The following is a 57,074-nucleotide window of genomic DNA, read 5'->3' as shown; positions in this document are numbered from 1 at the left end:
GGCGCGGGCATCACCTGGACGGTCGTGGAGCGGGACACCGAGCGGTTCGCCGTGAACGTGGACCTGAGGGACGTCGACTGGGCCCACAGGTCGGCCGAGATCGGCTACATGACCGCGCCGTGGGCCCGCGGCAACGGGTACGCGGGTGAGGCCGTGGCGGCGATCGCGCGCTGGCTGTTCGAGCGGCAGGGCTTCAGAAGGCTGCAGCTGCGCGCCCTCGCGACGAACACGGCCTCCCAGCGGGTGGCGGAGAAGGCGGGCTTCGTCCGCGAAGGCGTCGCCAGGTCCTCGCTGGGCGGCCAGGACGTGATCGTCTACAGCCTCATCCCGTCCGACCTGGCCTGAGGGCACACCGGACTGACCTTCGTACCCTTTGTGAAACCCGATCGCAGCCGTCACCCTTGAGGTGAGGACGGTGAGGCGTGATGATCACGGTGGTCGGGTGGGACGGGCACGAGTTCTCGGCCAAGGCGGTGGACAAGCTCCGCGAGGCGAAGCTCGTCGTGGGCCCCGACGCCGTGCTCGGGCAGCTCAGGCTCTCCGCGCCGACCGCGGCCGACGGCGCGCTGCTCGAAGTTCTGGACGATCACCTCGAACACGGAGAAGGTCCCGCGGTCGTGGTCGCCGAGGGCGATCCCGGATTCTTCGGTGTCGTCCGCACGTTGCGGGCCCATGGCCTCAAACCGGAGGTGGTGCCGGCGATCTCGCTGATCACCCGCGCCTTCGCCCGTGCCGGGCTCAACTGGGAGGACGCGCTGGTCGTGGCCCCGTCCGGCCCGGGCCAGATCGACCGGGTCGTGAACGCCTGCCGGGCCCATCCCAAGGTGGCGCTGCTGGTCGCGCCCGGCGTCGGCCCCGGCGAGATCGCCAGGGAGCTGGCGCCGACCACGCCCCGCGCGCTGATCGTCTGCGAGGACCTCGGAGGTCCGGACGAGCGGGTCACGCACAGCCGCATGGGCGAGGCCACCACCAGGCCGTGGAAGGACCCCGACGTGGTCCTCGTCATCGACCCGCTGCACCAGCCCAAGGAGCCGGGCTGGCTGGCGGGCGCGCAGCCGGGCCCGGCCGAGTGGGCGCTGCCGTTCGAGGGGGCGCTGCCGCCGGAGGTGCGGGCGTTCATCCTGGCCAAGCTGGGCCCGCGGCTCGGCGACCTGGTCTGGGACGTGGGCGCGGGCGAGGGCGAGATCGCCGTCGAGTGCGCGCGGATGGGCGCCGCCGTCGTCGCCGTGGAGCGCGCGGAGGAGTCCTGCGCCCGGCTGCGCGCCAACGTGCTCAAGCACGGCGTCAAAGTGGCTCTGACCAGGGGCCAGGCGCCGCCGGCGCTGGAGCCGCTGCCCGACCCCGACGCCGTCTACGTGGGCGGCGGCGGCCCCGACGTCGTGGCGGCCTGCGCCGCCCGCGGTCCGCGGACGCTGGTGTGCTCGCTCAGGAAGGTCGAGCAGGTCACGGCCGTGCTCGAACGGCTGCGCGAGCACGGCTACCGTGGCGAGGGCACCCAGATCCTGGCATCTAGACTGACGCTCGACCCCGACGGCTCACACCGTCTGACCGCCTCCGACCCCGTGTTCGTCGTGCATGCGACCCCCGCGCACACAGCGTGACCTGTTCCCTACCGGGGCGCATCGGTTATCCTCGCCTGTCTTTGTCTAACGCACCGGAGATTCCCTCATAATGAAGCCGCCGCTCCTGCTGATCGGGCAGGGCTCACAAGATGACGCCTACGCCGCGGAGTTCGGCAGGTTCGTCCATCGGCTGCGTTGCCGGCTGGACCAGACGGGCGCCGACGTGTCCGGTGGCTACCTGGAACGTGCCTCTCCGCGGCTGAGCGACTCCGTCGCCTCCCTCGTCGCCAAGGGGCACCACCGGCTCGTGGCGCTGCCGATGAGCCTCAGCAGGATGAGCGAGGAGTTCCCGGCCGCGATGGAGCTGGAGCAGAAGCGGCATCCGACGCTCATGTACGACTACGCCCGTCCCCTCGGCCCCGACCCGCGCGTGCTGGGGCTGCTGGCCGAGCGGCTGAACGAGGCCGCGACCGAGATCTCCAAGCCGCGTGCCCTGGAGCTCGTCGGCGCCAGGCCCCGGCTCCGCGCGGTCGACTCCCTGCCCGTCGAGGACCACCTCGTGCACATCGAGCCGGGCGAGACGGCGGTCGTGCTGGTCGGCGAGGGCTCGACGGACGCGACCGCCAACGCCGAGATCCACCGGGTCTCCCGGCTGTTCTGGGAGACGCACGCCTACGACTTCATGACCGTCGAGACCGCGTTCGTGTCGGTCACCCCGCCCGGGGTGCCCGGCGGGCTCGAGCGCTGCCGCCGTCTCGGCGCCAAGCGCGTGATCGTGGTGCCGTACCTGCTGTTCGCGGGCGGCATGCTGGAGCGCGTGTGGGCCCAGGCGCTGGCGTACGGCGCGGGGCACCCCGATCTCGACATCCGGTGCGCCGAGGTGATCGGCGACTGTGAGACCCTGGCCGACGTCGTGATCGACCGATACGAGGAAGCGCTCCAACTCGTCCCGTAAGTGGAGGTTTGCCGTGCTCGCTGAGACGCTCGCCGCGATCCGTCCCGCGGATCCTCGAGCCATCGCCGAGGCCCGCGCGTACCAGGATCGCCTCACCAAGCCCCGCGGCTCGCTGGGCGCGCTCGAGGAGATCGCGGTACGCCTCGCGGGGGCCGCGGGCGCCAGCCCGCCGCCCATGCCCGAGCCCGCGGCGCTGGCCATCTTCGCCGCCGACCACGGCGTGCACGCGCGTGGCGTCACCCCGTGGCCGCAGGAGGTCACGGTGCAGATGGTGGCCAACTTCCTGTCCGGCGGCGCGGTCGCCAACGCCTTCGCCGCCCAGGCCGGCGTGTCCGTGACGGTCGTGGACGTGGGCGTCGCCGCCGACCTGCCCGACGCGCCCAACCTGGTCAACCACAAGATCGCGTACGGCACGGCCGACCTGTCCGAGGGCCCCGCGATGAGCGTCGACCAGGCGGTCAGAGCCCTGGAGGCCGGGATCGGCGTGGCCCGCGACCTGGTGGCGTCGGGAGCCCGGTGCCTGATCACCGGCGACATGGGCATCGCGAACACCACCGCCTCCGCCGCCCTGATCGCCGTCTTCGCCGGCCGTGACCCGGCCGAGGTGACCGGCAGGGGCACCGGGATCGACGACGAGACGTTCGGCCGCAAGGTGGGCATCGTCCGCGAGGCCCTGCGCACGAACGGCCTGTCGGGGGCCCTGGCCACGCCCAGCGACGCGCTGCGCGCCCTGGCGGCGGTCGGCGGGTTCGAGCACGCGGCCATCGCTGGCTTCATCCTGGGCGGCGCCGCCGCCCGCGTGCCGGTGATCCTCGACGGCGTGATCGCCGGCGCCGCCGCCCTCGTGGCCGCCGCGCTGGACCCGGCCGCGCTCGACCACTGCATCGCCGGCCACCGCTCGGCCGAGCCCGGCCACGCCGCCGCGCTCGCCCACCTCGGGCTGCGCCCGCTGGTGGACCTGGAGCTGCGGCTGGGGGAGGGCACGGGCGGCCTGCTGGCGTATCCGGTGGTCTGCGCGGCCGTACGCGTGATGCACGACGTGGCGACGTTCGATTCGGCGGGAGTGACCGAAAAGACCGTGTGATGATGGAGGCACTGGAGGTGAGCGGTGTCCCGTTACGGCCCCATGTACGGCCCTGACATCACGTTCCTGGGCGTGGACCGGTGCGACGTCAACGATCCGGCCTCCTACGAGGACGCCGACGTGGTGATCGTCGGCGCCCCCTTCGACGGGGGCACCAGCAACCGCCCCGGCGCCAGGTTCGGCCCGATGGCGCTGCGCCAGGCCTGCTACCTGCCGCACGACGGCTCCAGGCCCAGCCTGGCGCTGCGCGTGGACGCCCTGCGCGACCTGCGGGTGCTGGACGCCGGTGACGTCGAGTGCTACTCGGGCGACGTCGAGGGCTCACTGGCCGCGATCGAGGAGGCGGTGCACCGCGTGGCCGCCTCCGGGGCGATCCCGCTGGTGCTCGGGGGCGACCACACGGTGGCGCTGCCGGACGCCCGCGGCACCGCGAGGGCGTACGCGCCCGGCCGTACGTCGATGATCCACTTCGACGCGCACGCCGACACCGGGAACATCGAGTTCGGCCACCTCTACGGGCACGGCCAGCCGATGCGGCGGCTCATCGAGTCTGAGGCCATCCGGGGGGACAGGTTCCTGCAGATCGGGCTGCGCGGCTACTGGCCCGAGCCGGAGACGCTGAGCTGGATGGCCGCTCAGAACATGCGTTCGTACGAAATGACGGAGATCGTGGCTCGTGGGCTGGAAGAGTGCCTGACGGAGTCGTTCGCGATCGCGCTCGACGAATGCGACCAGATCTTCCTGTCCGTCGACATCGACGTCTGCGACCCCGGCCACGCTCCCGGCACCGGCACGCCCGAGCCGGGGGGACTGACCGCCAGGCAGTTGCTCGATGCCGTTCGCCGCATCTGTTATGAACTGCCCGTGGCCGGAATGGAGGTGGTCGAGGTGGCGCCGCCGTACGACCACGCGGACATCACCGCCTACCTGGGAAACCGGGTTATCCTTGAGGCGCTTTCAGCGATGGCCAGACGCCGGAAGGACGCTCAGGGCGGGCCTCGCTGGGACCCGCGGCAGCCCCTTCTCGACGGCCGTTGACCCGTGCGCAGCAAATGACGCTTCCGGAGCCGGTAGGTTTACGTCCTAACACAGAACCATCGCGAACGGGAGATTCCCCCCATGGGCCCCTACCTCCTCGGCCTGCGGCTTTCCGGCCGCCGGGTCCTCGTCGTGGGCGGCGGGCGCGTCGCACAGCGGCGGGTTCCCGCGCTGCTAGAGGCCGGTGCGGAGGTCACGATCGTGTCGCCGAGTGTGACGCCGGCGCTCGACGACCTGATCGCCGCCGGCAGGGTCACCTGGCACGACCGGCCGTACGAGGTCGGCGACTGCGACGGTGCCTGGCTCGTACAGGCCTGCACCGACGACAGATCCGTCAACACGGCGATCGCCGCCGAGGCGGAGGCCAAACGCGTGTGGTGCGTGCGGGCCGACGACAAGGACGCCTCGGCCGCCTGGACGCCCGCCACCGGGCGCGTCGACGAGATCAACGTCGCCGTCACCGCGGGCGGTGACCCGCGCAGGGCCGCCGGCATCAGAGACGCGGTGGTGGAAGCTCTGCGCGACGGCACGGTCGACGCCCGGCGCAACCGCACCAAACCGGTCGGCGTGGCGCTCGTCGGCGGCGGCCCCGGCGATCCCGGCCTCATCACCGTGCGCGGGCGGCAGCTCCTCGCGCAGGCCGACGTGGTGGTCGCCGACCGGCTCGCGCCGCGGGCCCTGCTCGACGAGCTGGCCCCCGACGTCGAGCTGATCGACGCCGCCAAGGTCCCCTACGGCCGCTCGCTCTCCCAGGAGACCATCAACGAGCTGCTCGTGGATCGAGCCAGACAGGGCAAGTTCGTGGTCCGGCTCAAGGGCGGCGACCCGTTCGTGTTCGGGCGCGGCGGCGAGGAGATGATCGCCTGCGCCCGGTCCGGCATTCCCGTGCTGGTGGTCCCGGGCATCACCAGCGCCGTGGCGGTGCCAGGCTCGGCCGGGGTGCCGGTGACGCATCGGGGCGTCAGCCAGGAGTTCCACGTGATCTCCGTGCACGTCGCGCCCGACGACCCCAAGTCCACCGTCGACTGGCCCGCCCTGGCCCGTTCCCAGGGCACGCTGGTGCTGATGATGGCCGTCGAGCGGCTCGCGAAGGTGGCAGAAGCGCTCATCCGAGACGGACGTCCCCCGGAGACTCCCGCAATGGTGGTACAGGACGGTACCCTTCCGACCCAGCGGGCGGTCACCGCTTCCCTTTCCACCGTGGCCGACCGCGTGTCCGCGGCTGGGATCCGGCCGCCGGCGATCGTCATCGTCGGCGACGTCGTGAGGGTCGGCCAGGAGGTCGAGATGGTTCGAGCGGAGCGCTTGCCGTGAACACGGCCATGGATGATGGGCGGCAGGAGTCACCGGGAGAGCAGACGTTGAGCTTTCGCCCGGTGGGTGACGAGGACCTGACAGAGGTCCAGGGCGACGACGCCTTCGATGCCTTCGGCACGAAGAAGGCACGGAAGAAGCCCGCGGCTACCCCCGAGCCATCGGCTCCGGGGGAGCGGGAGGCTGCCGCGGCTTCCACGGGGCCGCCGGCGCCGGAGGAGCCCGCCGAGGCGGTTACGGCTGACGACGACGTGCCTGAGGAGGCCGGCGATCCCGTGGAGCGGCCTTCCCTCTTCGTGAAGCCCGCCTCGCTCGGAGGTCCGGGGCCTCGCAAGGCGCCGCCCGTACCTCCGTCTGACGGCGAGCCCTCCTTCGCGGCCTTCGCCACGGAGGACTCGTCCGACGAGGAGCCTGAGCCGTCGTCGCCGGACGGGCCGGCGGCACTCGACCAGCAGCCTCAGGACGACGTGGCGACGGAGGACGACGAGCCTCAGGACGCCTCGCCGGGCGAGGAGCAGCCTCACGGCGCGGAGTCGGCCTCCGGGCAAGCCCAGGACGTGGAGTCCGCCTCCGGGCGGCCTCAGGGCGCGCAGACGGGCGATGAGGAGTCGCAGGCCGAGCCGACGCTCGACGAGCCTTCTCCGGCCGACGAGACCTCCCAGGCCGACGAGACCTCCCAGGCCGACGGGGCGGATGGCGAGGAGCGGCCGCAGCCCGAGCCGGCGGATGGCGACGAGCCGGAGGCCGAGCGGCAGCCCCGCGACGGCGATGAGCTTCGTGATCGCGAAGAGCCGCAGGACGGCGACGAACCCCGTGACGGCGAAGAGCCGCAGGAGGACCAGGCGGCGGCACCGCAGGAGAGCCAGGAGCCGGCGAGGGGCGAGAAGCCCGGAGGCGGCGCGGCGACCGGGGAGAAGCCGGGCCGCGGCGAGGCGCTGCCCGCCGAGGCCGCCAAGGCGCTCACGGCGGCGCTCGGCACGCTCCGGGAGAGCGTCGCGGACCTGCGCTTCGGCCTCGACCTGCCCGGCGCGGACGAGGCCAGGCAGACGCAGGCGGAGCTGCTGGCCCAGCTGGAGGGCTATGTGCTCCCCCGCGTCAGGACCAGCGCCGCCCCGGCCCTGATCGTGGTCGCGGGCTCCACCGGCGCCGGCAAGTCCACCCTGGTCAACACGCTGGCCGAGAAGAACGTCTCGCGCACCGGCGTACGCCGCCCGACCACCGGCACCCCCGTGCTGGTCTGCCACCCGGAGGACCGGAAGTGGTTCGCGGAGGGGGAGCTGCTCGCCAGCCTCCAGCGGCTCGACAAGCCCGTCCCGGAAGCCGGGGCGCGGAGCATGGTCGTGGTCGCGACGGAGAAGCTCCCGCAGGGTGTCGCGCTGCTCGACACCCCCGACATCGACTCGGTCGTCGAGGAGCACCACGAGGTCGCCCACCGCATGCTCGACGCCGCCGACCTGTGGATCTTCGTGACCACCGCGGCCCGCTACGCCGACGCCCCCGCCTGGAACCTGCTGAAGCTGGCCAAGGAGCGCGGCGCCCGGCTCGCGATCGTGCTGTCGCGGGTGCAGCCCCGGTCGGCTGAGGTGGTTCTGAAGCATTTCGTACGGATGCTCACCGAATACGGCCTGGGCGAGATCGACAGGTTCGTCATCAACGAGGCGAAGGTCACCGACGGCAGGCTGCCCGACAGCGAGGTCACCGACCTGCGGCTCTGGCTGGCCGAGCTGTCGGTCGACGAGGAGCGCAGGGCCCAGGCCGTGCGCGAGACGCTCAACGGCGTGCTCAACAGCTTCCGCACCCGCGTACCCGCGCTGGCCAGGCACCTGGAGGGGCAGGTCGCGTTCAGGACGGAGCTGCGCAGCGACGTGGAGGCGGCCTTCCGGGGCGCGCTCGGCGAGGTCGACAAGGCGTCGAAGAACGGCTCGCTGCTGCACGGCGAGGTGCTGGCCCGCTGGCAGGACTTCGCGGGCTCCGGCGACCTCGTGCGCTCGCTCCAGGTGCGCAAACGCGGCCGGTCGGACAAGCACGCGCCGGAACGGGTGCTGGCGTTCAAGGCGGCGATCCGGGCCGGGCTCGAGGCGGTGATCGTCGCCGCCGCCAACCGCGCCACCGAGGAGGTGGTCGCGCGCTGGCGGCACCGTTCCGAGCTGGGCGCCAAGCTCGGTGAGGGCCTCGACAGGCCCTCCGACAATCTCGTACGTCACGCCGGTCGCGCCATCGCGTCGTGGCAGGAGCACCTGAGCGAGCTCGTACGCACCGACGGCGTCGCCAAGCGGTCGGTGTCGAAGCTGGTGTCGTTCGATCCCGACTCGCTCTCGTTGATCTTCACGGTCGCGATGTTCAGCGGGACCAACGGCGAAGGGGTGCCGCACCGGCTGGTCAACGCGCTGCTCGGCGCGGAGTCCCTGCGTGGCATCGGGGCCAAGGCGCTCAGCGATTTGCGGGCCAGGATCGGCATGCTGTTCGACGAGGAATCCATGCGTTACGTGCAAGCCCTCGACACCGCGGGCATTCCGGACGAGTCCGTGGCGACTCGCCTCTACCAGGCGACGTACAACCTCGAGGTCGCCCGATGACCACCATGGCGACCAGGCCCGGGCTGGCTCCGCGGTTGTCCGCGCTCACCAAGGTGGTGGAGCACGGCCCCGGGCGGCTGGACAAGAAGCTGCTCACCGAGGCCAACACGCTGCTGACGCAGGCCGGAGACCGGCTCAAGCTGTCCTCCGAGCACACCGTCGTCGCTCTGGCCGGCGGCACGGGCAGCGGCAAGTCGTCGCTGTTCAACGCCATCTCGGGGCTGGAGCTGTCGCCCACCGGCGTGCGCCGGCCGACCACCGCCCGTACACACGCCTGCGTGTGGGGGCTGGAAGGCGCGGGCCCGCTGCTCGACTGGCTGCAGATCCAGTGGCGGCACCGCTTCTCCCGGGCCAGCGCGCTCGACAAGGGCGACAGCCAGCTCCACGGGCTGATCCTGCTCGACCTGCCCGACCACGACTCGATCAGGGCCCTCACCGACACCGAGGCCGACCGGCTCATCGGCCTGGCCGACCTGGTGGTGTGGGTGCTCGACCCGCAGAAGTACGCCGACGCGTCCACGCACCGCCGCTACGTGACGGAGCTGGCCGGGCATGAGGCGGTGACCGTGTTCGCGCTCAACCAGGCCGACAGGCTCACCAAGGAAGAGCTGGCCGAGCTGGTCATCGACCTCAACGACCTGCTGCGCCGCGAGGGCGTCGAACATCCCAGCGTCGTACCCACCTCCGCGGTCACGGGCCGCGGCATCGAGAGCCTCAGGAGCGTCATCGCGACCGCGGTGGCCCGCAGGCGCGCCGCCATCCAGAAGCTGGAGGCCGACCTGCACCGGCTGGAGCAGCGCCTCAGCAAGGCCATGCCGCTGGGCGAGGCCCTGTCGGCGCCGTCCTCGGTCGACGAGGCCCGCCGGATGGGGCTCACGGACGCGCTGTGCGACGCGGTGGGCGTACCGGCCGTGGGCGAGGCCATGGAGAACGTCTACGCCGAGCGGTCGAGCCACTGGGTGGGCTGGCCGTACCCGCGGTGGTTCTCGAAGTTCCGCTCGGACCCGCTCAGGAGCCTGCGCCTGCAGGACCTGGGGGAGGAGATCCGCGGCATCACGACCGGCTCGGTGAGCGCGCAGTCGGCGGAGGTCGCCAACGCCGTACAGGCCCTCGCCGACGGGTTGTCCGGTGGGATGCACCCGGTGTGGCGCACCGGGGTCCACCAGGCGGCCCGCTCCCGCTCCAGCCAGCTCCCGCAGGCCCTCACCGAGGACCTCACGGAGATCGCGCCGCAGCTCGACCGCGTACCCGGGTGGTGGCGCGCGCTCAAGGTGTGGCAGTACGTCCTGGTGGTCGCCTTCGTCGCCGGCCTGGCCTGGCTGGCCGCGGGCCTGCTGATGCCGGGACAGCTTCCTCCGTCCTTGGAACTGCTGGGCGACAGCGCGACGCTGCCGTGGGTGGGGCTGATGATGGCGTCGGTGCTGGGCTTGGGAGCACTGTCGGGCATCGCCTCCCGCAACTTCGTGGAACTGGGGGCTTCGCGGGAACGGGAGCGCCTGGAACGGGAGATGCGGCGCCGCGTGGCCGCGGTGTCGACCACGATGGTCGTGGAGCCGGTCGAACGCGAACTGACCCGCCACCACGCCTTCTACACAGCCCTACGCGACCTGTCCCCCTGACCCTCCCCCCGCCCGGCTCCCAACCACACCTCCACCAGCCAGGGCCCGGCCCGCTCCCGTCCATGGCCATCAGGACCCGCGTCCCAGGGCCGTCCGGAAGCGCTCTACGGCCATTCGGAGCCGCGTGTTACGGCCGTTCGGGTCCCAGTCCCACGGCCGTTCGAGGCCGTGCCTACGGCTGTCCGGGATTGCGTGCTGCGGTCGTTCGATCCGCGTGCTACGCCCGTTGAGGCCCGAGTCCCCTGGCGATTCGGGCCCGCGCCCTACGGGTGTTCGGGGTCGCGTGCGGCGGCCGTTCGGGTCTGCGCCCCATGGCCGTCCAGGCTCCGTGCTACGCCCGTTCGGGGCCGAGTCCCACGGCCGTTCGGGTCCCCGTGCTATGCCCGTTTAAGCCCCGTCCCACAGCCGCGTTCGGGCTTGCGTGCTGCGGCCAGATGCGTCGGCGAGTCATCCCTCGGCGCTTACGCACTGTGGCCGGATGCGCTCGCCAGTCACAGCCCTGATCTTCGACACCCGCCTGCTACGGCCGGCCGTGCCTGCGTCCGTCCTATGGCCTTTTGCCCCCGCTCGCTGCGGTCAGATGCAGCTGCCAGCACCGCCAACCGGCACTTTCGAGCACCGCCAACCGGCACTTTCGAGCTTTGGCCAGATGGCCCGCGTCCTACGGTCATTTGTGCCGGCACGCAACGGCTCGATGCGCAGAAAGCCCTTAGCATCCCAGCAGGTCGGGCAGGCTGACATCTCCACCGTAAGCAGCTTCCCCACGGCAGATAACCATCTACAGCCTCCCCTCGCGCAAAAGCCCCATTGCCCGATAGAAGCCTCACCGCCAACAGCCTCTCATCCACAGGCTCAACCCATCCAGCCCCACCCATCCACAGAACCCCGTTCCAGAGCTCGTGCCCAAGCCCATCCCCGGCACCCTGATCCCAGATCGCGGGCAGCCGGCCCGCCGCATGGGAGGCACGGGATGAACGACATTTACATCACACTCACCGGCAACGTCGCAGCAGAGCCGAGGCAGTACAGCTTCGATGACGGCAGCAGGGTTACCTCGCTGAAGGTGTTCTCCTCACACCGCTACTTCGACAAGAAGGCGGGGCAATGGGTGGACGGCGACAGGGTGTGTTTCACGGTCCGCTGCTGGCGTACCTTGGGCGACAACGTCGCCTCCTCCATCCGGGCAGGACACCCTGTGGTGGTCTCCGGCAAGCTGCGCATCCGCGAGTTCGGCCCGGAAGGTGACCGCCGCTTCGTGCCTGAGATAGAGGCCAGCGCGGTCGGGCACGACCTGCGCTGGGGCACCGGCGTCTTCGCCAAGCCGGACCGTTCCGGAATCACCTCGATGAGCAAGGAGATGCGCGACCGCCTGGACGAGGAGACCCGCGACTGGGCCATGGGCACCCGCAGCTTCCGAAACCTCCCCCGCCCCGGCTCCACCCCCGAACCCAACCCCTTCCACGCCCTGAGCACCGACCGCGACTTCCCCGGCATCTCGGGATCGGACGAGGTGGCACACACCCAGGAGCCCGAGGCCGACACCCTGCGATCAGGAGAAGCCACCAGCACCGCAGACTCCTCAGAGGGTGAGGACAGCATCATGCGCTCCGCAGGGGAGGCGAGCGGCAAGAGGCGCACCCCGAGCACAGGAGACCACACGGTCCGCTTCCTGGGCCCTGAGACCGACGAGACGACGAACAAGGTGGGCGTCGACGAGGAAGACGGCGCCGCCGAAGAGCCCGTGCTGGAGGAGCGAGCCGCCGCGTAGGAGCACGCGAAGGGGCACCGCTCGGCCAACCGGTGCCCCACACGCCCAAAGGGGCGGACCCAACTGGGAAGTCGACCGTCTGCGCTGCCACCGGTGTCCCTCATGCCCAGGGGGTGGACCCGGTGGGGGAGTGGACGGTTGGCGGTGCCACTGGTGTCCCTCACGCCTAGGGGGTGGACCCGGCGGGGAAGTCGACGGTCTGCGGCGCCCACTGATGCACCTCAAGTCCAAGGGCGGGACGCCGACCGGCCAACGACGCCGCCCTATGCGCATGCGGACGCCACGACCGGGACCGCAAGACGCCGCAGCACCAGCGACATCGAGCGCAGGCGCGGAAGGGAAGAAGGCCCCTCGAACGGACAGCATCGAGGCAGCCAGCCCTCAGAAAGGGGCAGCGGAAGGCGAGGGCGTCTCGAAGGGACGGCGCGACCGGAGAATCCGGAGACGAGCGACTCCCGGAGAGTGAGCCATGAGGCAGCAACCACAGAAGGCGAGGTCTTCGTGAGCGGAGCTGCGGCAGGAGATGTCCTCGTGAGTGGAACTGCGGCGACAGAAGTCATAGGGGGCGATACCTAATGAGCGGAGTGGCGGCGGCAGTGACAGAGGAAAGCCTTCGCGAGTGAGTTGCGACGGCAGTAGGTGGAGAAGGACAGCGCCCTGGCATATGCCGAGGCCATGGCCGAGATAGGAGAAATCCGGGACGCGGTTATCGGAGCGAGAAATGCAACGGGGAAGGAGCCAGGCGAGCGAAGAGGGAGTAGGCGAAGACCGAGGTGGTGGGGAAGGGTGAGGCGAAAGGGAAGGGTGAGGCGAAAGGGAAGGGTGAGGTGAAGGGCAAGGGTGGGCCAACGGGAAAGCTGAGGCGACAGGGGAGACTGAGGTGGAGGGGAAGGAGGGGGGAGGGGGCACCGGCCGTGGCCCGTTTGACTGGCACCCCCGAGGGCGGCCGATGGTGTGTTGTCCGCGGCAGATGGCTAGAGCATCTGTCAGGTCCAGGTCACGCCCCGCACCATGGCTGCTCCTTTCCGGCACGGCTGTCCAACACGACCCACTCGCGGCATGAGCAGGTGTGTGTAGTCAGTGCCAACGTATCCGTTCCCATCGCACATCGCACACTCCGCAATTATTGTGTTACACATCGTTAGTTAGAGAGGAGACGAGATGGCGGCGACCAGTCACGCCTCGATCGGGTCTCGCGACGGTGTGTCAACATTGGCCGGCCGCTGGCCGTTGCTCGGGCAACGTCGCCCGCTCGTGATCTATTTGTGTGCGATCGTCGCTCTCGACCTTGCCGCGATCATGGTGTTCGCGGTGACCACCGTCTTCCAATGGTGGGACCTGGTCACGTTCAGTGCTCTCATGGCGTGCGGCGCGGTCTGCATCGAGGCCAGTCGGCGGCTGGGCATGCCCGCCGGCGTCTCGCGAGACCTGCTGTCGGCGTGGTGGCTGCCGGTTGCGCTGCTTCTGCCGCCGCTTTACGCCATTTTCGCGCCGATCGTCCTGCAGATTCTGCTCCAGGTACGCGTGCGTGCGACCGTTCTCTACCGGCGGGTGTTCAGCGCGGCCGCCATCGGTCTGGCCGGGTGCGCGGCGTCCGTCACGTTCCACTGGGTGATCGAGGACCCGTGGGTGCTGTCGCTCGGGAGCGGACCGCCGATCCTTTGCGCGGTCGGGGCGGCTGTGCTGTTCTCCCTGCTCAACATCGCTCTCATCGCCATCGCCGCCCACACCGCAGACCCCGACATGCCGTGGCGGGAGGTCCTGTGGGACAGGGAGAGCGTGCTGCTGGACATCGTCGAGCTCTGCCTGGGCGTGACGGTCTCGATCTGCTGCGGACTCAACCTGGCCCTGCTGATCCTGACGCTGCCGCCGGTGGTGCTGCTGCAGCGCAGCCTCCTCCACGCCCAGCTCCAGGCCGCAGCCCGTACAGACGCCAAGACGGGCCTGCTGAACGCCGCCGCCTGGCAGCGCGAGGCCGACACCGAAATCGTCCGGGCCCGCCGGACGGGCGAAACCCTGGCGCTCCTGATCATCGACATCGATCACTTCAAACGGGTCAATGACGCCTACGGACATCTGGTCGGCGATCAGGTGCTGGTGGGGGTGGCGTCCACGTTGCGCAGCCAGTTGCGGGACTACGACGTTGTGGGGCGGTTCGGGGGCGAGGAGTTCGTCGTCCTCCTGCCTGGCGCCGACATCCACGAGGCCCGCCAGGTGGCCGAACGCCTCCGCACCCGCATCGGCCACATGGCCATCCCCGTCGACGACGCCCTCGTCAGGGTGACCATTTCGACGGGGGTCGCGTTGATGAGCGTGCACGGGGACGACCTGATCGACCTGCTGGCGGCCGCTGACCTGGCGCTTTACCGGGCGAAGGAGCTGGGGCGGGACCGTGTCTGCATTCCCGTCGTCCAATCACCCCCTCCCACACGTTCCCTCCCCAGCGACGATCACAACTCCTGACCTACTGAGCCCCATTGGGTTGGCCGTCGGCTCTGGCTTGGGATGCCGGTTCGGCGGTGGACGTGACCCCGTCGGTGCCGGCCCGGCTGGCGGCAGCCCTGTAGGCGAGCTAACGCCACAGCTTTCTCGGCTATGGGTTCGCGCGTTCCGCCAGCATGACGAAACGCGGAAACCCGGTCGCCTCGCTGTCCTGGCCGTCGCCAGTCAGCGATCACTGGGTTGCGACGACGCCTCGAAGGCACCCGTGTACGCCAGGGGGCTGGCCGCGTGGGCGGCCAGCATCGGCTTCGGAATGCGCCGCCTATGCCAGGGTGAGGCTTTGCGGGGGCGTGGGGGTGCTGCCTGGTCTTTCGGGTCTTACCGGGAGGAGCGGCGGAAGCCTGGGTGGAGAGCCCCTAAGCTAGAGGGCATGCCGGAGTACATCTATACCCTGCAGCGCGTGCGCAAGGCGCACGGCGACAAGGTTGTCCTTGACGACGTCACGCTGTCGTTCCTGCCCGGAGCCAAGATCGGCGTTCTCGGCCCGAACGGCACCGGGAAGTCGACGCTGCTCCGGATGATGGCCGGCCTGGAGCAGCCGTCCAACGGTGATGCCAAGCTGATGCCGGGCTTCACGGTGGGCATGCTCCAGCAGGAGCCGCCGCTCAACGAGGAGAAGACCGTCCTCGGCAATGTGCAGGAGGGCGTCGCCGAGACGATGGCGATGCTCCAGCGCTACAACGAGATCGCCGAGCAGATGGCCACCGACTACAGCGACGAGCTGCTGGAGGAGATGGGCAAGCTCCAGGACCAGCTCGAGCACCGCAACGCGTGGGATCTCGACAGTCAGCTCGAGCAGGCCATGGACGCGCTGCGCTGCCCGCCGCCCGACGCCGAGGTGACGAAGCTGTCCGGTGGTGAGCGTCGCCGGGTCGCGCTGTGCAAGCTGCTCCTCGAGGCCCCCGACCTGCTGCTGCTCGACGAGCCCACCAACCACCTCGACGCCGAGAGCGTGCAGTGGCTGGAGCAGCACCTGGAGAAGTACGCCGGCACGGTGCTGGCCGTCACCCACGACCGCTACTTCCTCGACAACGTCGCAAACTGGATCCTGGAGCTCGACCGCGGCCGCGCGTACGCGTACGAGGGCAACTACTCCACCTACCTGGAGGCCAAGGCGCAGCGCCTCAAGGTCGAGGGGCAGAAGGACGTCAAGCGGAAGAAGCGCCTGGAGGACGAGCTCGAGTGGGTTCGGTCCAACCCGAAGGCCCGCCAGACCAAGAGCAAGGCCCGACTCCAGCGGTACGAGGAGATGGCGGCTGAGGCGGACAAGTTCCGCAAGCTGGACTTCGACGAGATCCAGATCCCGCCGGGCCCGCGTCTGGGCACCACGGTGATCAAGTCCGACGTGCTGACGAAGGGCTTCGGCGATCGGCTGCTGATGGAGGGGCTGACGTTCGACCTGCCGCGTAACGGCATCGTCGGCATCATCGGCCCCAACGGCGTCGGCAAGACCACGCTGTTCCGCATGATCACCGGTAGCGAGACGCCTGACACCGGCTCGATCACGGTCGGCGACACGGTCAAGATCTCGTACGCCGACCAGAGCCGCGGCGGCATCGACCCGAACAAGAACGTCTGGGAGGTCGTCTCCGACGGGCTCGACCACATCAAGGTCGGCAACGTGGAGATGCCGTCCAGGGCGTACATCGCGGCGTTCGGGTTCAAGGGGCCCGACCAGCAGAAGAAGGCGGGGGTGTTGTCCGGAGGCGAGCGCAACCGGCTCAACCTCGCGCTCACCCTCAAGCAGGGCGGCAACGTCCTGCTGCTCGACGAGCCCACCAACGACCTCGACACCGAGACGCTGTCGTCGCTGGAGAACGCGCTGCTCGACTTCCCGGGCTGTGCGGTGATCACCTCGCACGACCGGTGGTTCCTCGACCGCATCGCCACCCACATCCTCGCGTGGGAGGAAGGCTCGAACTGGTTCTGGTTCGAGGGCAACTTCGCCGACTACGAGAAGAACAAGATCGAGCGGCTGGGCGCCGACGCCGCCCGCCCGCACCGCGTCACGTACCGGAAGCTCCACCGCGACTGAGCTGATCCGCACGCGCTCCGCCGTCCCGGAGGGAACCCCCTTCGTGTACGGCGGGGCGCGAGTGACATTGCCTGACGCACATGGCCGGTCGCCGGAACCGTCGACCGGCCGGATGGTGGACGAGTGCCGGGATCGTCGGCCGGCGTATGGATGCCGGGGTCGGCGATCAGCTCGGTGGCTGGCGGGTGCCGGATCGTTGGCTGGCGGACGGGTGCCGGGGCTGGCGATCAGCCCGGGGTCGGCGGTCAGCCCGGTATCGGATGGGGCCCGGTGACGTGATGGACGCGCCGGGCATGAGGCCGCGCCGATCGGCCGCAGTGTTCGTTCAGGGCTCGACGGGGACCTGGGACAGAGCGGCGAGAGATTCCACGAAGAAGTAGATGACCCGGAAGAACGCCAGCACATCCCCGCGTTCCAGGCGTAACCCCCGATACATCACCACCCGTCCGGGATCGGCTCCCTCCCGCAACTCCCGCCACGTCGCCTCCCCGGCCGCCAGCACATAGTCGGCGGTCGCCGGGTCGGAGGTGATCGCCGCTTCGGCGCACTTGCCGTCTTTCCAGGTCAGGACCAGGTAAGCCCCTGTCTCGCGTACGCCCAGCGCCCACGTGGCCGTGTAGCCGGCGCGGGCGCGGTCGATCCAGTTCCAGTACGACGGCAGTTTGCCCTCCTGAGGAGGCCCCGTGTCCACGGCGGCGCGGGCGGCTTCGGCCCATTCCGGGGTGAAGAAGCGCATGCGTCAGCCTCCGGCGAGCTCTGGTTCGATGCGGGTGACCATGTCCTGGATGTCTGGGGGGAGCGCGATGCCCACGTCCACCAGCTTCATGTGGAGCTGGCGGATCATGAGGCGCCTGACCTCCTCCGGCGACCAGCCCAGAGACTCGAGGGCGAGCCTGCGGCTGGTGGCGCTGTTCATGGCGAGGATCGTACGGAGCGTCTCGTGGATCTGGAGCAGCAGCCGCGGATCCTCCTGCACCGAGTCGCGCAGGAACCGCATCCCGAACTGCACGTGCCTGGCCTCGTCCCGGCACGTGGCCGTGAAGCCGGTGTAGTAGCCGGGCAGGAACCCCCGCTCCCGGCAGTACGTGAGCGTGATCTTCATGACGGAAAGAGCGAGCACGCCCTCGATCCACAGGAAGTACGTCGTGCCGTAGCGCACCCGGGCGGCGGGATCTTCGGGGTCCTTCCGCAGTTCGTCGGCCTGGTAGGCGAGCAGCCCGAACGGCCCCACGAACGTCTCCGAGATGTGCTCGAACGACGCGTCCAGCACATCCTGCACCGAGTCGCCCGGCATGCCGACCACTTCGCGGTAGAAACGGTCGAAGAACACCGTGTGCCGGGCCTCGTCCTCGATCTGGCTGGACATGTAGATCTTGGACTCCTCGGAGCCGCCCAGCATGAACACCGGCAGCTCCACCTCCACCTGCCGCTCCCCATGGTGGAACCCGGCGGAGATCCCGACGAACGCGTCCCGTTCCTCCTGCGACATGCGCTCGCGCCAGTCGACGATGTCCTGCGAGAAGTCCAGCTCGTAGACGTCCCACCGCTGGCGCAGGTAACGCTTGTACAGCTCGGTGTAGTCGGGCAGCCGCTTGAGGTCGCGGTGCACGTACGCGAGCACGTCGTCGATGTCGAGGTGACGGATCCCGCGCAGGTCGGAGCCGGCGACGTCGGGCAGTTCGGTCATCCTTCGGCCTCCCCGAGGGCGACTGTGACAGGCGTGCGGGCGGGGCGGCGCCACGGCCCGTTGAACATGACGATCGCAGGGATGAACAGAACAAGACACCCCAACGCCACGAACAGCCACGTCTGCCAGTCCGTCGCCGCGACGACTCGCGGGATGACCAGCAGCCCGACCACCGCGATACCCTTGGTCAGGAACCCGAACAGCCCCCACGCCGTGCCCTGCAGTCGCGGGTCGGCATCCTCGGCGTCCTCCGAGTAGTTGGCCATCCAGGGCGCGTACGCCACTCCGAGCGAGCCGCCGAGCAGCGCGCCGACCACCATGAGCGTGCCGGTCGAGACGTCTTCCTGACCCAGGGAGACGGCGAGGTAGGCGGTGACGATGACGGCCGCGATGGTTCCGCCGAGGGAGAACGGCTTACGCAGCTGGGTCCGGTCGGACAGGCGGCCTGTTACGATCAGCGTGAGCAGATTGAGACTCCAGAACGCCGCCATGATCGTCGAAGCCTGAGCACTGCTGATACCGAGCGCATCGACCAGCATCGTCTGCCCGAAGAGCGACAGCGTGATGTAGAGCACCAGCCACAGCGAGATGCCGATGACGTGCGCCCAGATGTTCCGCCTGACGAAGAGCGAGCGCACGCGCGCCGGCCGCCCGAGATCCACCACCTGAGCCGCCGCCTGCTCGGTGTGCTGGATCCGGGCCCGCAGCTCGGGCGACAGGTCTGCGATGTTGAGTGCGATGACCGCCGAAATGACGAGTGAGAAGCACCCCATGATGACGAACTGCGAGCGCCACGAATCGTTGAAGATCGGCAGAGTCCAGCCGGCTATGGCCGCGGCCAGGAAGTTCGCGCCGACGGGTCCCCACGTCCAGAAGCCGAATGCCTGAGCCCGCCCCAGGCGCGGTGAGAAGTCCCTGATCAGCGGCGCGGTGCTGGCCATGGCCACGCCGTCCACGAAGGCCAGCACGATCCGGGCGATCAGCAGGTCGCGCGGGTTGTGCACGAGCGTCATGGCGAAACAGCACACGGCCGTCAGGCCCATGAGCGGGATGAGCAGCCGCACCCGGCCGAGCCGGTCGGTGAGTCTGCCGCCCAGGATGGAGGCGATCGCCCCGGCCACCGCCGCGGCGCCCGAGACTGCGCCGTACGTGGCCAGCGACATGTGTAGATCTTTGAGGAGGAGGGGTACGACGGGTGCGATCTGTCCTTCGTAGGAGCCGATGAGGATGGCCAGCACGGCCATCGTGAGGATCTTCATGCGGCGGCTGCCGGTCGGGTACTCGTCGAGTTCGCGGACGTAGGACAGCCTCATGGCTTGCCTTTCTGTGGGCTGGACCCCCGTCAAGCGTTCTAGAAGCTTGCTCTAGAATTCATTTCTGTGATGTTGCTCCTCAGCATGCCCGTCGTCAAGGGTGAGATGTTCATCCCTGGCTAGAATCCGATTCTAGGATCGCCTGGTGTAAGGAGTCGTGTGTTGGACCTTGAACTCGACGGCCTCGAAGTCTCCTTCGACCACACGGCCGTGGCCGCTCCCCGGATCAGGGACCTGTTGCCGATCTATCTCGACCTGCTCGGCGGCCGCCACCTGGGCGGCGGTGGCGACAACCGGGCCGTCGGTTTCCGCACGTTACAGCTCACCTATGCGAACGGCAGCAAGATCGAGCTCATGGAGCCCCTGGCCGGATCGACGTTCTTCGACAGCTTCTTCGAGCTCACCAGAGGGCGGGGCGGCGTCCACCACCTGAACTTCCACGTCGACGACCTGACGGCCGCGGTGGCCCTGCTGACCGATCGCGGCTACCGCCTGCACGGCCTCAACCAGGCGGATCCCCGCTGGCGCGAGGTCTTCCTGCACCCCAAGGAGGCCCACGGCGTCCTGATCCAACTGGCCCAGCCGGGTCCGCACGAGCCGGGCGTCGTCCGGCCGACCTTGGAGGAGGTGCTGGCCGGCCGCGGGTGGAACGGCAACGGCGTACCCAGCCCTTGATGCCTTGGAGCTCACGGGAAGATGTTCGGGACCGGTGAGGGGAATCCGGTGGGGCTGCGCAGGCAGCGGGAGGGCTTTCCCGCTTCGGCACGTTCGCTCCCGGCTTGTGTCGGGGCCAAGGTGCGGATCGGAGCGCCAACCGCCAGGTCCCGGTTACCCCTCTTCGAGGACCTGGAGGGGGTCGAGGCGCCGGATCAGGGTCATCGCCGCCTCGATGACCTCCTGCGCCTCCTCCTCCGTGTCCGAGGTGGCGACCTCCCGGGCAGCCTCACCGATGATGCTGGTCAGCACGGCCACGGTGAACCGATCGAGTGGATCATCCCCGGCCCTCAACAGCACCGCGTTCTGGCGCACCCACTCCCGCCCCCGCGTACGGCGGATCAGCTCGAACCCGGGAGGCCCGTCCCCATCGATGAAGAGCCGCACCAGATCGCGCCGGTCCCAGGCCCCCGCGAGGTACGCGCGAGCCCCGGCGATCAGCAACTCGACGGGATCATCCACGCCCGCTTTCTTGGCCTTGGCCACACTGGCGGCAGACGCCTCCTCGTGCGCTGCCTGGTGGTCTTCATACAGGGCCAGGAACAGCTCGGTCTTGCCCCCGAAGTGGTGGTAGAGGCTGCCGACGCTGGAGCCGGCGCGGGCGACCACCTCGGAGACGCCGGCCTCGGCGAAGCCGTGCTCGCCGAAGACCTCGCGAGCCGCCTGCAGCATGGTTTTACGGGTCTGAGCCGTACGACTCCACTCCCACGAGGACTTGCGCGCCACGCAGCAGAGTATAGACCTGGGCGATTCTAGAATCAGGTTCTTGACACCGCACAACAGCAATGGTCGGGGAGGCGGCTGACGAACTTCTCGCTCAACTCAAGATCCGCAAGTCCATGGGCAGACGATCTGGCCATCCAGTGCGGGTCGGGCGCTGAGTGGGCTCGGTGGCGGCAGGCCAGGCGATGATTACGCAGAGTAATCGAAGCTGTCAGGGTGGGCGATGGCCCGTGGATCTCCGTCACCCGGGGGCGTGGTTCGCACGCTCCCGGCAGGAGGCAGCTCCCGGTGCGGGCGTCCGCGCCTGGTCCCTTGTCTGGTGGACTTGAGCCCATGCCGCGCGCCTGCGGCCATACCCGTGCCTGCGTTCATGCCCGCGCTCCGCGCTCCGCGTGCCCGTGCCTGCGCCCGTGCCTGCGCCCGTGCTCGATCCCCCTGCCCGCCCCCCGGAACGATCACCACGCGGCCTTTGACCAGCTCGCTCGCGCGACACCTCCGACCCGAGAAACAGACCTGACGCAAGGACACCAGCCCCGGGCGGGTACGGTGGCGGACGTGGTTGAACGCTCCCAAGCCCAGCGGCACGTATACCTCCGAACGGTGAGATTTGCCGACATCGACTCCCAGGATCACGTGAACAACGTGCGCTTCCTCGACTATCTCGAGGACGCCCGCTTCGGCATGTTCCACATCGATCCGTACAACGCGGGCGAGGAGCCGTTCAAAGGGCTGGTGGTGACCCGCCACGAGATCGACTACCGCCGCCCCCTCGGCTTCCGTGCCGAGCCGGTGCGGGTCGAGACGTGGGTGACCGAGGTCAGGTCGGTGCGGTTCACGATTCAGTACGAGATCCTCGACGACAGCGACGTGTACGTCACCGCCACCTCGGTCCTCGCGGCCTACGACGTCGAGCGGGCGGCACCGCGCAGGCTCACCGAGAGCGAACTGGCCTATCTCAAACGCTTCTCGTGAAGCGGTGGTTGATGCTGGCGCTGGGTGTCAACGCGCACACCAGCGTCACCTTAGGCCTGGGCGGACTGCCCCTGATCCTGCCCGAAATACAGCGACATTTCGAAGTTTCGTTGCCGGTCGCGGGGATCATCGCGAACGCCCCGGCCATCGGCATCCTGTTCGCGCTGGTCGCCTGGGGCGCGCTGGCCGACCGCCACGGCGAACGCGTCGTCCTGGGCACCGGAGTGGGCCTGGCGGCGGTGCTGTTCGCCGCGGTCGCGTTCGTCGACCGGACCTGGGCGGTGATCGCGCTGCTGGCCCTGGCGGGCGCGGCGGGCTCGGCCGCGCTGGTCGGCGGCGGGCGGATCGTGCTGCGCTGGTTCGAGCCGCCCGAGCGCGGCGTCGCGATGGGCGTGCGCCAGGTCTCCTTCACCCTCGGCATGGCCATCGGCGCCTTCGTCCTCCCGCCGGTCGCGCGGGCGCACGGCCTGCCCGGCGTGCTCGCCGTCTGCGCCGCCGTCAGCCTCCTGGCCGCCGTGCTGGCCGCGATCTTCCTGGCCGAGCCGCCGCGTACGATCTCCGCGCCGGGCAGCGCGCCGGCGGGCACGCCGTACCGGCAGCCGGCGCTGTGGCGGGTGCACGCGACCAGCGCCCTGCACGTGGTGCCCCAGATGGTGGTCAGCACGTACGGCGTGACCTGCCTGGTGCACCTGTACGGCTGGGACAGCGTGGCGGCCGGGCAGTTGTTCGGGGTGGCGGCGATCGGCGGGGCGGCGGTGCGCATCGCGGTCGGGCGCTGGTCCGACAGGACCGGCCTGCGCATGCGGCCCCTGCTGCTCATCACCCTCGCCACCCTCGGCGTGCTGGTGCTGCTGGTCGTCGGCACGCTCACCGGCGGCTCGTTCGGACCCGTCATGCTCGCCCTGGCCGCGGTGATGACCGTGGCCGGCAACGGGCTTGCCTATCTCGCCGCCGGCGAGCTGGCCGGACCCGCCTGGGCCGGCAGGGTGCTGGCCACCCACAACACCGTCCAGAACACCGTCTCCCTCATCATCACGCCGCTCGCCGGCGTGCTGATCGAGCACGCCGGGTTCTGGGCGGGGTTCGCGGGGGGCCTGGCGTGCGCGCTGCTCTCGCTGCCCGTCATCCCCTTCCGCGGCGAGCGCTCGCGAAGGCATGACTAGCGCCGGAGCCACACCGCGGGATCACTGAGGCCGCCGCTACTCGTGCCGGAGCCACACGGCTATGGCTCGCGCCGGAGCCACACGGCTATGGCTCGCGCCGGAGCCACACCGCGGTGTCGGGCGGTAGCAGGTCCCCCTTGAGCGGACCGCTCGACAGGAGCACGGTGTCGTGCTCGGGCAGGTGTACCGGCCGGAGCCCGCAGTTGATGGCGCAGGTCAGCGGGCCGCGGGTGAAGAAAAGCACACCCTCGGGTGAGTCCAGCCACTCCAAGGTATAAGGAATTGATCCGACCAGGTCACGGCGGCAGGCCAGGGCCCGGCGGTAGAACTCCAGCGTCGAGCCGGCGTCCCCTTCCTGCTTCTCCACGCTCAGCTCCGCGAACGTGGCCGGCTGCGGCAGCCACGGCTCCACCCCGCCGGGAGAGAACCCGTGGGAGGGCGGGTCCACCGTCCACGGGATCGGGACCCGGCACCCGTCGCGCCCGGGCAGCTTGCCCTTCGACTGGAAGAAGACGGGGTCCTGCCTGGCCTCGTCGGGCAGGTCGGTCACCTCGGGCAGCCCCAGCTCCTCGCCCTGGTAGAGGTAGGCGGACCCGGGCAGGGCCAGCATCGTCAGCAGCGCCGCCCTGGCCCGCGCGAGCCCCGTGCCGGGGTCGGCGGTCCCGTAGCGGGTGCGGTGGCGTACGACGTCATGGTTGGACAGCACCCACGTGGCGAACGGCACGGCGGCCAGGGTGTCGTCGATCACCTTCTTGAACGCCGTCGGCGACCACGGAGCCTGCAGCCAGGCGAAGTTGAAGCTCTGGTGCAGCTCGTCCGGGCGTACGTAGAGGGCGAGGTCCTCGGAGCTGTCCGTCCACACCTCGCCCACGGCCATCCGCTCGCCCGGATAACCGTTCAGCAGCCGCCGCCAGTCGCGGTAGACGTCGTGCACCTCCGGCTGTCCCCACACCGGCGAGACCGACATGAACGACTGGTCGTCCACGTCGGGCAGCCCCTCGGCCTTGTAGAGCCCCATCGCCACGTCGATGCGGAACCCGTCGACGCCCCGGTCCAGCCAGAACCGCAGGATGTCCAGGAACTCGGCGTGCACCTCGGGATTGCGCCAGTCGAAGTCGGGCTGCCCGGGAGCGAACAGGTGCAGGTAGTACTGCCCGTCCGCCACCTTCGTCCAGGCGGGACCGCCGAACGTGGACTGCCAGTTGTTGATGGTGTCGCGGAAGATGTAGCGGTCGCGCCGCTCGCCCCGCAGCGCGGCCTGGAACCAGGGATGCTCGGAGGAGCTGTGGTTGGGCACGATGTCGACCAGCACCCGCAACCCGTGCTCGTGCGCCTGCTCGACCAGCGACTCGAAGTCGGCCAGCGTGCCGAACAACGGATCGACACCCCGGTAGTCCGCCACGTCATAGCCGCCGTCGGCCATGGGGGAGGGGTAGAAAGGCGTCAGCCAGATGGCGTCGACCCCCAGCCGCCGAAGATACGGCAGGCGCTCGCGCACTCCGGCCAGATCGCCGACGCCGTCTCCCGAGGCGTCGGCGAAGCTGCGAACGTAGATCTCGTAGACGATGGCATCACGCCACCAGGGGATATCCATGTGGCGTGTCATGCCCGCTATGTCGGGGAGTTCACCAGGCTGTGGGCCGCGTAGACCAGATAGTCCCAGAGCCTGGTCTCCAGCTCTTCCGGCAGGTCGAGCGAGTCGACCGCGTCACGCATGTGCCGCAGCCAGGCGTCCCGCTCCGGCTCTCCGATCACGAACGGCATGTGCCGCATGCGCAGCCTCGGGTGGCCGCGCTGCTGGCTGTAGGTGTTGGGCCCGCCCCAGTACTGGATCAGGAAGCCCCGCAGCCGCTCTTCGGCGCCCTCGAAATCGGACTCCGGGTAGAGCGGCCGCAGCAACGGGTCTTCCGCGACGCCCTCGTAGAAACGGTGCACGAGGCGCCGGAAGGTCTCGTCGCCCCCGACGGCGTCGTAGAAGGAGGTCTCACTCACGTTCTCAGCCTATGCGGTGGCGACCATGGGGATGCCGGCGGAGTCGAGTGCGGACTTGACCCGGTACCTGAGCTCCCTGGACACCTCGGCCTGCGCCGAGGGCAGGGTCTTGGCGCTGATGCGGAACACCAGCGAGCTGTCGGACATCTGCTCGACGCCGTACACCTGCGGCTGCTCCACGATCTTGGTCTCGCGGAACTCGCCGTCGGCCCAGATCTCCTCGGCCACGTGCTCCAGGAGCACCCGGACGCTCATGATGTCGGCGTCGTAGGCCACCGGGACGTCCATGAAGGCCCGCGACCAGCCCTGCGACTCGTTGCCGACCCGGGTGATGGTGCCGTTGCGGACGTACCAGACGCGGCCGTCGACGTCGCGCAGCCTGGTGACGCGCAGGGTCACCGCTTCGACCGTGCCGACCGCGGCGCCGGCGTCGATCACGTCGCCCACGCCGTACTGGTCTTCGAGCAGCATGAACATGCCCGCGATGAAGTCCTTGACCAGCTCCTGGGCGCCGAAGCCGATGGCCACGCCGAGGATGCCGACGCTGGTCAGCAGGGGTGCGATCGGGATCGTCAGCCGATCGAGCACGGTCAGCACAGCGGTGCCGAGGATGACGATCGAGGCGACGTGCTTGAGCACCGAGCCCATGGTCTCGGCGCGCTGCTTGCGGCGCTCGTGCAGCAGCGCGTCGATGCTGTCGGGCACCGCGTTCTTGCGGAACCTGCTGGTTATCGAACCACCCGTGGCCGCGCGGTTGACCACTCTCGTGATGACCCGGTGCGCGACTTTGCGAAGCACGATCGCGAGCACGAGGATCAGGACGATTGTGATCAGACTAGCCACCAAGGGCGCCCAGGTCGCATTCTGGAACATCCCGACAAGGGTAGAGCAAATACCCGCCGGGTCGTTCTCGCAGCTCCCAGCCATTTGCTGGGTCAACTTCTCGAAGTCCAACTGAGAAGCGGGTGGTTGCGACGCTGTCACCAGCAGTAACACTGGGTAGATCCCCCTCCGGAAGCGGTTCGGTCGGCTGCTTTGGACCGATTCGATCCAAAATACCGCCGACCGGACCGCCCGCCGTCACATCACGCCGGGGAAGACGGGGACGCCTGCTCTCTGGGCCGCGGAGGGAGAGAGCGGACGCTCCGATGACGGACGGCTCGGAACGGGACGCGCACCCGGAAGCGTGTCCCGTGCCGGTTCCGGGAGGGATCCCCCGAACACCCGCCCGGGAGGACCGGGCGGGTGGCTGTGGACAGGCACGGCATGCGAGACCGTGCCTGGGCCGGAACCGGCGGGGCGACCAAGGGCTCCGGCATACGGGAGTCCCTCCGCACCGGCCACCCCGCCGGCTCCGTTGACGCCGCCGTGGGTGTGGTGAGCCGTGGTGGCTGCGCTCCACCCGGGTCACCACTTTGTCACTCGCCCACGGCGGCCAGTACGCGTGCGACCTTCGTGGCCGCTCCAGCCGGGTCGTCGGCCTTGTGCATCCGTTCACCCCAGGACCAGCAGTACCACCAGTCCGGTGCATCGGATGCGCTCGTCGACCGACAGGTGACGTTCTCCGACAGGCTGGTCGCGTTCGGGTTGATGACCCGTGCGAACATGCGCCCGCCCTGGGTCTGGACCACTCTCGCGAGCAACCCGTGAGCGTCGAGTTCGGATACGAGACGCTTCAGATGCTCGAAGTTGTCGTCCCCCACCTTTCGTCCCCTCCTTTTGGGAATCGGCTGGTGGGCCAAACATGGCTCATGTCAAGGGCGGGCGCAATGGCGCTTCCCCGGTCACGGGGAGTTGCTTCTCCCTCATGGGATGTAAGAAACAGTCCCTCGGAGGACGATCCTTATCCGTACGCTTGATGCCGGGCGTTTTCAAGCTGGCGACATTGGTTCACACTCTTGGGTAGGCGCACAGCTACATGGACGCTACGCTGAGTCACCAGATATGGACCGGTCGAGACACGCGCGAGAGGGGCCGGGATGTCCGGCAGACAGCACAGGGAAACGGAGATCGCCAGGCGGATCAGAGCCAAGGGCCTGGCCGCCGGGCGCACTTCGGCCCAGATAGCTGACGAGATCCATGAGCAGTGCACTCCGCAATTCGGCACCAGCCGCGTCAAATCCCACCGTCTTTCCTACGGCATCGCGCTGGCGGATGTCATCGAGCAGATCAGAGCCCTGTTCGAGCGTGACAACAAGGCGATGCCCGGCATCGGAGAGACCCTGCTGTCGGCCTACGAGAGCGGGCTCAAGCGTCCAGGACCCGAATACATGCACTACCTGTGCACGGTCTATCGGGTGGAGCCGCTGGAGCTCGGTTTCGACGGGCCGTGCATCTGCGGCCACGGGCACCGCTCGCCGGGCGCGCAGCTGGGAGACAGCACCGAGCGGCCGTTAGCGCAGGCGGAGCGCGAGACCGGGTCCCCCCCGGAGCCTGAGACCGAGGCCGACGAGAACATCCTCCGGCGCACCATGCTCAACCTGCTCAACCCCGGGACCAGCGCCGCCACCGAGCTCGACGGGCCGGTGCTCGGCGCGTGCGAGGGCATCAGGCGCCGGATGGACGAGACGCTCGTCGCGGCCACGGTGTCGGCGGCGATGCTCGACCAGTGGGAAGAGGCCACGCAGAGCTTCGGCCGCCAGTACACGACGACGGCCCCGCTGCGCCTGCTGTGCGACGTGATGCTCGAGATGAGCGCCGTACGCGCGGCGCTGACCCACCGTCAGCCCATCGACCTGCACGACCGCCTTCTGCGGATGGCGGCCCAGCTGGCGGGGCTGAGCGGCATGATCATGATCAATCTCGGTGACCACCGGCTGGCCCGCTCCTTCTTCAGGACCGGACGCACCGCGGCCGACGAGACGGGCGACCGCGCACTGCGCGCGTGGATCACCGCCCGCGAGTCGCTCGTCCCGCTCTACTTCGGGGACGCCCGGGAGGCGCTCAACCTGGCGAAGAAGAGCCGCGACCTGGCCGGCACCATGCCCTGCCCCGCGCAGGCCATGGCACCGGTCGTCGAGGCGCGGGCGCTGGCCATGCTCTCGGGCGCCGAGAACAAGAAGGAGATCGTCGACCAGGCGAAACGCGCGCTGGCCAGGGCCAGGAACGCCTTCTCCCACATGCGGCCCGAGCACCAGGCGGACATGGCCTTCGGCTACACCGAGAAGCAGCTCTACTTCTACCAGGGCGACGTGCTGACCAAGCTCGGCCAGACCCTGGAGGCCGAGGTGGTGCTCGACCAGGCGCTGGAGAAGTACGAGGACCACATCCTCGACCAGACGCTGATCAGGCTCGACCAGGCCCAGTGCCGCATGATCGACGGGGAGTTCGACTCCGCGCTGGACATCGGCACCAGGGCGCTGCGGATGCTCGGCGACGAGTACATGACCGATTTCATCATGCGTCCCGCCCTGGCGCTCGAACAGGCGATCATGGCCCGTGACGCGAACAACGCGAAACTCGAGGAGTACAGGGCCGAACTGCGCCGGCCGAGGGTCCCGACGAAAGGCGGCGGTGCATGAACGTGGAGATCCGGCGCTATAGGTGGTCAGATCTCGACACCATCCTCGCACTCCACCGGATCTCCCTCGCCGAGGTGGGACTGGTGCCGGGTGACGGCGTTTACTACGACGACGACTTCCCGCGCATCCAGGAGATCTACCTGGGCTGCGGCGGTGACTTCCTGGTCGGCGAGGTGGACAAGCGGGTCGTCGCGATGGGCGGGCTGAAACCCGTCGACACGGCCACGGCCGAGATGTGCCGGCTGAGAGTGCACCCGGAGTTCCAGCGGCGCGGCTACGGTGCGGCCATGCTGCTCGCACTCGAACGGCGCGCGGTGGAGCTCGGCTTCGAACGCGTCAGAGGCGACACCACGCTCAACCAGGAGGCCGCCCTGGCGCTCTACGAGCGAGAGGGATGGCGCGAGCTCTCCAGACAGCGGGTCGGCGACCACACTGTCGTCTACCTCGAAAAACGCCTGGCCCCTCCGGCGGTCATCGAGCTCTGAGGCTCCCGGCGTACGGCCCCATCCAACCCCTCCTGGGGCCGCTTTCTCCCCTTCCCGGTGATCTTCCCCGGGCTCCCGGCGTGACTTCACCGCCGACATTCCTTCCGTCACCCGCAGTACGCGACGACGCCGGTTCTGGCGTCCGCGGTATGGATGTACAAACCCGCGGGTGAGGCTCTTAACACCGAGGTGTAGAGGAACCTCACCGGCTGCTCCCTGTACATCAGTGGCTGCGAATAGTAGTGAGATGCTTTTGCCATGGCAGTCGTGCCCGCTCCTCGACCCCTCCTGGGAGCCGTGCTTCTGTTGTTCGTCAGCGCCGCTTGGGGGTCGGCGTTCCCGCTGATGAAAGATCTCATCCACCGGTTGCCGGTGGAGGATCTGCTCGCCGAGCGCTACCTGATCGCCGCGCTCACCCTCCTCGTCATCAGGCCGCGCTGCCTTCGGGGGCTGCCGCGCAGGACCTGGATCTACGGGGTCGTTCTCGGGGTCATGTTCGGGCTCGGTCAGGCCGGTCAGGCCGTCGCGCTGCACGGCCTGCCGTCCTCGCTGTCGGGGTTCGCCGTCGGCTGCAGCGTGGTGATCACGCCCATCCTGGCGCTCGTCCTGTTCAAGGTGAGAGTGCCGCGCCGGATCTGGGCGGGGGTGGTGCTCGCGCTGGCCGGGATGACCGTGTTCACGCTGCTGAGAGGGATGGAGGACCACGAGGTCTCGGTGCCGGCGCTCGGGGTCACGCTGTCCGCCGCCGCCCTCTACTCCGGCCACACGCTGCTGCTGGCGCAGTTGTCCAAGCGGGGTGAGACCTTCCACGCGTACGCGCTGACGGTGATCCAGCTGTTCACCATCGGGCTGCTCACCGGGGTCGTCGCCGTCCGCGACGGGGTCGTGCTGCCGTCGGGAGGGTCCGACTGGCTGATCCTGGGACACCTGGCCGTGGTGTCGTGCGCGCTGGGGTTCCTGGCCCGCTCGTACGGCCAGGCGCACGTCACGGCCGTGCCGAGCGCGATCCTCATGTCGTCGCAGCCGCTCTGGGTGGCCGCGATCTCGGTGATCTGGTTCCACGAGCCGATCGGCTGGGGCATGGTCGTCGGCGGGGGGTTGATGGCCGGCGCGATGCTGCTCGCGCTTCCCGCGAGGACCGCCGCGCTGGGAAAGGAGCGCACCCGCGCCAACCACGCCCTCCTCATCGTCGCCGCACGGGCGGCCAGGACGCTGGCCGACCTGAGGATCAAACGTGAGGACCCGCTGCCGCTCGGCGGCAGCCAGACGCCGTATCTCGACAGAGGGGCCTGCGTGAACGCTGAGACCTGCCCGTGGCACACGCGCTCGCTCAAGGGCGGCGGGGAGCCCAGCCTGGAGCGGCTGATCGAGCGGGCCACGATCATCGTCCGGGCGAGGAACCTGCCGGGGCCGGGGTGCTGCCGGTCGGTCACCCTGCTCGGCCGGTGCCTGTGCGAGCTGATGGGGGAAGCCGAGCAGGCCCGGACGAAAGCCCTCCCACGTTGGTTTCGGCCCCAATAGCTTACTGGTGTCAATCAAAAGGCAACCGCTTTTTGCGGCGTAACCTCCCACTTATTCACCATAAATCTTGATATTCGGCGGGGCGCACTAATAATGGGAAAATAGCCCCAGTGGGAGAGGTATGTCATGAAGCGCATCATTGTCCGCAAGCCTGGAACCGCGAGGCTGGCGGGGACCTCCAGCGTCCTTCACAAGGGGTGACCGAGGCAAGGTCCCATCTCAGAGTTGAGGGCGAAGCACCCGCTCAATGGGGGGCCGTACGGCTGCTGACACCGTTGATCGACGGACATCGCCGGCCGCGCGGCCCCTACACTGTCGCCGCCGCCCTGCTGCGTCACCTGGTGCCGCAGGTTCTGGAAGGGGACGGGGACCTGGTGGCGGCGCACGACATCGAGATCCGTGCCGCCGCGCCCGAACTGGCCCCTCTCGTACCGCTCCGGCGGGCCACGATCGACGCCGGGCTGCCTGAGGACGAGCGCATCCTCGTGCCCGCGCCTCGCCGTACGCTGCGGCTGGCCAACGGGCTCGCGGAGTTCTTCAGGGACGCCGTACGCCCCGGGCGGGCGATCGCCGTGTGCAACGGCGCCGAGGCCGACCCGACGGACACCGAACTGCTGGACGTCATGATGCGGCGGATCCCGCCGGACCTCCTCACGATCATGCTCTACTCCGGCGGCCCCGACCCGCCGCCCGACACTCGAAGCGCGGACGAGCTCTGGGCCCTGGTGGACCGGTGCATGCGCGACGGATTCCTGCACGCCGCCGTCGAACTGGGGGAGCGCGGCATGGCGCGCACCGAGCCGGGCGGCGAGCACTGGTGGCGCTTTGCGCAGCGCACCGCGACCGCGCTGGGCGGCCTCGGCCGTACCGACGACGCCCAGGCGATCTGGGACGGGGTGCGCGCGGCCAGCCAGGATCCGGCGATGCACGCCGCCAGCGCGTACGGCACCGCCATGCTCGACGCCCGCCACCCCGACCCCGCACGCCGTGACCTGGGCCGGGCCCGGCGCTGGATCAACGAGGCCATCGCCATCTCCACCCTGCTGCCGGAGCCCCTGGACCGGGCGTTCAAGCTGGGCTTCGACCTCAACGGCCTGGCGCTGATCGAGCTGCGGCACGGCCGGCCGGGCGCGGCGCTGTCGCTGGTCGAGTCGGCCGTCGAGCTGGCGCGTGAGCTGCGGGAGCGGCATCCGCTGCACCGGATGGTGCTGCTGGCCAACCGGGCCCAGCTGCTGGCCGCGCTCGGTCACGTCAAGGAGGCGATGGAGGACTACGCGGCCGCGATCGCGCTGGACCCGGCCTTTCCCGACTACTACCTGGAGCGGGGGAACCTGCTGTTCAAGCTCGGGCGGCACGAGGAGGCGCTGGCCGACTTCGAACGGGCCATGCGGGCCGGGCCGCCGCTGCCCGAGGCGTACTACAACCGGGCGGAGCTGCACACCGTGCGGGGTGACACCGAGGAGGCGCTGGCCGACCTGGGACGGGTGATCGAGCTGGACCCGTCCTACCTGGACGCGTACATCAACCGGGCCGGGCTGCTGGCCGCGGCGGGCCGCGACGAGGAGGCCCTGGCCGACGTCGTGGCCGGGCTGGTCCTGGAGCCCGGCAACCCCCACCTGCTCACGGTGCTGGGGCAGCTGGAGACGGCGGCGGGGCGGCTGGCAGCGGCGGGGGAGGCGCTGGACCGCGCGGTGGAGCGCGCGCCCGGGCTCGCCGCCGCCTGGGGGAACCGGGGGGTGCTGCGGTACGCCGCCGGGGACCTGGAGGGGGCGGTCGAGGACCTGAGCCGGGCCATCGAGCTGCAGCCCGAGCCCGACCTGTACACCAACCGGGCCGTCGCCCTGCGCGCGCTCGGCCGCGCCGCCGAGGCCGACGCGGACGAGCGGCGGGCCGATCGCCTCTCCTGACGACCACCTGTGGCGATGGGATTATTGGGTTATGCGGGGGCGAATGGGGCGGGCGGCCGCGGTGTGCGCCGCTCTGGGGGTGCTGTGGTGGGCCAGCGTGCGCCTGGCCTGGGCGAGCATCGGCTGCGAGGACTGGGGGTGCCTGGCACCCGCCGTCGGCGTCGTGGTGGTGATCACGCTGGCCCTGATCGCCGGGTTCGCGCTCGTGCTGGAGCGGGTGGACGTACGGCCGGGGCGGCGGGTTGCGCTGGTGGCGGGCGGGGTGCTGGTGGTGTTCAGGCTCGTCGGCGAGGCGCTGCCGTCGTGGACGTCCTCGCTCGCGCACGCTGTCACGGCCGGGGCGGTCTTCGCCGGGGCGGGGGCCGTGGCGGCGTTCGTGACGGAGCCGGGGGTGGCGCGGCGGTGGAAGGTGGTGACCGCGCTGGGGGTGGTCGCGCTGGTGCCTGCCGCGCTCGTCGTGTCGTGGGCGCGCTTCGGCGCCTGAACGGGCTGGGTCATGAGCAGGCTCTTGCCGATCACGGCGCGCTCGACGGCCTGCGCGCGCCGGGGGCGACCGAACTGCCCGGCGACCCGCCGAGCACGGAGTGCTACGAAGGCCGCTGGGGCCCCTCCGTAGGTCTACGGTGGGGGCGTGGGCTTCAACGACCTGCTCAAAGACCTCGATCACAGCGCCAGCGTCCAGGCGGCGGGCATCAGACGCGGCTACGGCGGGCCGCCCGCCCGCACGGTGGGTGTCACCGTGGGGCTGGCGCGGCTGCGCTGCGCCTCGCTGCTCAAGCCCCTGTACGCGTGGGTGAGCGCGGCCCACATCCCCGACGCCGAACGGTGGCGGCGGCACGCCGAGCCCGCCGTGGTCGTGTCCTCCAACGCCGACACGCTCAACCTGTGGCTGGCCGTCGGCCCCCGGGTCATCCTCGACGACCTCCGCAGCCGCACCGGCATCGCCTGGTCGCCGCCCAACGGCGACCCCTCGCGGTTCGGCTCCGTGGAGGTGGCCGCCGACGAGGTCGCGATCGCGTACGCGGTGCTCGCCCAGGCCGCCGTCGCCGGTGACCCGGTCGCGGAGACCATCCTGGGGTGGATGCGGCAGGTCAGCGCGTCGCAGGCGTTCGGGGCCCGGGAGGCGATCCGCTCGCCCGGGGCCGGGGTCAAGAGCGGCTGGTACGGCGCCCCCGACGAGACCTGCCTGCGTACGCACACCGTGGCCGTGCTGCCCCGGGGCGGCACCCGGGTGGCGGTGGCCGTGGGGATGACCGCGCTGCCGTACACCGACCTGCGGGAGCGCGAGGCGTACGTCGAGAAGGTGAGCAAGGGCGTGCCCGTGGAGCCCGACCACGAGAAGGTGGCGGGGCGGCTGCTGCGCGGGCTCCTGGTGACGACGCTCGACGAACTCGGCCATTTCCGCGACGGCCCCCACGCTTGAGACCGGCTCCCCCGGCGTCCCCGCGCACCGCTGGATCGCGGTGCCGCTGGAGTCGAAGACGACGATCTCCCGGAAGAGCCGTTCGATCTCGGATTGTGTGAGCATGAGCACGGTCGGGATCGTTGCCGGGTCTGGGGGTTGGCGTGAAATTTACTGTTTTGGGCGGATGTGGGGCTTGGCCTGCGGCGGCGCAGGCGTGCAGCGGATACGTGGTGGAGGCCGAAGGATTCCGCGTCCTCGTCGATCCCGGCTATGCCACGCTGCCGAGGCTCCTCGGTCGCATGCGGGCCGACGAGGTGGACGCGGTGCTGGTCACCCACGGCCACCCCGACCACTGCGCCGACCTCAACCCGCTGCTGCGCGCCCGCGCCCTCGCCGACGTCCCCGCTCCCGCCCTGCCGGTGTACGCGCCGCCGGGCGCGCTGGACGCGGTCCTGGCGCTGGACAAGCCGCGCATGCTGGCGGGCAGCTTCGTGACGCGCGATCTGGCGCCCGGCGTGCCGTACGAGATCGGTCCGTTCCGCCTGGACGTGTTCGACCTGCCGCACCACGTGCCCAACGCCGGCCTGCGGCTGAGCGCCGGAGGTCGTGTGATCGCCTACACCGGTGACACGGGGCCGTCCCCCGAGCTGGTGGTGCTGGCGGAAGGAGCGGACCTGCTGGTGGCCGAAGCGACCTATCCGGAACGGGTCCCAGAAGAGGACGCGCCGTACCTGTCCAGCGCCCTGGACGCGGGCCGCACCGCGGCCTCGGCGGGCGTGGCCCGCCTGCTCCTCACCCACCTGTGGCCCGACACGTCCCCGGCGCTCGCGCTGCAGGCCGCCGCGAAGTCCTATGACGGCACGCCGGCGGTCGCCGCCGAGGGCATCACGCTGGACCTGTGACGACGTCTCACCGCGACGTGAGCCGCTCGATCACCTTCGCCAGCTCGGGCGGCTCCACGTTGCCTGGCAGCTCCTCGGCCCAGGCGTAGCCCCGGTAGACCACTCGCTCCTCCTCGGTGAGCTCCCCGGGATCCACCTCCGGCCGCGCCTCCTCGAAGGTGGCCAGGAAGAACGGCTCGGTCTTCACGTACCGCACTCCCAGCCACGAGAAGTCGCGCTCGACCTCGACGAACCGCTCCCGCACCGCCGAGCCCGGCAGCCCGGTCTCCTCGCCCAGCTCCCGCCTGGCCGCCTCCAGCGCCGTCTCGCCGGGGTCGATCCCGCCGCCGGGCGGCTCCCAGATGTCCAGGCGACTGATGGGGTCGTACCAGTGCATGAGCAGCACCCTGCCGTCGCGGTCCAGGCAGACGACCCGAGCCGCAGGCCGGTCGCTGATACCCGCTTGCCCCTCTATGGCTCCCACCGGCCCGACGTTACTCCTGGCGTTCCTCCTCCAGCACGAGCCCCAGCAAGCCGGGGAAGCGATGATCGAACTCCTCGTGGCGCAGGCGGTTGAGCCGCCGGGCGCCTTCGTCGCGCTGCTCCAGCAGCCCCACGTTGCGTAACACCGAGAAGTGGTGGCTGAGCGTGGACTTGGCCACCGGCAGGTGGGAGAACGTGCCGCAGGCGCGCGTCCAGTCGGGGACAGCCGCCAGCTCCCGCACGATGCGGCGCCGGATCGGATCGCCCAGCGCGTCGAGGGCGGCCTGCAGCGAGACCTCGATCGGGGATGTGTGCGTCAGACCGCGTGTCCTGTTCGACTGCGATCGAACATTGTTGTAGTGTTCCATCTCGATCGAACATTCTATGCGAGGGGAGCGGCCGTGGACATCGGGCGCGTCGGAGTGTGGCATCCCATGATCGGCACGGCCCCCGCCGAGGAGGTGCGTCGCGCGGCGGCCACGATCGAGTCGCTGGGCTACGGCTCGCTCTGGGTCAACGAGGGCAAGAGCAGCAAGGAGCCGCTCGTCATGTCCGCCGTCCTGCTGGCGGCCACCCGGCGCATCGCGGTCGGCACCGGCATCGCCAATATCTGGGTGCGCGACGCCACGGCCATGGCCGCGGGCGCGGCCGCGCTGGGCGACGCCTTTCCCGACCGGTTCCTGCTGGGCATGGGGGTCAGCCATGCCCCGCTGGTCACCGGCCGCGGCCACGACTACGCCAAGCCTCTGGCCGCGATGCGCGCCTACCTGGAGGCCATGGGCCAGGCCGACCGGACGCTGCCCGTGCCCCCGGTCCCGGCTCCCCGGCTCCTCGCCGCGCTGAGGCCCAAGATGCTGGAGCTCTCCAGGGACCTGGCGGACGGCGCCCACAGCTACTTCGTGCCGCCGGAGCACACCGCGCAGGCCCGCCGGATCCTCGGCCAGGGCCCGCTCCTGATCCCCGAGCAGGCGGTCGTCCTGGAGTCCGACCCGGCCCGCGCCCGCGAGATCGCCCGCGCCCACATGTCCTACTACCTGACGCTGCCCAACTACCTCAACAACCTGCGCACGCTGGGCTTCACGGACGACGACTTCGCCGACGGCGGCAGCAACCGCCTCGCGGACGCCATCGTGGCCTGGGGCAACGCCGACGCCATCACCAAGCGCGTGCGAGCCCACCTGGACGCGGGGGCCGACCACGTCGTCATCCAGCCCCTCTCCCCGGACGTCCCGGACCTCGCCCACGCCCTGACCCAGCTGACCGACCTCGCGCAGCCCCTCGGCCTGTAACGCCCATCGGGGCGTTTGACCTCGAGTGGACTCCAACTCGTAGCGTGAGTGGCATGACAACGCCGCAACACAAGATCGGGTCGGGATTCGGGGCCAGGAGCACCGCGGACGACGTGCTCCACGGGATCGATCTCTCAGGAAAGCTGGCGATCGTCACCGGCGGCTACTCGGGCATCGGCCTGGAGACCACGCGGGCGCTCGCCCGAGCCGGAGCGCGCGTCGTGGTGCCCGCGCGCCGTCGCGAGGCCGCCGAGGAAGCGGTCGGGGGCATCGGCGGGGTCGAGGTGGACGAGCTCGACCTCGCCGATCTGGAGAGCGTACGGCAGTTCGCCGAGCGCTTCCTGGCCACCGGCCGCAGCGTCGAGATCGTCATCGACAGCGCCGGGATCATGGCCTGCCCGGAGACGAGGGTGGGCCCCGGGTGGGAGGCGCAGTTCGCCACGAACCACCTGGGCCACTACGCGCTCGTCAACCGCCTCTGGCCGGCCGTCGCCCAGGGCCGGGGACGGGTCGTGTCCGTCTCGTCGGCCGGGCATCGGCATGCGGGCATCCGGTGGGACGACGTCCAGTTCGAGCGGGGCTACGACAAGTGGCAGGCCTACGGGCAGGCGAAGACCGCCAACGTGCTGTTCGCCGTCCAGCTCGACGCGCTCGGCCGGGAGGCGGGGGTGCGGGCGTTCGCGCTGCACCCGGGCGCCATCCTCACGCCGCTGCAGCGCCACCTCCGCAAGGAGGAGATGGTCGCCGCGGGGTGGATCGACGAGGAGGGCAACGCCCTGGACCCCATGTTCAAGACCCCCGAGCAGGGCGCGGCCACCCAGGTGTGGGCGGCCACCTCGCCGCAGCTGGCGGGCATGGGCGGCGTCTACTGCGAGGACTGCGACATCGCCGAGCCGACCACGGAGGCCGTCGGGCCCGGGGTGCGCGACTATGCGATCGACCCGGAGCAGGCCGCCCGGCTGTGGGCGCTGTCCGCCGAGCTGACCGGGGTCAACGCCTTCGGCTAGCGCTTCATGGCGCCGTCGGCGATGGCGTCCGCGGCATTGCCGATGGCGACTCCGACGATCTCGAGGCGGCGTACCAGCTCCCGCCTCTTCAGCGCCTCCGCGGTCACCTCGCCCGAGAAGATGCGCGAGATCTCGTACTGGTACATCCGCCGGATCGACCCGCCCACCTTCTTCGCCTCCAGCGCGTCCTGGACCACGGCGGAGGGGCGGGAGGCGAGGTCGCGGACCGCGTTCTCCAGCGCTTCGATGCCGACGATGACCTGATCGAGCAGGGGAGTGAAGCGGATCTGGTCAGGGACCCGGTAGAGGTGGGACTCGCGGACGAAGTCCCGCAAGGAGTCCAGCACGTCGTCGATGGCGCGCGACAGCCGGAACAGGTCCTCCGGGTCGATCGGGGTGACCAGGGCCGTTTTGAGCTCCTCGACGAGGCGGGCGCGTTCCTCGTCGCCGATGTGCTCGATCGAGCGCATCTGCTCGTGCGCGCCCGTCCTGCCCACCTCGCCCCCGATCATGGCCATCGCCAGCCACGCGCCTTCCTTGGTGGCCCGGAGCTGGCCGAGCAGGGCCTCCGTGAGCGCGCTGTCCATGCGGCCGGTCATGAGGTTGCGGATGCGCCGCAGCCGTTTCATGGTCCGGCCGCCTTCGCGGAGCCGGGGCGGCACGTCATGGGCGGAGCCGCCCTCGACGAGTGCTTCACGTTCGCCGTCCCTTCATGAGAGTTCAACCCTGGCGATCGCCTTCACCAGTGCCGCCAGCCCCGCGCCCAGCAGGGTGCCGGCCGGCAGCGTCAGGAGCCAGGCCGCGACGATCTTGCCGGTGGCGTACCAGCGGACGCGGCCGCCGCCCCGTGCCACGCCCGCGCCGATGAGCCCGCCGGCGATGGCCTGGGTCATGCTCACCGGCATGCCCACGGCCGCGCAGGCGATCACCGCCGTGCCCGCGGCCAGCTCGGCCGCGACTCCATGCGGGGGCCGGGAGGCGATGAGCTCGCGGCCCAGCGTGCGGCCCGCCTTGGGGAGGCCGTACATGGTGCCGAGTCCGAAGAGGACGGCCACCAGCGACGTGTACGGGAGCGGCGCGCCCGAGAAGCCGAACATGATCATGAATACGGCCAGCATCTTCTGCCCGTCGTTGGCGGCGTAGGCGACGCTCTGCAGGAGGAACCCCACCTGGTGCCAGCGCCGCAGCCCGCGGGCCGTGATCGTGATCAGGAGCACCCGGACGAGCACCCAGCCCAGCAGCCCGCCTGCGAAGGGCGCCGCCACCCCGAACGCCAGCACCAGCAGCACCGAGCCCGGCGACACCGGCAGCCCCCAGCCCAGCCCCGCGCCAGTGAGCCCGCCGACGACGGCGAGCGTGAGGCTGGTCGGCAGGCCCTTCATGCTGAGCGCGGTCACCACGGCCAGCGCCGAGATCACCGCGACGGTCATCGCGATCCTGCCGCCCGGCGCGTGGAACGAGGCCAGCCTGGTCGTGAACGTCACCGCCACCTGATGCGTGACCAGCGGGACCGCCGCCGTCAGCACCACGAGCACGAGGATGCCGGTGGCCGGGCGCACCGAGGGCAGCTTGAGCCCGGTGGCGAGGAGGGCGCCCCCGTCGTTGACCCCGGACACGACGGCGAAGAGGCCGGCGACCACGATCAGTACGGCGACGTCCAAGGACCGCACTCCATCCCAAGCCGCGAGACAACCCGGGGTTGCCCCTCCCGAATCCGCGTTCCCCCCTGTCTACCCGGGATCGCATGGATGATGGACGATCGGGCGCGTAACGTGTGTCGGGTACTCTCTGTGATGGTCACCGGCCAGGATCAGCCCTGCGGTGACCGCCGATCCCACGCCCGTGAGAGTGAAGGCATGACCAGCCCCGCCGAATACATCCTGACGCTGTCCTGCCCCGACCGGCCCGGTGTGGTGGCCGCCGTCTCCGGCCTGCTGGCCCGGCACGGATGCAACATCATCGAGAGCCAGCAGTTCGGCGACCGGGCCGGGCAGCGCTTCTTCATGCGTGTCCAGTTCGCGGGGCCGTTGGGCGAGGACGAGCTCAACGGCGCCTTCGCGACGCTCGCGCCGGACTTCGCCATGGAGTTCAAGGTGCGCGACGTGGCCAGGAAGCCGCGGGTGCTGATCATGGTCAGCAAGTTCGACCACTGCCTGAACGACCTGCTCTACCGCGTCAGGTCCAAGGCCCTGGACATCGAGATCGTCGCGGTCGTCTCCAACCATCCCGACCTGCGGCCGCTCACCCAGTCCAACGGGATCGACTACCACCACCTGCCGGTCACCCCCGAGACCAAGGCGAGGCAGGAGTCCGAGGTGCTGGCTCTGGTGGAGCACTACCAGGCGGACCTGGTGGTGCTGGCCCGCTACATGCAGGTGCTCTCGGGCGAGCTGTGCGAGAAGCTGGCCGGGCGGGCGATCAACATCCACCACTCGTTCCTGCCGTCGTTCAAGGGCGCCAAGCCGTACCACCAGGCCCACAACCGCGGCGTCAAGCTGATCGGCGCCACGGCCCACTACGTGACCTCCGACCTGGACGAGGGGCCGATCATCGAGCAGGAGGTGGCCCGGGTCAACCACAGCCACTCTCCGGAGGATCTCGTGGCGATCGGCCGCGACGTGGAGTGCCTGGCCCTGGCCAGGGCGGTCAAGTGGCACGCCGAGCAGCGGGTCCTGCTGGACGGGCACAAGACGATCGTCTTCCCGCGCTAGCTACCCGTGATCACGAGCTTGCCCCGCACGTGCTCGTGGACCAGATCCCGGTACGCCCGTGCCGCCTCGGCCAGCGGGTAGCGGCGGCTGACGGTGGAAGGCAGCGTGCCTTTCACGGCGAGGGCGGCCACCTCGTCCAGATCGCCGGGACGGGCGTGGGTGTAGACGGTCTTGAAGCCGGTGGACGGGCCGGGGCTGGGGAAGGCGACGGTCAGCAGCGGGCCTCCCGGACGGACGACCCGCGCAGGCTCGGCCAGGGCCGGGCCGGGGAGCACCAGGTTGACCAGGGCGTCGACGCCGCCGGGGTGGCGGCGCAGGGTCTCGGCGGCGGTGTCCGCGGAGCTGTGGTCGATCGTCTCCGCGGCTCCCAGGCCGTGTACGTAGCTCTCGTCCGGCGGGATCGCGGTGGCGATCACGTGTACGCCCCGGGCCGCCAGTAGCGGCACGACGGCTCCGCCCACCCCGCCGGCCGCCCCGATGACCAGCGCCTTCGTGCCGGGCGCGAAGTTCCCCGCGCGGAGCAGCGGAAGGGCGGTCAGGGCGGCGATGGGCAGGGCGGCGGCATGCTCGACGGGAAGGCCGGCCGGCCGGTGCGCGAGGGCCGGCGTGTCGGCGTCGAAGATCGCGTACTCGGCCATCGTGCCGGTCGTGAACGACGGCGGCGAGGACGTCAGGCCCGCCATGCTCCCGGCGGCCCGCGCCAGGCCGAGTCCGAATATTTCATCACCTGGGGAGAATCGGGCCACGCCCGGCCCGACGGCCGTGACCGTGCCGGCGAAGTCGCTGCCGAGGACGTGCGGGAACTCCAGCGGGGCCATCTCCCTGAACGCCCCGCTCACGAGCCGGACGTCGGCGGGGTTGAGCCCGGCCGCCGCGACACGGACCTGGATCTGGCCGGGGCCCGGCAGCGGGACGGGTACGTCCGCCACCTCCAGGACCTCCACCCCGCCGTAGCCCTTCGCCACCAGTGCCTTCATGGGAACCTCCAACTAAACGGACCGCTCGGTCAGGTTGAGCATAATATGACCGTGCGGTCCGGTTGCGGTAGGGTCCTGATGTGGCGAATGTGCGGGCGGACGCGGTGCGTAACAGGCGGTTGCTGCTCGACGCGGCGGCGGCCGAGTTCGCCGAGCACGGCACGGAGGTCTCGATCGCGCGCATCGCGGCGCGGGCGGGGATCGGCAAGGGCACCGTGTTCCGGCACTTCGCCACCAAGGAGCAGCTCATGGCCGCGATCTTCAGCGACCAGCTGGAGTCGCTGGTGGCCAGGGGAGAGGCGCTGCGCGAAGGGGCGGACTCCGGGGCGGCGCTGCTGGAGTTCATGGCCGCCGGGGTCGAGCTGCGCTCGTTCTGCCAGGCGTTCACCCCGGCCCTGCGCGAGGATCCGCAGATCAGGGCCGCGAGCGATCGGCTGGTGGCGGTCGCCCGGTCGCTCACGGACCGGGCCTGCCGTGACGGGTTCGTACGGGACGACGTCACGGGGCACGACGTCGTGCTGCTGATCAATGCCGCCTGTCAGGCGGTGGCCCCGCTGGGCGACGCGGTTCCGGGGCTCTGGCGGCGCTACCTGAGCATGATCTTCGACGGGCTGCGCCCCGAGGCCGCCCATCCGCTGCCCGTCCCTGCCCCCGATTCCCTGACCCCCGGCTGAGGCCGCCCGGCGCTCGCGGCAGGCGTCACGCAGGGCCGCGGCACGGCGCCGGGGTGGCCTCGATCATGGCCGGCCCCAGCGCGCTCATGCCGTCGAGGTTACAGACCGGTGTGGCGGGCGAGGAAGGTGAGCGTGTCGGCCGACAGGTCGACCGACCTGCTCACCGACCGGGCGCCGTGCCCCACCTCGGCCTCGTTGCGCAGCAGCACCGGGCGGTCGCCGGTCGAGGAGTGCTGCAACGCCGCGCACAGCTTCCACGCGTGCAGCGGGTGCACGCGCGTGTCGGACTGGAAGACGGTGAAGAGCGTGGCGGGGTAGTTCACCGACTCCTGGACGTGGTGGTAGGGCGAGTAGCCCAGCAGCCAGCCGAACTGCTCGGGGTCCTCGACGGTGCCGTACTCGACGTTCCAGGTGGCGCCGAGCCCGAACTGCTCGTACCTGACCATGTCGAGCAGCGGCGCCGAGCAGACCACGGCCGCGTACAGCTCCGGCCGCTGCGTCAGCGCGGCGCCCACCAGCAGGCCGCCGTTGGAGCCGCCGGAGATGCCGAGCTGCTCGGGCGTGGTCACGCCGGTGGCGATGAGGTGCTCGGCCGCCGCGTGGAAGTCGTCGAACACGTTCTGCTTGTTGCCGAGCATGCCCGCGCGGTGCCACTCCTCGCCCTCCTCGCCGCCGCCGCGCAGGTTGGCGATGGCGTAGACCCCGCCGGCCTCGACCCAGGCCAGGATCGACGCCGAGTAGCCGGGGGTCATCGACAGGCCGAAGCCGCCGTAGCCGTACAGGATGGTGGGGCGCGGCCCGGGCGTGTCGTCGGCGGGGGAGATGATCAGCATGCGGACGTCGGTGCCGTCCTTGGACTGGTACACGACCTGCGAGGTGCGCACCGGGGGCACCTCGACCGCGCCCGGGGAGGCGGCCCAGAGCGTGGTCTCGCCGGTCCTGGCGTCGTAGCGCTGGACGGAGGGCGGCCTGGTGTTGTCGGTGTAGCCGAACCACGCCTCGTAGCCGCCCTCGGGGCGCTCGGAGAGGCTTCCGACGGAGCCGAGCCCCGGCGTGGGCACCTCGCCGACGCGCTCGCCGGTCTCCAGGTCGTGGACGGTGATCTCGCTGATCGCGTGGCGGGTCCAGCCCACCAGGATGACCGGGCGCTCCAGGTCGTCGAGGATCGCGAAGTCGTTCAGCACCGCCTCGGGGTCCTCGGGGATGAGGTCGCGCCAGGTCTCGAAGCCCGGCTCGGCCGGGTCGGTGACGCACACCCGGGCCCTGGGCGCGTCGCGGTCGGTGTGGACGTAGAGCCTGCCGTCGCGGCCGAACAGCAGCCCCGCCTGCGCGTCCACGCCCTCCTGCACGACCCGCAGGTCCGGCCGGTGGGCCGGGGACGCGGTCAGGTCGGCCACCCAGAGGTCGTTGCGCGGCGCGGTGCCCTCGTGCGCCGAGACCTGCAGCCAGCGGCCGTCACGCGAGACCGAGACGCCGTAGTAGTTGGTCATCTTCAGCCCCTGGCCGAAGATCATCACGTCGTCCTCGGTGGAGGTGCCGACGCGGTGCAGGTAGACGCGGCGGTGGAACTGGGTCTCGTTCTCCGGGACCTCGGTGCTGGGCAGCCTGCGGACGTAGAAGTACGCCTCCCCGCCGGGCAGCCACGCGATGGGGGAGTAGCGGCAGCGGTCGATCGGCCCCTCGACGCGCTCGCCCGTGGTGACGTCCATGACGTAGAGGATCGACTCCTCGTTGCCGCCCACGGAGATCTGGTACGCCAGCAGCCGCCCCTCCTTGTCGGGCTGCACGGCGTCGAGCGTGGTCAACCCCGACGGGTCGATCTCCATCGGGTCGATCAGCGCCCGCTCGGTCCCGTCGGGCTCGACGACGTAGTAGACGGCGTGCTCCTGGTCGGGCGTGCGGCGGCTGAAGAAGTGGCGGCCACCGCGCCACGCCGGCGCGCCGACCGAGCCGGACCTGAGCAGCTCGGCGATGCGGCTCTTGAACCGCTGCGGCCCGCTGCCCCTGCTGAACAGCTCGGCCTGCTCCTGCAGCCACCCCTTCGTCTCGGGACTGTCGGGATCCTCCAGCCATCGATAAGGATCCGGCACGGGCGTGCCGTGCAGGGTGTCGACGGTGTCTTCGCGGCGTGCGGTCGGGTACGGCTCCTGCTTCATGCTGGGAACCCTACTGCCAAAGGACATGCGTAAAGCGCTGGTGAAGCGGGCATAAAACGTAACGTGTGTCCCTCTGGTCCATTCCGGTTGGAGGATATTTGGGGTGGCGGGGACCGGGGTGCAAACGCCAGACTTGGTGACAGGACGGTGCCGTGGTGACCATCCGCTGGACCGTCCGGCGGAGGTCCACGTGACGGAAGCACAAGTGCCCCAGGAGGGGCCGACAGTCGGGACATGCCACGGCATGTCCCCTTTGATACGCGCGCAGCAGGGAGAGGCCCCATGATGCGCCAGGTCCTGCTGCTTAATGCCACCTACGAACCGCTGACCACCCTTTCCCTGCACCGGGCCGTCGTGCTGGTGCTGCGGGAGAAGGCCGACGTCGTCCACCGTGACGGCAGGGGCGCGGTCCTGCGCTCCGCCAGCCACACGCTCGACGTCCCCTCGGTGATCAGGCTGAGAAGATATGTCCGCATCCCCTACCGGTCCCGCATCCCGCTGACCAGGGCCGCCCTCATGAGGCGCGACGACTACCGCTGCGCCTACTGCGGGCAGCGGGCCGAGACCATCGACCACGTCATCCCGCGGTCCCGGGGCGGCACCCACACCTGGGAAAACTGTGTCGCCTCCTGCACCACGTGCAACCACAGGAAGGCCGACAAGTACCTGGAGGAGCTGGGGTGGACGCTGCGCTTCAGCCCCGCGGTGCCACGGGGCGCTCACTGGAGGCTCATCGGCGCGTCGCTGATCGGAGACCCCCAATGGGCGCCTTACCTCGAGGCCGCGGCCTGAGATATCGCTTTGTAAGGGGTGGCCACCGCCTGACACCATGAGCAGGCATGTGGACCTTCACCTCAGATGTTGAGGAGTACGCCGCGGTCGCCGAGCCCTTCCTGCTCGGCGACCCGGTGCGCAACACGGTCGCGTTGACCGTCCTCGCCAACCTGCGCGCCGGCATGCCCGCGAAGGATCCCCGGTTCGGCTGGTGGACGGTCGACGGCGAGGTTCGCGGCGCGGTCTTCCACACCCCGCCGCACCCGGTCGGGCTCGCCGACATGCCCTTGGAGGCCGTCGAGCCGCTCCTGGCCGCCCTCGGAGACCCCGCCGAGGTCGTGGGCAGGGTGGAGCTGACCTCCGAGGTCAAGCGGCTGCTGGGGGCGCCTGGGCGGCTGGTGCCCGAGCGGCTCTACCGCTTGGGGGCGCTCGCCGTCCCCGGCACGCCCGGACGCGGCAGGCTCGCCGCCCCCGCCGACTTCCCGCTGCTGGTCAGCTGGTACCAGGCGTTCGCCGAAGAGGTGCGGATGGGCATGGGCGACGACGTGGTCGAGTCGGTCGCGCGGCGGGTGGCGGCCCGCGAGCTGTTCGTGTGGGAGGCGGGTGAGGCGCCGGTCTCGCTGGCCGCGCTCTCCCCGGCGGTCGGCGGGGTCTGCCGCATCGGGCCCGTCTACACGCCGCCCTCGTGCCGCAGGAACGGCTACGGCGCCGCGGTCACCGCGTACGCCAGCCAGGTCGGCCTGGCCGAGCGCTGCGACCAGGTGGTGCTCTTCACCGACCTGGGCAACCCGACGAGCAACGCCATCTACCAGTCGATCGGCTACGTGCCCGTGTCCGACTTCGAGCACATGACTTACGATGGTCCGCGTTCAGCGGGCCATCGCAGCTAGCAGGAGTCTGCGGCTACTCTTAGGGTCATGCCGCGTTATGACTTCCGCTGCCGCGCCTGCGGCTCCACGTTCGAGGTCTCCCGTCCCATGTCGGCCTCCGACGACCCGGCCACCTGCCCCGACGGCCACGACGACACGGTGAAGCTGCTGTCCACGGTGTCCATGACGGGCGGCGCGGCCGCTCCGAAGGCGAGCGGGGGCGGCTGCTGCGGCGGAGGGTGCTGCTCGTAAGACGGCCTGTGACGGCCTAGAACACCTGGGCGGCGGTGAAGGTCGCCTGCGAACGCGTCAGCTCCTCCACCGCCAGCTTGGCGAGCCGCTCGACCGTGGCGATCCCCGTCTCCATGGTCGGGCTGCGCTCCGACAGCACCGCGATGAGCACGTCGTGGCCGTCCACGCCGAGCCGGCCCACGCTGTTGATCGTCCACAGCCCGTCGTGCGCGTCCACGGGCAGCCAGCCGTTCTTGAGCGCCACGTCGCCCCCGGCCGAGCTGACCCCCCACGCCTGCGACGGCTCCACGGACGACATGAGCTTCAGCGCGTAGCGCCGGTCGGAGGCCGGCAGCGGCCCCGCGGGGTCCGTGAGCCACTCCAGCACCTTGACCTGGTCGGACGGCCGGCTACGGGTCGTTCCCCAGTACAGCCCGGGCCCCGGCCACGTCTGCTCGACGCCGAGCCGGCGCAGGACCCTGGTGAGCCCCTTCTGGCCGCCGACCGTCAGGTAGAGCTCGTGCGCGCAGTCGTTGTCGCTCTCGCGGATCATCTTGGAGGTCAGCGTGCGCTCGTACGCGCTCAGCTCGCCCTGCTTGCCCAGCAGGAACGCCAGCAGGATGTCCATCTTCGCCACGCTGGCCAGCACGAACGGCGTGCGCTCGCGGTAGGAGTACCTGGCGCCGGTCGTGCGGTCGTAGACGGCCAGCGCCGCGCGCCCGGGGCGTTCGCGCAGGTATTGGTCCAGCGTGCGGTCGAGAGCGCGCCGCGCGGCAACTGGCAGCACGCTCTCGACGACCACCCCGCCCGGCTGCCCGAAGGAGGCGGCCTGAGGCGGGACGACGGTTGACGGGTTTGCACAGCCGGCCACGGCCAGCAGGGCAACGACGAGCGAGATCCCCCGAACGCGCATGTGCGGGAGCCTGCCAGCCGCCACCCCAAAGGCCGGGGGCGCGGAAGGTCAAACGCCGGTCAGTTTCCTAGGCGGCCCTGGGGCGCTTGCGGCGCTGGAACGGGAGGAACCGGTCGGCCAGGTGCGGACGGGACGGCGTGAGCGTGGGTTCGACCGCGATGATCCGGTCGAACCGGAACGCCCTGATCCCCCGGCGCATCCTGCACACGCCGACCAGATACCAGTATTCGCGGTGGACCAGGCACGTCACCGGCTCGACGTCGCGCGAGGTGATGATGCCGGAGGCGTCGCGGTAGTGGAGGCGGATCATGAGACGGCTGGTGATGGCGTCGGCCATGAGTCTGGCTCTGGAGGCGACCTCGACGGGCAGCGGCTCGGTCAGGGTCGTGAGCGTGGTGGCGATGACGTCGTCGTCGAGCTCCAGGTGCTCGAGTGCGTGTTGCAGGCCGCGCCGTGCGGTGACGGCCTGCGGGCCCGATCCGAGGTGAGCGAGGGAGAGGGCGAGGGCGGCGATCTCGGCGGTCGTCAGCGGGCGAGTATCGTGCTTCACGACTGTCGTCATACCCCAATATTAGAGACGACGACCGACATTTTTCGAAAACCTGTGCGGCAGGCAAGCTCCTTGTCACCTACCGCACAGTGAGTGTTCTCTGGCCGTGCTGCGCCGGCGGTCCTGTGATGGATGTCCTCGCTGCGCTGCGGATCCATCACAGGCTTACCAAATCAGCGCGACAGCTGGGACAGGTCGCGCGAGGCGCCCGTGGAGGCGGACGTGGTCATCGCCGCGTACGCCTGCAGGGCCGCGCTCACCGGCCGGTTGCGGTCGCGCGGCCGGTATCCGCCCAGGTCGGCCAGGAGCCGCTCGCGCCGCGCGGCCAGCTCGGCCTCGGGCACCCGCAGCTCCATCGACCGGTTGGGGATGTCGATGTCGATGATGTCGCCGTCCTCGACCAGCGCGATCGCGCCGCCCTCGGCGGCCTCGGGCGAGGCGTGGCCGATGGACAGGCCGGAGGTGCCGCCGGAGAAGCGGCCGTCGGTGACCAGCGCGCAGGCCTTGCCGAGCCCCCTGCCCTTGAGGAAGGACGTCGGGTAGAGCATCTCCTGCATGCCGGGACCGCCCTTGGGGCCCTCGTAGCGGATGACCACCACGTCACCCTCCTTGACGCGCCCGCCGAGGATGCCCTCGACCGCGTCGTCCTGCGACTCGAACACCACCGCGGGCCCGCTGAACTTCCAGATCGACTCGTCCACGCCGGCCGTCTTCACCACCGCGCCGTCGCGCGAGATGTTGCCGTAGAGGACGGCCAGGCCGCCGTCCGCGGTGTAGGCGTGCTCCAGGTCGCGGATGCACCCGGCCGCGCGGTCGAGGTCGAGGTCGTCCCAGCGGTTGTCCTGCGAGTACGGCTTGACCGTGCGCACGTTGCCGGGGGCCGCGTGCCAGAGCTCGACGGCCTCGGGCAGCACCGTCGGCGACTTCGCGTCCCAGGCGGCCAGCATGTCGGCCAGCGAGCCGCCGTTCACGGTGGGCACGTCGCGGTGCAGCAGCCCGGCCCGGTCGAGCTCGCCCAGGATGCCGGGGATGCCGCCGGCGCGGTGGACGTCCTCGATGTGGTACTTGTTCGTGGCCGGGGCGACCTTGCAGACGCACGGCACCCGCAGCGAGATCTCGTTGATCTCCTTGAGCCCGAAGTCGACGCCGGCCTCGCGGGCGGCGGCCAGGATGTGCAGGATCGTGTTGGTCGAGCCGCCCATCGCGACGTCGAGCGTCATCGCGTTCTCGAACGCGTCGCGGGTGGCGATCGCGCGCGGCAGCACCGAGACGTCGTCGTCCTCGTAGTAGCGGCGGGTGATCTCCACGAGCTGGCGGCCCGCGTCCTCGAACAGCTTCTTGCGCGCCTTGTGCGTGGCCAGGATCGTGCCGTTGCCGGGCAGCGCGAGGCCGATGGCCTCGGCCAGGCAGTTCATGGAGTTGGCGGTGAACATGCCGGAGCACGAGCCGCAGGTCGGGCAGGCGCTCTCCTCCATCTCCAGCAGCGCGGCGTCGGAGACGGAGTCGTCGGCGGCGGCGATCATCGGGTCGATGAGGTCGAGCTTCTTGCCGGGGATCTTGCCGGCCTCCATGGGCCCGCCGGAGACGAAGATCGTCGGAATGTTCAGCCTGAACGCGGCCAGCAGCATGCCCGGCGTGATCTTGTCGCAGTTGGAGACGCAGATCAGCGCGTCCGCGCAATGCGCGTTGACCATGTACTCGACGGAGTCGGCGATCAGCTCGCGCGACGGGAGCGAGTAGAGCATGCCGCCGTGGCCCATCGCGATGCCGTCGTCCACGGCGATCGTGTTGAACTCCCGCGGGATCGCCCCGGCCTCCCGGATCGCGGCCGACACCACCTCGCCGACGTCCTTGAGATGCACGTGACCCGGCACGAACTGGGTGTAGCTGTTGGCCACCGCGATGATCGGCTTGCCGAAGTCGCTCCCGGCTACGCCGGTCGCCCGGAGCAGGGCCCGGGCACCGGCCATGTTCCTGCCGTGGGTGACTGTACGTGACCTGAGGGCGGGCATTGGGCATCTCCCATCGCTAGCGAGTCTTCACATGTTACGGCCACTGCCCGGCAACTGAGACACGTGTCCACACATCGGACGGTTGGTTACCGGATCGAGCCCGAAAAAGCAGCCGTCCGCGCCCGGACTCGTGTTACAGAGATCAGATGAGCAACGGGGCAGTCATGCTCGACGACCCCGCCAGGGTCGGCAACTTCATCCACACGATAGACCGCCTGTGCCGCAGACCGGCCAGGGGCGAGGGGGTGCAGGACTCGCCGCACGTCGCCAGGCAGCCACGGCTGGCCAGGTGGCGAGGGGAAGAGGACAAGAAGCAGCACGTCGAACGGATGGGCATCCCGCTGGTCCAGCTGAGCGAGGCGGGCGACTGGCCGGAGATCCTGGCGCCGCAGGACAGGCAGGCCACGCCCGTCATCTCGCGCGGGATCCCGCGTGCCCGCCCCGACATCCAGCCGGGCGAAAAGGTGCCGAAGATCCTCTCCCGGATCGTGTCCGCCCTGCGCGGCACGAGACTGCGCTTCCCGCGCTATCAGCTGACCGCCCAGATCGTCGAGCGGCTGGCCGAGTCGCACGGCAAGGAGGACCAGGCCCGCCGCGTGCTGCGCGAGTCCGACCGCAACTGGGGGTGGGGCGTCGACACCGCGGGCAGGGGCGCCGAACACGTCCCGTTCCCGCTCAACCTGCTGCTCAAGCTGTTACCCGGCTTCCTGCACGACCTGCGGCTCAGCGGGCGCGTGCCCGGACTCGGCGGGCGGTTCCGCTGGCTGCGGCGCGCGCTGTCGGACGACGGCTCCAAGGCCCCCGGCGTCGCCGCCCTGCTGGCCGACCTGGACCCGGCCGACGAGCCGGGCGTCGCGCGGCTGCTGCTGCGCGCGTTCATGGACGACCTGAGCGGGCAGTACCGGCGCTCCCCGCTGCACGTGCGGGGCGCGGGCCACGTCTTCTATCCGCTCCTGCTGCTCAACGAGCACGGCGAGGCGCTCGTCGAGCTCGTCGAGGAGCGGCGCGCGGACCTCGGCAGGTTCGATCCGGTCGTGGTGGTCTCCTACACGCCGGACGCCGTGCTCCTGGAGGACGACGAGGATTCGGTGTGGCGGCTCATCCGCTGGCGCCGCGAGCTGGTCACGGCCGAGGACCGCGACACGTGGCGGCGGGTGCTGGACACGCCGCTCACCATCTCGGCGCCGCCCGTGCCCGCCGACCTCACCAGGTACGACGTCGCCGACCCCGCCTTCGTGCCGCTCGCCCGCGTGGCGCCGTGGTGGTCGTCCTGGACGGCCATCGCGCTGTTCTGGATGGCCCTGGCGGGCGCCGTCGGCGCGTACGCGGGCCAGACCGCCGCCTGGCACCGCAACGCCTGCGCGACCGGCCTGTGGACGCCGTGGACGGAGAGCGGCAGGCAGCTGGCCGGCACCGAGTGCGTGGGCGTGGCCGAGCCCGACTACCTGTTCTCGCCGGGCAACACCGAGATGCGGCAGGTCCAGGCCGTGCTCCAGCAGGAGAACGAGCGGGCCGCGAAGCTGCACGAGGGCGGCGACCGGCCGTACGTGACGATCGCCTACCTCGCCGCGCTCACCTCCACGGACCGGGACACGCTGGCCGCCGCCCGCGAGGGCCTGGCGGGCGTCGCCATCGCGCAGAGGCGGCAGAACAACTCCGCCGGCGCCAGCGAGCCGCTGGTCCGCATCCTCCTGGCGAACGCGGGCGGCAGGATGGAGCACGGCTCGAGCATCGCCCGGCTGCTGCTGCGCCACCGCGACGAGGAGGCGCCCATCGTGGGCGTGGTGGGCCTGGACCAGAGCCGCCAGGAGACCGTCGCGGCCATCCAGGAGCTGGGCAAGGCCGGACTGCCCATGGTGGCCTCGACGCTGTCGGCCGACCGCCTCGTGAACGAGTCGCCGTTCTACTTCCAGGTCGCCCCGCAGAACTCCCGCCAGGCGTGGATGGCGGCCGCCTTCGCCGACTCGCTGGTCAAGAAGGGCGAGGTGAAGCGGCGGGCCCGGGTCTACTACTCGCACGACGTGACCGACTACTACGCCTCCAACCTCAGGGCCCGGGTCGTCGCCCGGATGGAGGAGCGCGGGTTCGCGGTGGAGGGGCTCAGGTTCACGCCCGTCGGAGGGGCCAAGCCGGGCCCCGACGACCGCAGCGACGACCCCTACGCGGGGGAGCCCAGGGACGCGGGGGTGTCGGCGTGCGGGTTCGACGGGCTGGTGTACTTCGCCGGGCGCGGGATTCCCGACTTCGCCGAGTTCGTGAAGGGGGTGGCCGACAAGTGCGCGGACGCGCCGCCGACCATCCTCGGCGGCGACGACGTCACCAGGTACGCCGCGGACGTGCGCGTCAGATCGGCCGTCAGCGGCGTGGGCTACTACTACGAGTCGTTCGCCGCCGCGCCGAACAAGTGCGGCGAGCCGCAGCGGCACGACTTCTACGCGACCCTGTTCGCCACGTTCCCCTTCGAGTGCGAGGAGCCGGGGCCGGGGCGGACGCTGGACGGGCACGCCGCCCTGGCCTACGACGCCACGGAGACGATGATCACCGCCATCCGGCGGCTGGGCAGGGAGCGGCACCGCGTGCCGGTGAACTCGTACACCGTCTGGCGCCAGCTCGGCACGCTCTACACGCCCGACCAGAGCGGGCACGCCATCGAGGGCGCCACGGGCGCGCTCGACTTCGGCGCGGACTCGCCCCGGCAGTATCCCCTGGACAAGGCGGTGCTGATCCTGCACGCCAAGGGGGCCGAGCGGCCGACCCAGGTCGGCCTGTGCGGCGACGTCACCCGTTCCAGCCGGAGCGAGATCTTCCCGTGGTGCGCCTCGGTCCCGGAGATCTACCGCTAGGACGGCAGCCGTACGGCGGCGAGCTGGGTCGCCTGGGCCACCAGGCGGCCCTTGTCGTCCCAGACGTGGGCCACCTCGTCCATCCGGTCGCCGCCGACGTCCGTGGCCGCCAGCCGCACCCTGATCGGCCCGGGAGCGGGCAGCCTGCGGATGTACGCCGAGAGCTGGATCGTCGGCACCCACCCGGACAGGCCCAGGTCGAACGACACCGGCGGCACCGGGTCGAGCGCCACCAGCAGGCTCAGCGGGTCCCAGTCGGAGCCGTCCGCCAGCCGCTGCCAGCTCGCGATGACGCCGGCCCGGGTGGGGGCGCCGAACGCGAAGGACAGGTGCTCGGGGACGATGCGCTCCTCGACCACGGCCATCAGCGGCACCGTGAGGTCCGTGCCGGGAGGGTTGGTGGGAGCCAGGAAGCAGTTTTCCTCGGGCGGCAGCTCGACCGGCTCGTGCGAGGACCACCAGGGGCCGGTGTCGTCCAGCAGGCCGAGCGTGATGTGCGACTCGACGCGGATGCGGCCCTCCTGTACCAGCGCGGCCCTGACCTGGGCCACGCTCCTGCCGACCCGCAGCGTCTCCACCCGGGCCACGGCCTCGCCGGGCTCGGGCGGCTCGATGAAGGAGCCGCTGACGGCCGTCACGTGCGGGTGGCCCGCGCCCGCCGGGCTCTCGCAGGCGGCTCTGGCGAGCACGGCCAGCAGGTAGCCGCCGTGCAGCCGGTTGCCGACGCTCCACTGGGCGTCCAGCACGGCCCCGAACTCGCCTTCGCCTCGATCGGTCAAGGCGGTCGCTTCGCTAAAATTCCCCATTTTTCAGTAAATCCCTTCCCCAGGGTCCTCAGATTGACATCGTTAACCTGACGGCGTCAACCTGAGACCCATGACCACCAGACGCGTACGCGCCAGGCGCGGAGAGGGAGCGCTGCTGCGCGAGGAGATCCTGCGGGCCGCCGAGGACCTGCTGGCCGAGTCCGGCAGCGAGGACGCGCTCACGCTACGCGCGGTCGCCCTGCGGGCCGGCGTCTCCACGCCCTCCGTCTACCTGCACTTCGCCGACAAGGAGGCGCTGGTCGAGGCGGTCTGCCTGCGGGTCTGGGGAGAGTTCGGCCGGATGTTCAGGGAGAACCTGGGCGGCGACCCGTTCCTCGCCCTGGGCAGGTGCGGGCGCGCCTACGCCCGCTTCGCCCTGGAGCATCCGGTGCAGTACCGGGTGCTGATGATGCGGGCCACGGCCGGGCCGGGCGTGCCGCCGGCCGCCGCCGAGTGCTTCCGTCACATGGTCGACGCGGTCTCGGCCTGCGTCGAGACACGCGTGCTGGAGGGCGATCCCGAGGAGCTCGCGCTGGGCATGTGGTCGGCCGTGCACGGCTGCGTCTCGCTGCTGATCGCCCAGCCGTCGTTCCCGTGGCCGCGCGACAGGGAGGCGCTCATCGACCACATCGTCCGCGTCGCCGGGTTCGGCACCGCCGTGTACTCGCGCCTGCCGCAGACGCTCCCGCCGAGCGCGGACCTGGCCGCCGCCCTGGACGACTTCGGCGCGCGCCTGGCCTCGGGCGTGACCTCAGGCGTGGCCTCAGGCGTGGCCTCAGGCGTGGCCTCAGGCGTGGCCTCAGGCGTGGAAAAGCCCCGCGGGGACGAGCCCGGCGGGGCTGGGGAATGACCGTCGGCCCGGACCACGCCATATCGAACGGGTATGCCCGGGCCGGGGCCTAGTCTTCGCCGTAGCGGGCGGGCAGGACCTGGGCGGCGATGTCGAAGATCCGGTCGATCTCGCCGTCGGTCAGGGCCCGCTCCCGCTTGGTGATCCACTTGCGTGCGCGGTCGCCCTGGTAGACGTCCACGCCGCGGATGGTCATGATCTTCCACGGCACCGGCGGGCCGTAGATGGCGAGCGAGGGCACGACCGAGACCTCGCGGCCGAACGACTGGGTGATCAGCTCGCTGGCCTGCGACGCCTCCCACTTCGCCTCGGTGAGGCGGGCCTTCTTGTCGAAGGGGCCGTGGAAGAGCTTCTTGCCCATCTGCACCCGCACCGGGAGCCGCTTGTCCCACTTCTCGGAGTCGACCGCGTACACGCCGGTCGGGCCCACCACGAGATGGTCGATCTGGGCCTCGCTGTTGGGGATCGCCCTGGCGTGGAGCGTGCGATAGCCGGCGCGTTCGAGCTTGCGCAGCTGCGCCTCGGTACGGCGCTCCGCCACGGAGGTGCGCCGCCAGGCGGGCACGGACGAATGGGATCGCGAGCGATAGACCGCCTCGGCGACGGCCGCGATCACACCCGCGGTCACGCCCAGCCGCCAGTCGCTCACGAGGAAGCCCACCACCACCGCGACGCCGATCCCCACCAGCGCGCGGTTGCGCAGGCGGTGGAACTGCGGTTGTTGCAGCAGGCTACGCACGGACGCGCGCTCGATGGGCGCGTACGTGGAGGTGGGCGCCGAAGGCTTCGCGGCAGCGGTCTGCTCGCTCTCTGACCGGTCGCTCACCCAGATTGGTGACGCATTGTGACCGTCTTCACGCTGGATGTCGGAGTCCACGTAACTCACCGTAGCTCGGAGATCGGAACGATTCCTAGTGTTGCCCTGTCCATAGTTTTATGGCCCAGCTCATCGTGTTCCACGCATGTTTTCGGGGTATGTTCTACGTTCTTCTCTAGAGATGTCGTCTCAAAAAAGATCTTACCTGGTGGACACTCCCAGGTGGGGTCTGGCCCGCTGTCCACATCGGGATTACGTTCAAGATGTGCACAGCGCAGGCGAGATTCTGCTCTTTCTCATCGGGGTGTCGTTCGGGCTGTTCATCGTGATCAGCCTGCTGGTCCTGCTGCCGGGGCGCAGCGCGCAGCGCCGGGTGGAGTCCGGCCCGGTGTGGCTGGGCGGCCCGTCCAGGAGCGAGCGTGGCGTGAGCACCTCGGACCTGGTGCTGGCCGACCGGGTGGCGCACTGGGCGGACGTCCCGGAGCGCGACTGGGTGGCCGCCGCCGAGACGGCCGAGCCCGGCGGACACCTCGGCGGGGCTTCCGCGGGATGGTGATGTGACGATGCGAGGACTGACGGCCGCACAGGCCGACGACGTCAGGCGCGCCCTGCACACCGCCGAGCGGCGCAGCGGGCTGCGGTTCGGGGTGTTCCTGGGGGATCCGGTGGGCTCGCGCCGCCACTTCGCCGAACGCCTGCACGCGGCCCTGGGCGAGGAGGCCGGCGACGCCGTGGTGCTCCTCGTCGACCTGAAGGGCCGCGCGCTGGAGATCGTGACGGGCGAGAACGCCCGCAGGCGTCTGACGGACGGCTCCTGCCGGCTCACGGCGATGTCGATGGCGACGGCGTTCAGCGTGGGCGATCTGGTGGGCGGCCTCCTCTACGGCATCGGCGCCCTGGGGGAGCAGGCCACCGCCCGCCGCTAGAGGCGTTGGAGCAGGTCGACGATGTGCTCGCTGACCCCGCTCAGCAGCGTCGCGGGCTCGATGGGCGCGGTCGCGACGGCCGAGAACAGCGAGGGCAGCCCGGGCAGCGGGAACCCGTCGTCCCGCATGGCCGCGGCCCCGACGGGATTCTTGTCGAGGGCGGCGCGGCTGCGCTCCCAGGCGTCGAGCACCTCTTCGGGCGACGGCACCCCGAACCCGTGCCCCACCGGGGCCGCGTGCCGCAGCCGGACGAGGGGGGTGTCGGCGAAGGTGAGCGCCGTGCGGGCCCGGACGTGGAGGTCGGCGCGCGGCTCGGGCGCGATCCAGTCCATGGCCGTGCACGGGTTGCGGCAGGTGGCGACGCAGACGGCGAGCGCGCCGGCGACCTGGCTGTGCTGCCGGTCGAAGTACGCGCGCCAGCCCTCGCCCGGCTCCAGGGACACCCGCAGCGTCCGGTTGGTGGCGGACTGCTCGGACTTGGTGTGGTCGCACTCCCGGTCGCCGATCACGCCGAAACGGCTCCCCGGCGCGCTCAGCCCCTCGGGCCAGCGGGCCGGGTCGCCGGCGTGGCCGAGCTGGGGCTCGAAGGCCAGCAGCGGCAGGTATTCGCTGGCGATGTGGACCGCGGCGATCATCGGGCTCAGCTCCCGCCGGTGCCACCGTGCGGCGATCACCTCGAGCAGCAGGCCGTACGCGGGCCGCAGCGACTCCAGCGCCCCACGAGGCTGCTCGCGCGGCGTCTGCGGCATGTGACAGGCCCGGGCGCGCCGCCGCAGGTCGGCCGGGACACCCTTCGCCTCGGCCGCGAAGTCCTCGGCGTCGAGCGAGAGCAACCGGTGACCGAACTCGCAGACCTCGGCGATCTCCGCGGCCGGCGCGAGCGCGCCGAGATCGGCGAAGGCATAGCGGCGGGCCAGGGCGACGAGCAGGTCACGAGTCGAGTCCACCCGACGACTCTCTCACGATCGGCGAGCGGCTGAGGACACGCAAAAGACCGTCATCCCGGGCACGGGGAGCGGATGCACTGGATCTCGCCGGAAGAGTGGCTGATCGTGGGATCGGCGGTCGGGGGCTCCTCCGGACCGGCCGTGGTCGGCTCCGCCGTGGGCTCGGGCTCCGAGGTGGTCGGCGAGGGGGTGGGCGTCACGGTCGGGGTGGCGGAGGCCGAGGCGCTGGGGCTCGGCCCGTGCGTCACGCTGCCGGTCGCCGTCGGCTTGGGGGTCGGCGCGCGCCTGGCCGGGGGCGTGGACGGCTTCCTGGTGCTCGGCGAGGGCGGGGTGGCGGTGACCGAGGTGGCGTCCACGGTGGGCGACACCTCGTCGACGGTGGTCGCCGGGCCGGCCGGGCGCAGCCAGACGGACCCCGCCACCACCCCCGAGACGACCACCGCGACGGCCGCGGTGAGCACCGCCCGCAGCGTGCGGTGGCGGCGCGGCACGAGCGGCCGGT

The 57,074-nt window shown here is 70.6% G+C and carries 53 protein-coding genes (1 of these 53 running past the window's edge); 33 read left to right on the top strand and 20 right to left on the bottom strand.

Annotated features, from left to right (window positions below; all coding sequences use genetic code 11):
* The 11 genes from ACWDX9_RS10795 to ettA form a co-directional block, all read left to right on the top strand.
* Positions 1-345: the 3' portion of a GNAT family N-acetyltransferase gene (locus ACWDX9_RS10795; RefSeq protein ID WP_449951609.1), read on the top strand. Its footprint begins 735 nt before the window's first position; only the last 345 of its 1,080 coding nucleotides appear in the window; the start codon falls outside the window, past its left edge; the stop codon is at positions 343-345.
* An 80-nt stretch (positions 346-425) separates the two neighbouring features.
* The gene (gene cbiE / locus ACWDX9_RS10790; protein ID WP_449951654.1) at positions 426-1,601 is read left to right on the top strand and encodes a precorrin-6y C5,15-methyltransferase (decarboxylating) subunit CbiE; all 1,176 of its coding nucleotides are present in this window, start codon (positions 426-428) and stop codon (positions 1,599-1,601) included.
* 70 nt (positions 1,602-1,671) lie between these two features.
* Positions 1,672-2,517: a sirohydrochlorin chelatase gene (locus tag ACWDX9_RS10785; protein WP_449951607.1), complete on the top strand. Its 846-nt coding sequence runs from the start codon at positions 1,672-1,674 to the stop codon at positions 2,515-2,517.
* Between the two features lie 13 nt (positions 2,518-2,530).
* Positions 2,531-3,601: a nicotinate-nucleotide--dimethylbenzimidazole phosphoribosyltransferase gene (cobT, locus tag ACWDX9_RS10780; protein WP_449951604.1), complete on the top strand. Its 1,071-nt coding sequence runs from the start codon at positions 2,531-2,533 to the stop codon at positions 3,599-3,601.
* 24 nt (positions 3,602-3,625) lie between these two features.
* Complete coding sequence (gene speB / locus ACWDX9_RS10775) at positions 3,626-4,639, top strand: agmatinase (RefSeq protein WP_363980807.1); 1,014 nt, start codon at positions 3,626-3,628, stop codon at positions 4,637-4,639.
* A gap of 81 nt (positions 4,640-4,720) precedes the next feature.
* Positions 4,721-5,953, top strand: coding sequence for a uroporphyrinogen-III C-methyltransferase (gene cobA, locus ACWDX9_RS10770; protein ID WP_350731616.1), 1,233 nt, complete (start codon positions 4,721-4,723; stop codon positions 5,951-5,953).
* A gap of 47 nt (positions 5,954-6,000) precedes the next feature.
* Positions 6,001-8,529 carry a dynamin family protein gene (locus ACWDX9_RS10765; RefSeq protein WP_449951600.1) on the top strand — a complete coding sequence of 843 codons (2,529 nt, stop codon included), beginning with the start codon at positions 6,001-6,003 and terminating at the stop codon, positions 8,527-8,529.
* Complete coding sequence (locus tag ACWDX9_RS10760; protein ID WP_449951597.1) at positions 8,526-10,148, top strand: GTP-binding protein; 1,623 nt, start codon at positions 8,526-8,528, stop codon at positions 10,146-10,148. Before ACWDX9_RS10765 ends, ACWDX9_RS10760 begins: the two co-directional genes overlap by 4 nt.
* Positions 10,149-11,118: 970 nt before the next feature.
* Complete coding sequence (locus ACWDX9_RS10755; protein ID WP_449951595.1) at positions 11,119-11,916, top strand: single-stranded DNA-binding protein; 798 nt, start codon at positions 11,119-11,121, stop codon at positions 11,914-11,916.
* Between the two features lie 1,254 nt (positions 11,917-13,170).
* Positions 13,171-14,379: a GGDEF domain-containing protein gene (locus ACWDX9_RS10750; RefSeq protein WP_449951592.1), complete on the top strand. Its 1,209-nt coding sequence runs from the start codon at positions 13,171-13,173 to the stop codon at positions 14,377-14,379.
* Positions 14,380-14,788: 409 nt separating this feature from the next.
* The gene (gene ettA, locus ACWDX9_RS10745) at positions 14,789-16,453 is read left to right on the top strand and encodes an energy-dependent translational throttle protein EttA (protein WP_363980788.1); all 1,665 of its coding nucleotides are present in this window, start codon (positions 14,789-14,791) and stop codon (positions 16,451-16,453) included.
* Between the two features lie 325 nt (positions 16,454-16,778).
* On the opposite strand, the gene ACWDX9_RS10740 is transcribed toward ettA, so the two are convergent.
* The 3 genes from ACWDX9_RS10740 to ACWDX9_RS10730 are packed head-to-tail and all read right to left on the bottom strand — an operon-like array spanning position 16,779 to position 19,453.
* Positions 16,779-17,189, bottom strand: coding sequence for a hypothetical protein (locus ACWDX9_RS10740; RefSeq protein WP_449951588.1), 411 nt, complete (start codon positions 17,187-17,189; stop codon positions 16,779-16,781).
* A 3-nt stretch (positions 17,190-17,192) separates the two neighbouring features.
* Positions 17,193-18,140 (bottom strand): ribonucleotide-diphosphate reductase subunit beta, encoded by a 948-nt coding sequence (locus ACWDX9_RS10735; RefSeq protein ID WP_449951585.1) that lies wholly within the window; start codon positions 18,138-18,140, stop codon positions 17,193-17,195.
* Entirely contained in the window at positions 18,137-19,453 is a 1,317-nt protein-coding gene (locus ACWDX9_RS10730; protein WP_449951583.1) for an MFS transporter, read from the bottom strand. The genes ACWDX9_RS10735 and ACWDX9_RS10730 overlap by 4 nt, the downstream gene beginning before the upstream one ends.
* A gap of 162 nt (positions 19,454-19,615) precedes the next feature.
* Between ACWDX9_RS10730 and ACWDX9_RS10725 the strand changes: the two genes are divergently transcribed.
* Positions 19,616-20,128 (top strand): VOC family protein, encoded by a 513-nt coding sequence (locus ACWDX9_RS10725; RefSeq protein ID WP_449951581.1) that lies wholly within the window; start codon positions 19,616-19,618, stop codon positions 20,126-20,128.
* A 153-nt stretch (positions 20,129-20,281) separates the two neighbouring features.
* Here the strand turns inward: ACWDX9_RS10725 and ACWDX9_RS10720 are convergent, their stop codons facing one another.
* The gene (locus tag ACWDX9_RS10720) at positions 20,282-20,893 is read right to left on the bottom strand and encodes a TetR/AcrR family transcriptional regulator (protein WP_364246489.1); all 612 of its coding nucleotides are present in this window, start codon (positions 20,891-20,893) and stop codon (positions 20,282-20,284) included.
* Positions 20,894-21,490: 597 nt separating this feature from the next.
* Here ACWDX9_RS10720 and ACWDX9_RS10715 point away from each other — a divergent pair.
* Positions 21,491-21,862 (top strand): acyl-CoA thioesterase, encoded by a 372-nt coding sequence (locus tag ACWDX9_RS10715; RefSeq protein ID WP_449951577.1) that lies wholly within the window; start codon positions 21,491-21,493, stop codon positions 21,860-21,862.
* Positions 21,859-23,025, top strand: a complete 1,167-nt coding sequence (locus ACWDX9_RS10710; protein WP_449951574.1) for an MFS transporter — start codon at positions 21,859-21,861, stop codon at positions 23,023-23,025. The genes ACWDX9_RS10715 and ACWDX9_RS10710 overlap by 4 nt, the downstream gene beginning before the upstream one ends.
* 85 nt (positions 23,026-23,110) lie before the next feature.
* Here ACWDX9_RS10710 and ACWDX9_RS10705 read toward each other — a convergent pair whose 3' ends face one another.
* The 4 genes from ACWDX9_RS10705 to ACWDX9_RS10690 all read right to left on the bottom strand — a co-directional run bounded on the left by ACWDX9_RS10705 (position 23,111) and on the right by ACWDX9_RS10690 (position 26,720).
* Positions 23,111-24,619, bottom strand: coding sequence for a glycoside hydrolase family 13 protein (locus tag ACWDX9_RS10705; RefSeq protein WP_449951572.1), 1,509 nt, complete (start codon positions 24,617-24,619; stop codon positions 23,111-23,113).
* Positions 24,620-24,636: 17 nt separating this feature from the next.
* Positions 24,637-25,017: a globin gene (locus ACWDX9_RS10700; RefSeq protein ID WP_185067323.1), complete on the bottom strand. Its 381-nt coding sequence runs from the start codon at positions 25,015-25,017 to the stop codon at positions 24,637-24,639.
* A gap of 9 nt (positions 25,018-25,026) precedes the next feature.
* On the bottom strand, positions 25,027-25,860 hold the full coding sequence (locus ACWDX9_RS10695) for a mechanosensitive ion channel family protein (RefSeq protein ID WP_363980764.1): 834 nt from the start codon (positions 25,858-25,860) through the stop codon (positions 25,027-25,029).
* A gap of 575 nt (positions 25,861-26,435) precedes the next feature.
* Positions 26,436-26,720 (bottom strand): hypothetical protein, encoded by a 285-nt coding sequence (locus ACWDX9_RS10690; RefSeq protein ID WP_185067321.1) that lies wholly within the window; start codon positions 26,718-26,720, stop codon positions 26,436-26,438.
* A 276-nt stretch (positions 26,721-26,996) separates the two neighbouring features.
* Between ACWDX9_RS10690 and ACWDX9_RS10685 the strand changes: the two genes are divergently transcribed.
* From ACWDX9_RS10685 to ACWDX9_RS10655, 7 genes are all read left to right on the top strand, one after another.
* Positions 26,997-28,538 (top strand): XRE family transcriptional regulator, encoded by a 1,542-nt coding sequence (locus tag ACWDX9_RS10685; RefSeq protein ID WP_449951568.1) that lies wholly within the window; start codon positions 26,997-26,999, stop codon positions 28,536-28,538.
* Positions 28,535-29,023: a GNAT family N-acetyltransferase gene (locus ACWDX9_RS10680; RefSeq protein ID WP_363980757.1), complete on the top strand. Its 489-nt coding sequence runs from the start codon at positions 28,535-28,537 to the stop codon at positions 29,021-29,023. The genes ACWDX9_RS10685 and ACWDX9_RS10680 overlap by 4 nt, the downstream gene beginning before the upstream one ends.
* Before the next feature lie 297 nt (positions 29,024-29,320).
* Positions 29,321-30,544 carry a DMT family transporter gene (locus ACWDX9_RS10675; protein ID WP_449951566.1) on the top strand — a complete coding sequence of 408 codons (1,224 nt, stop codon included), beginning with the start codon at positions 29,321-29,323 and terminating at the stop codon, positions 30,542-30,544.
* Between the two features lie 275 nt (positions 30,545-30,819).
* Positions 30,820-32,451 carry a tetratricopeptide repeat protein gene (locus tag ACWDX9_RS10670; RefSeq protein ID WP_449951563.1) on the top strand — a complete coding sequence of 544 codons (1,632 nt, stop codon included), beginning with the start codon at positions 30,820-30,822 and terminating at the stop codon, positions 32,449-32,451.
* Positions 32,452-32,482: 31 nt separating this feature from the next.
* Positions 32,483-32,935, top strand: coding sequence for a hypothetical protein (locus tag ACWDX9_RS10665; protein WP_449951560.1), 453 nt, complete (start codon positions 32,483-32,485; stop codon positions 32,933-32,935).
* 147 nt (positions 32,936-33,082) lie between these two features.
* Positions 33,083-33,874, top strand: a complete 792-nt coding sequence (locus ACWDX9_RS10660; RefSeq protein WP_449951557.1) for a hypothetical protein — start codon at positions 33,083-33,085, stop codon at positions 33,872-33,874.
* Positions 33,875-34,017: 143 nt separating this feature from the next.
* Complete coding sequence (locus tag ACWDX9_RS10655; RefSeq protein WP_449951554.1) at positions 34,018-34,758, top strand: MBL fold metallo-hydrolase; 741 nt, start codon at positions 34,018-34,020, stop codon at positions 34,756-34,758.
* A gap of 7 nt (positions 34,759-34,765) precedes the next feature.
* Here the strand turns inward: ACWDX9_RS10655 and ACWDX9_RS10650 are convergent, their stop codons facing one another.
* Both ACWDX9_RS10650 and ACWDX9_RS10645 read right to left on the bottom strand, forming a co-directional pair.
* Positions 34,766-35,221, bottom strand: coding sequence for an NUDIX hydrolase (locus ACWDX9_RS10650; RefSeq protein WP_449951551.1), 456 nt, complete (start codon positions 35,219-35,221; stop codon positions 34,766-34,768).
* A 10-nt stretch (positions 35,222-35,231) separates the two neighbouring features.
* The gene (locus ACWDX9_RS10645) at positions 35,232-35,588 is read right to left on the bottom strand and encodes an ArsR/SmtB family transcription factor (RefSeq protein WP_449951548.1); all 357 of its coding nucleotides are present in this window, start codon (positions 35,586-35,588) and stop codon (positions 35,232-35,234) included.
* Between the two features lie 33 nt (positions 35,589-35,621).
* Between ACWDX9_RS10645 and ACWDX9_RS10640 the strand changes: the two genes are divergently transcribed.
* Together ACWDX9_RS10640 and ACWDX9_RS10635 are read left to right on the top strand one after the other, a co-directional pair.
* Positions 35,622-36,509 carry a TIGR03620 family F420-dependent LLM class oxidoreductase gene (locus ACWDX9_RS10640; protein WP_449951545.1) on the top strand — a complete coding sequence of 296 codons (888 nt, stop codon included), beginning with the start codon at positions 35,622-35,624 and terminating at the stop codon, positions 36,507-36,509.
* Positions 36,510-36,562: 53 nt separating this feature from the next.
* A complete protein-coding gene (locus ACWDX9_RS10635) occupies positions 36,563-37,516 on the top strand; it encodes an SDR family NAD(P)-dependent oxidoreductase (protein ID WP_449951543.1) in 954 nt (317 codons plus the stop codon).
* Here ACWDX9_RS10635 and ACWDX9_RS10630 read toward each other — a convergent pair.
* Positions 37,513-38,145, bottom strand: coding sequence for a DUF47 domain-containing protein (locus tag ACWDX9_RS10630; protein WP_449951541.1), 633 nt, complete (start codon positions 38,143-38,145; stop codon positions 37,513-37,515). The two genes, ACWDX9_RS10635 and ACWDX9_RS10630, sit on opposite strands and share 4 nt — an antisense overlap.
* Positions 38,146-38,226: 81 nt before the next feature.
* Positions 38,227-39,177: an anion permease gene (locus ACWDX9_RS10625; RefSeq protein WP_449951538.1), complete on the bottom strand. Its 951-nt coding sequence runs from the start codon at positions 39,175-39,177 to the stop codon at positions 38,227-38,229.
* A 195-nt stretch (positions 39,178-39,372) separates the two neighbouring features.
* On the opposite strand from ACWDX9_RS10625, the gene purU reads away from it, so the two are divergent.
* Positions 39,373-40,227: a formyltetrahydrofolate deformylase gene (gene purU / locus ACWDX9_RS10620; RefSeq protein WP_397367429.1), complete on the top strand. Its 855-nt coding sequence runs from the start codon at positions 39,373-39,375 to the stop codon at positions 40,225-40,227.
* On the opposite strand, the gene ACWDX9_RS10615 is transcribed toward purU, so the two are convergent.
* Positions 40,224-41,204, bottom strand: coding sequence for an NADP-dependent oxidoreductase (locus ACWDX9_RS10615; protein ID WP_449951535.1), 981 nt, complete (start codon positions 41,202-41,204; stop codon positions 40,224-40,226). The two genes, purU and ACWDX9_RS10615, sit on opposite strands and share 4 nt — an antisense overlap.
* Before the next feature lie 80 nt (positions 41,205-41,284).
* Here ACWDX9_RS10615 and ACWDX9_RS10610 point away from each other — a divergent pair, with 80 nt between their 5' ends.
* Entirely contained in the window at positions 41,285-41,878 is a 594-nt protein-coding gene (locus tag ACWDX9_RS10610; RefSeq protein WP_449951533.1) for a TetR/AcrR family transcriptional regulator, read from the top strand.
* 98 nt (positions 41,879-41,976) lie between these two features.
* On the opposite strand, the gene ACWDX9_RS10605 is transcribed toward ACWDX9_RS10610, so the two are convergent.
* Positions 41,977-44,034, bottom strand: coding sequence for a prolyl oligopeptidase family serine peptidase (locus tag ACWDX9_RS10605; RefSeq protein WP_449951531.1), 2,058 nt, complete (start codon positions 44,032-44,034; stop codon positions 41,977-41,979).
* Between the two features lie 285 nt (positions 44,035-44,319).
* Here ACWDX9_RS10605 and ACWDX9_RS10600 point away from each other — a divergent pair, with 285 nt between their 5' ends.
* Genes ACWDX9_RS10600 through ACWDX9_RS10590 form a run of 3 tightly spaced genes read left to right on the top strand, consistent with a single transcriptional unit; the run spans position 44,320 to position 45,929 of the window.
* Positions 44,320-44,826, top strand: coding sequence for an HNH endonuclease (locus ACWDX9_RS10600; protein WP_350731891.1), 507 nt, complete (start codon positions 44,320-44,322; stop codon positions 44,824-44,826).
* A 47-nt stretch (positions 44,827-44,873) separates the two neighbouring features.
* On the top strand, positions 44,874-45,698 hold the full coding sequence (locus tag ACWDX9_RS10595) for a GNAT family N-acetyltransferase (RefSeq protein ID WP_449951528.1): 825 nt from the start codon (positions 44,874-44,876) through the stop codon (positions 45,696-45,698).
* 27 nt (positions 45,699-45,725) lie between these two features.
* Positions 45,726-45,929, top strand: a complete 204-nt coding sequence (locus tag ACWDX9_RS10590) for an FmdB family zinc ribbon protein (RefSeq protein ID WP_355200186.1) — start codon at positions 45,726-45,728, stop codon at positions 45,927-45,929.
* A 16-nt stretch (positions 45,930-45,945) separates the two neighbouring features.
* On the opposite strand, the gene ACWDX9_RS10585 is transcribed toward ACWDX9_RS10590, so the two are convergent.
* From ACWDX9_RS10585 to ilvD, 3 genes are all read right to left on the bottom strand, one after another.
* A complete protein-coding gene (locus tag ACWDX9_RS10585) occupies positions 45,946-46,821 on the bottom strand; it encodes a serine hydrolase (protein WP_449951525.1) in 876 nt (291 codons plus the stop codon).
* A 67-nt stretch (positions 46,822-46,888) separates the two neighbouring features.
* A complete protein-coding gene (locus tag ACWDX9_RS10580) occupies positions 46,889-47,383 on the bottom strand; it encodes a helix-turn-helix transcriptional regulator (RefSeq protein ID WP_350731538.1) in 495 nt (164 codons plus the stop codon).
* Positions 47,384-47,544: 161 nt separating this feature from the next.
* Complete coding sequence (gene ilvD, locus ACWDX9_RS10575; RefSeq protein WP_449951522.1) at positions 47,545-49,383, bottom strand: dihydroxy-acid dehydratase; 1,839 nt, start codon at positions 49,381-49,383, stop codon at positions 47,545-47,547.
* Positions 49,384-49,529: 146 nt separating this feature from the next.
* Here ilvD and ACWDX9_RS10570 point away from each other — a divergent pair, with 146 nt between their 5' ends.
* On the top strand, positions 49,530-52,226 hold the full coding sequence (locus tag ACWDX9_RS10570) for a hypothetical protein (protein ID WP_449951520.1): 2,697 nt from the start codon (positions 49,530-49,532) through the stop codon (positions 52,224-52,226).
* Here the strand turns inward: ACWDX9_RS10570 and ACWDX9_RS10565 are convergent.
* The gene (locus ACWDX9_RS10565) at positions 52,223-53,005 is read right to left on the bottom strand and encodes a thioesterase family protein (RefSeq protein ID WP_364246567.1); all 783 of its coding nucleotides are present in this window, start codon (positions 53,003-53,005) and stop codon (positions 52,223-52,225) included. The two genes, ACWDX9_RS10570 and ACWDX9_RS10565, sit on opposite strands and share 4 nt — an antisense overlap.
* Positions 53,006-53,102: 97 nt before the next feature.
* Here ACWDX9_RS10565 and ACWDX9_RS10560 point away from each other — a divergent pair, with 97 nt between their 5' ends.
* A complete protein-coding gene (locus tag ACWDX9_RS10560; protein WP_449951517.1) occupies positions 53,103-53,882 on the top strand; it encodes a TetR/AcrR family transcriptional regulator in 780 nt (259 codons plus the stop codon).
* Positions 53,883-53,931: 49 nt separating this feature from the next.
* On the opposite strand, the gene ACWDX9_RS10555 is transcribed toward ACWDX9_RS10560, so the two are convergent.
* Complete coding sequence (locus tag ACWDX9_RS10555) at positions 53,932-54,708, bottom strand: nuclease-related domain-containing protein (protein WP_449951515.1); 777 nt, start codon at positions 54,706-54,708, stop codon at positions 53,932-53,934.
* 256 nt (positions 54,709-54,964) lie between these two features.
* Between ACWDX9_RS10555 and ACWDX9_RS10550 the strand changes: the two genes are divergently transcribed.
* Both ACWDX9_RS10550 and ACWDX9_RS10545 read left to right on the top strand, forming a co-directional pair.
* Entirely contained in the window at positions 54,965-55,255 is a 291-nt protein-coding gene (locus tag ACWDX9_RS10550) for a hypothetical protein (protein ID WP_363980686.1), read from the top strand.
* Positions 55,256-55,262: 7 nt separating this feature from the next.
* Positions 55,263-55,625, top strand: a complete 363-nt coding sequence (locus tag ACWDX9_RS10545; RefSeq protein WP_350731525.1) for a DUF5130 family protein — start codon at positions 55,263-55,265, stop codon at positions 55,623-55,625.
* On the opposite strand, the gene ACWDX9_RS10540 is transcribed toward ACWDX9_RS10545, so the two are convergent.
* Entirely contained in the window at positions 55,622-56,572 is a 951-nt protein-coding gene (locus tag ACWDX9_RS10540; protein ID WP_449951513.1) for a hypothetical protein, read from the bottom strand. The two genes, ACWDX9_RS10545 and ACWDX9_RS10540, sit on opposite strands and share 4 nt — an antisense overlap.
* 72 nt (positions 56,573-56,644) lie before the next feature.
* Here ACWDX9_RS10540 and ACWDX9_RS10535 point away from each other — a divergent pair.
* Positions 56,645-57,074 (top strand): hypothetical protein (locus tag ACWDX9_RS10535; protein ID WP_449951510.1); only part of this gene is annotated, 430 nt, incomplete at its 3' end.

Source organism: Nonomuraea sp. NPDC003201 (assembly GCF_053590415.1).
Note: the sequence above shows the minus strand (reverse complement) of the source record. Positions and strands in the feature narration are given on the sequence as shown.

Bases quoted from the DNA above. Each gene is read 5' to 3' on its own strand.
- cbiE (WP_449951654.1), top strand. From the start codon at position 426: ATGATCACGGTGGTCGGGTGGGACGGGCACGAGTTCTCGGCCAAGGCG.
- ACWDX9_RS10635 (WP_449951543.1), top strand. From the start codon at position 36,563: ATGACAACGCCGCAACACAAGATCGGGTCGGGATTCGGGGCCAGGAGC.
- ACWDX9_RS10560 (WP_449951517.1), top strand. From the start codon at position 53,103: ATGACCACCAGACGCGTACGCGCCAGGCGCGGAGAGGGAGCGCTGCTG.
- purU (WP_397367429.1), top strand. From the start codon at position 39,373: ATGACCAGCCCCGCCGAATACATCCTGACGCTGTCCTGCCCCGACCGG.
- ACWDX9_RS10735 (WP_449951585.1), bottom strand. From the start codon at position 18,140: ATGACCGAACTGCCCGACGTCGCCGGCTCCGACCTGCGCGGGATCCGT.
- ACWDX9_RS10600 (WP_350731891.1), top strand. From the start codon at position 44,320: ATGCGCCAGGTCCTGCTGCTTAATGCCACCTACGAACCGCTGACCACC.
- ACWDX9_RS10585 (WP_449951525.1), bottom strand. From the start codon at position 46,821: ATGCGCGTTCGGGGGATCTCGCTCGTCGTTGCCCTGCTGGCCGTGGCC.
- ACWDX9_RS10630 (WP_449951541.1), bottom strand. From the start codon at position 38,145: ATGAAACGGCTGCGGCGCATCCGCAACCTCATGACCGGCCGCATGGAC.
- ACWDX9_RS10740 (WP_449951588.1), bottom strand. From the start codon at position 17,189: ATGCGCTTCTTCACCCCGGAATGGGCCGAAGCCGCCCGCGCCGCCGTG.
- ACWDX9_RS10685 (WP_449951568.1), top strand. From the start codon at position 26,997: ATGTCCGGCAGACAGCACAGGGAAACGGAGATCGCCAGGCGGATCAGA.
- ACWDX9_RS10760 (WP_449951597.1), top strand. From the start codon at position 8,526: ATGACCACCATGGCGACCAGGCCCGGGCTGGCTCCGCGGTTGTCCGCG.
- ACWDX9_RS10590 (WP_355200186.1), top strand. From the start codon at position 45,726: ATGCCGCGTTATGACTTCCGCTGCCGCGCCTGCGGCTCCACGTTCGAG.
- ettA (WP_363980788.1), top strand. From the start codon at position 14,789: ATGCCGGAGTACATCTATACCCTGCAGCGCGTGCGCAAGGCGCACGGC.
- ACWDX9_RS10680 (WP_363980757.1), top strand. From the start codon at position 28,535: ATGAACGTGGAGATCCGGCGCTATAGGTGGTCAGATCTCGACACCATC.
- ACWDX9_RS10595 (WP_449951528.1), top strand. From the start codon at position 44,874: ATGTGGACCTTCACCTCAGATGTTGAGGAGTACGCCGCGGTCGCCGAG.
- ACWDX9_RS10570 (WP_449951520.1), top strand. From the start codon at position 49,530: ATGAGCAACGGGGCAGTCATGCTCGACGACCCCGCCAGGGTCGGCAAC.
- cobA (WP_350731616.1), top strand. From the start codon at position 4,721: ATGGGCCCCTACCTCCTCGGCCTGCGGCTTTCCGGCCGCCGGGTCCTC.
- ACWDX9_RS10580 (WP_350731538.1), bottom strand. From the start codon at position 47,383: ATGACGACAGTCGTGAAGCACGATACTCGCCCGCTGACGACCGCCGAG.
- ACWDX9_RS10755 (WP_449951595.1), top strand. From the start codon at position 11,119: ATGAACGACATTTACATCACACTCACCGGCAACGTCGCAGCAGAGCCG.
- ACWDX9_RS10605 (WP_449951531.1), bottom strand. From the start codon at position 44,034: ATGAAGCAGGAGCCGTACCCGACCGCACGCCGCGAAGACACCGTCGAC.
- ACWDX9_RS10545 (WP_350731525.1), top strand. From the start codon at position 55,263: ATGCGAGGACTGACGGCCGCACAGGCCGACGACGTCAGGCGCGCCCTG.
- ACWDX9_RS10730 (WP_449951583.1), bottom strand. From the start codon at position 19,453: ATGAGGCTGTCCTACGTCCGCGAACTCGACGAGTACCCGACCGGCAGC.
- ACWDX9_RS10665 (WP_449951560.1), top strand. From the start codon at position 32,483: ATGCGGGGGCGAATGGGGCGGGCGGCCGCGGTGTGCGCCGCTCTGGGG.
- ACWDX9_RS10785 (WP_449951607.1), top strand. From the start codon at position 1,672: ATGAAGCCGCCGCTCCTGCTGATCGGGCAGGGCTCACAAGATGACGCC.
- ACWDX9_RS10645 (WP_449951548.1), bottom strand. From the start codon at position 35,588: ATGGAACACTACAACAATGTTCGATCGCAGTCGAACAGGACACGCGGT.
- ilvD (WP_449951522.1), bottom strand. From the start codon at position 49,383: ATGCCCGCCCTCAGGTCACGTACAGTCACCCACGGCAGGAACATGGCC.
- ACWDX9_RS10705 (WP_449951572.1), bottom strand. From the start codon at position 24,619: ATGGATATCCCCTGGTGGCGTGATGCCATCGTCTACGAGATCTACGTT.
- ACWDX9_RS10615 (WP_449951535.1), bottom strand. From the start codon at position 41,204: ATGAAGGCACTGGTGGCGAAGGGCTACGGCGGGGTGGAGGTCCTGGAG.